A 55,544-nucleotide genomic window follows, 5' to 3' on the forward strand; every position below is an offset into this window, starting at 1 on the left:
GCGGGCCACCGTCCGGCGAAGGCTGTCACGACGACCGTCGTCGCGTCCGCTGCCACCACGGTCGCGGCGACCGCGTTCGCGGGCACGGGCTACGGCTGGATAGGCGCCCTCGACACACCCGTCTCGGCGCACAACTGGGCCCTCACCAGCCTCCTCGGCCGCGCCACCGGCGCCCTGCTGAAACACCTCGGCAGCGATCTCGCGCCCTTCGCCGTCCCGGCCTGGCACGCCCTCGGACTCGCGGTCACCGGCGCGGCCATCCTCGCGATATGGCTGCGCCTGCGGCCCAGCCCGGTCTACGCCCTAGGCCTCAGCCTCGCGGTCGTCGCCGCCTTCGGCCCGGCGATCCGCCCCTGGTACGCCTTGTGGGGCCTGTTCCTCATCGCCGCCGCCGCGCCCAGCACGTCCGTACGGCACCGGGTGGCCGCCGTGACCGGCGTCCTCGCCCTCGCCGTCCTGCCCAGCGGCGGCCCCGCCGACATCGGACAACTCGTGCTGGCCGTCTCCGGCGGTGTCCTCGCGATCGTCGTCCTCTGGCAGGCCCGCCAGGCGGCACAGGCCCCGGCCCTGGGACGTACGGCATGAGAACACCCCACACCGACCGCGGCCGACTCCTCCTGGTACTGGCCCTCGCCGCTGCCGTCGTCGTCTTCACCGCGACCGTCCCGCTGCTGCGCGACTGGTTCGACCTGCGCGTCTACTACGGGACCGTCCACACCTGGCTCCACCACGGCGGCCGCATCTACGACTACCGGGTGCCCGGGACGACGTACGGCTTCACCTACCCGCCGTTCGCCGCCGTCGGCATGGCCCCGATGGCGTACCTCGGCCTCGGCACCGCCATCGTCGCCGCACTCGTCCTCAACCTCGCGGCGCTCGCCGTAGTGCTGCGCATCCTGGCCGGGCCCGGGTGGCGGCGCTACGGCTGGTTCGGGTGGGCGCTGGTGGCGTGTGGGCTGGCGCTGTTCGAGCCGTTGCGGGACACCTTCAGCTTCGGGCAGGTGAACCTCCTGCTGCTGGCCCTCGTCCTCGGCGACGGCTGGCTGCTCTCCACCGGCCGGGGCCGCTGGGCGGGCGCCGGCATCGGCCTCGCGGCGGCGATCAAGCTCACGCCGGCGCTGTTCATTGCCCTGTTGCTGCTGGCCCGACGCTGGAGAGCCGCCGCGGTCGCGACGGCCGTGGCGCTCGCGGCGACCGGGCTCGCGGCCCTGGTGGTCCCGGACGCCTCGAAGTTCTACTGGACCGACGCGTTGTGGGACACGACCCGGGTCGGCCGCCTCGACTACGTCTCCAACCAGTCCCTGCAAGGCGTCCTGGCCCGGCTCGGCGAAACGGGCCGCCCGCTGTGGGCGACGGTTGTTCTGCTCGTGCTGGCCGTGTGGGTGGTTCGGTCGCGCCGTGCGATCGTCGCGGGGGACTGGACGGCGGCGTTCGCCCTGACCGGGCTGACCGCGTGTCTGGTCAGCCCGATCACCTGGGTGCACCATCTCGTGTGGCTGCTGCCGTCGTTCGCCGTGCTGATCCGCGCGGGGCACCCGCGGATCGCGGGCGCCCTCTACGCCGTGATGTGCACGAGTGTCGTGTGGCTGTGGTTCCACGACGCCTCGGGCATCGACGGCTTCCTCGGCAGCAACACGTACACCTGGATCACGCTCGGCCTGCTGCTGTGGCTGCCGACGGGTCAGGCCGGGGGAAGCGGTCGGCCCCTGAACCGCAAGGCCGCCACCACCGCACCCGCGCCCAGCACGGCAGCGGCTACGATCGCCGCCGTCTCGGCCCAGCCCGGACCCTCGTCCGGTACGACCGCCGCGGCCACCGGCGCCGCCGCGGGACCCGGCCTCGGCCTGGCCCGCAACGCGTCCAGCGACCCCACGGGATCGACCCGCCCGGCCGCCGCGAAACCCCAGTCGAGCAGCTCCCGCGCCTCCTCGTACACGGTGAAACCACCGCCCGCCTGAGGGTTCATCACCGTGACGACGAGCGACCGCCCGCCCCGACGCGCCGCCGCGACAAGGGTGTTGCCGGCGTGCGTGGTGTAGCCGTTCTTCACACCGACGATCCCCGGATACCGCTCCACACCGTCGTTGCCGGTCAGCAGCCGGTTGGTGTTCTGGATGCCGTACGACGATCCCCTGCCCGGGAACTCGGCCTCGGCGGTGGAGCAGTACCGAGCGAAGTCCGCGTTGCGAAGTCCGGCCCGGCCGAACACCGCGAGGTCGAAGGCGGAGGACACCTGGCCTTCGGTGTCGTAGCCGTCGGGCGAGATGACATGGGTGTCGAGGGCGCCCAGGGCCCGTGCCTTGGCCTGCATCCGCTCGGCCGTGGTCTGCCAGCCGCCGTTGAGCGAGGCCAGGACGTGCACGGCGTCGTTCCCGGAGTTGAGGAACACCCCGCGCCACAGGTCGGCCACGTGGTACGTGTGGCCCTCCTCGACCCCGACCAGGCTGCTGCCCTCGCCGATGCCGGCCAGGTCCTGCTCGGTGACGCGGTGCCGGGTCCCTCCGGGGAGTACGGGGAGGACGGTCAGGGCGAACAGTGTCTTCAGGGTGCTGGCGGGTGGGAGTCTGCGGTGGGCGTCGTGGGCGGCCAGGACCTCGCCGGTGCGGGTGTCCGCGACGAGCCAGGACAGGGCGGAGATGTCCGGGATGGTGGGGGCGCCAGGGTGTGGTCTGACCTGGGTGTCGGGGCGGTCCAGGAGTGCGGGGGGCGGTGTTGCCGTGCTGGGATCCGACCCGGTGTTGGCTGTCGCCGTGACGGGGGTGAGCGCGAGGACGCCTGTCAGGCAGAGGGCGCAGGTCGACATGGCGATCCGGGGTGAGAATCCGATTGTCATACCGCCAACGTAGGAACGGAGTCGTCGTCGAGGGCGATGGCGGGGCCGGGCGGGGTGAGTGTGCACCCGGATGCGCTAGCGCTCCGCTGGGTTCGTGGTCGTTCGTCTGCGGGTCGGTGGGGGCTGGTCGCGCAGTTCCCCGCGCCCCTTAGGGCGTGGCCGCCCCCGTCAGTTCGACGGCAGTGTGGGCTGGATCTGGCGTAGGAACGTCGCGTTGTCCGGGGTCTCGCGCATCCGCTCCAACAGGGTCTCCAGACTGCCCTGGGCGTCCCTGTTCTGGAGGACGCGGCGCAGGCCGCGTACCGCTGTCAACTCGGCCTGGGTGAGGAGGAGTTCCTCTCGGCGGGTGCCGGACGGGGGGATCTCGATGGCCGGGAAGACCCGGCGGGAGGCCAGTTCGCGACTGAGGCGGAGCTCCATGTTGCCGGTGCTCTTGAGTTCCTCGAAGTAGACGTTGTCGGCGAGGGAGCCGGTCTCCACCAGTGCGGTGGCGAGGATGGTGAGCGAGCCGCCCTCCTCGGCGAGGCGCGCCGCTCCGAAGAACTTCTTCGGGCCGATCAGCGCGGTCGAGTCGACACCGCCGCTGAGGGTACGGCCACCGGACGCGGCCGCGTTGTTGTGCGCCCGGCACAGCCGGGTCAGCGAGTCGAGCAGGATCACTACGTCCTCGCCCGCCTCGACGAGCCGCTTGGCCCGCTCGATCACGAGCTCGGCCAGCGCGATGTGCTGCTTGGGGGCCTTGTCGAAGGTGGAGGCGTACACCTCGCCGCGCACGGAGCGCCGCATGTCGGTGACCTCCTCGGGCCGCTCGTCGAGCAGTACGACCATGAGGCGGGCCTCGGGGTGGTTGCCGGCGACGGCGGCCGCGATCTGCTGGAGCAGTACGGTCTTGCCGGTCTTGGGCGGGGCCACGATCAGGCCGCGCTGGCCCTTGCCGACGGGGGCGATCAGGTCGGTGACGCGTCCGGTCAGGCCGGCCGCCGGGTGTTCGAGGTGCAGCCGCTCACGAGGGTGCAGCGGGGTCAGGTCACGGAAGTGGCGTCGGCCGCGCAGTTCGCCGGGCGTGTGCCCGTTGACGAACGCGACCTCGGTCAGGGCGCGCTGCCCGCCGCGGACGCCTTCCACGAGGTCGCCCTTGCGCAGGCCGTGACGGCGGATCAGCGCGGGGGAGACCTGGAGGTCGGTGGGCGTGGGCTGGCAGTCCAGCGCCCGCAGGTGCCCCTTCCCGTTGCCGTCGATGTCGAGGACACCGGTGGCGGTCTGGGTGCGGGGCTGTTCCTGTACTGGGGGTTCGAGTGTGGTGGTCATGATGGGTGGTCCTTTCAAGGACGGATGCATGTGGTGTGTTCATGCGGAAGGAAGGGGGGAGAAGCCGCGGACGGAGGGCGAACTGGCGCTCCTCGGGGCGGCGGGGAACATCACCCCGGGTACGACGGAAAGTCGCCGGTCACGAAGTGGTGTGAAGAAGCCGGTGTGCCGGTCGGAAATCGACGGGCTCCTCGGCGGAAGAGAAGTGGATCTGGCACCGGCGCCCAGAACGGGGCGTACACAAGTGCTGACCGCACCGTAGCACACCCGGTGCGACTCCGGCAGTGAGCTACGGCTCAGCGGCTCGCCAGCAGGCCGTAGAGGAGGGGGATCCGGGGCTCGGGCAGGCGCCACCAGCCGGTCGGGGTGCGGACCATCTGCGGCCAGCGCGGCCACGGCAGTTCGTCGCTCTCGCGAAGGCGCCGGACGTTCAGTCCCGCTGTCGTCAACGCGTTGATGACTTCGTCTATTCCGTGCATCCACTCGTAGCTGTCGGTCGCGCCCGCCACGGCCGGGCCGTCGGTGTACGTGAACGTCGCGTCCCGGTGCACCGGGCCACCGCCGCCCAGGTAGTCATGGCGGAGGAGCAGTTCGGGTCCGTCGCCCGGAGCCGGCTTCGGGCCGAGTGCGTTGAGCAGGGGGTGGAACTCGACGATGTACAACAGCCCGCCGGGGCGCAGGAGTCGGGCGATCACGTCCGCCCAGCGCGGCAGGTCGGGCAGGTAGCACAGGGCGCCCTTGCCGGTGTACACGACGTCGAACTGCCGTTGCCCCAGGGCCTTCACGGCGTCGTACACGTTCGCCTGTACGTAGTCGACGTCGAGGCCCGCCTTCGCGGCGATGCCGTTCGCGGCCGTCACGGACGCCGCGGAGAAGTCGAGGCCCGTGGCACGCGCCCCGCGGCGTGCGAACGCGAGGGTCTCCGTGCCGAGATGGCACTGGAGATGCAGCACGTCATGGCCGGCCAGGTCGCCGAGGTCGTCCCACTCGAACGCGGCGAACCAGCGGTCCGGGTCCGGGTCGCCGTCGAGGCCGTAGAACCGGCTGGCGAGGTGGACGGGGGTGCGGGCGTCCCAGTTCGCCTGGTTGGCGCGCATCAGCCGGGCCTGGTCGTCGGTGCTCATGGGAACATCCTGCCGTGAACCCGTGAGCGGTTTCCGGGTTCCCGCCTCATACCAGCCATACGAACCCCCGATGGCCCTTCGTCGACCCATTTCTTGTTCTCGTCAATGGCCGTACCTACGCTGCCACCACCGCACCACGGCGGCACGGGACAAGGGACTTGGCAATCATGGGTCGACTGGCCGGGAAAATCGCTTTCATCAGTGGAACGGGGGCTGGAATAGGGCGGGCCGCGGCGCTGGTATTCGCTGCGGAGGGTGCTGAAGTCTTCGGTTGTGACATCGACGCGGACAGCGCGGCCGAGACCGTGGAAATCGTCGAAAAGGCCGGCGGAATCATGCGGTCCCTCGCACCCGTGGATCTGTCCACCGAAGGCGGCGCCCGGGAGTGGATCGAGGCCGGGATCGCGGCCTTCGGCGGGATCGACATCCTCTACAACAACGCCTCCGCGCTGCGGAACGGCCCGTTCGGGACGATGCCCGCCAAGGACTGGTACTTCACCATCAAGAACGAGCTGGACATCCCCTACTTCTGTACCCAGGCCGCCTGGCCGCACCTGATCGCGCGGGGTGGCGGGGCCGTGCTCAACGTGGCGTCCGTGGCCGCCGTACGCGGTGCCCAGTTCATGCCGATGGTGCCCCACGGGGCCGCCAAGGGCGGGGTGTTGGCGATGAGCCTGCACCTGTGCGCGGCCGGCGCCCCGCACCGCATTCGGGTCAACACCATCGCGCCCGGCATGACCCGCACCTCCGCCACCGCACCCTTCCTCGACGATCCGGACGGCCCCAAAGCCCAGTTGGAGGCCCGCATCCCGGTCGGGCGGGTGGGGCAGCCCGAGGACATCGCACGGGCCGCCGCCTTCCTCTGCTCCGACGAGGCGGCCTTCGTCAACGGCGCCAACCTCATGGTCGACGGCGGCGACAGCGCGATGGCGGGCTGAGCCGCCGTGACCACCCGACTCGACCACGTGGGCGTCAACGTACGCGATCTGGCCGCCCAAACCGCTTGGTACCAGGGCGCGTTCGGCCTCAAGACCGTCTTCGAGTTCCACCTCGAAGGGCCCGGTCTGCGAGGTGTCGTCCTGGAGCATCCGCGGGGCTGGCGCATCGAGTTGCTCGCCAGACCCGGCTCCGCCCCCGGCCTTCGCGCGCCGGACCCGCTGACCGCCGCCCTCACCGAGGGATACGGGCACTTCGCGGTCACCACCCCCGAACTCGACCCCGTCCACGGCGCGTTGGTGGCCCATGGCGCGGGCGAGGTCATGGCACCCGGGCCGTCCCCCGAGCCCGGAGTGCGCATGGCCTGGGTCAGTGACCCCGAGGGAAATCTCATCGAACTCATAGAGAAAAACGCAGAGTGAGGGCACGCACGATGACGGATTCGACCTCCTTGAAAAGACTGGACCCCGGAACGCTCATAGCGTGCTGTCTCGCGGTCGCGGCGGCACAGTTGTGCATTACCGTTCCCTCGCCCATCAACGGAGAAATTCAGGCCGCATTCGGTGCGTCGGGTTCCCAGGTCGCCTGGGTCACCTCCGCCTTCATTCTCCCCACCGCGATTCTGGAACTGAATTTCGGTGTGGTGGGCGATCTCTTCGGACGCAAGCGGCTGTTGGTGCTCGGCGGGCTCGTCCTGGCGCTCGGTGAACTCCTCAACTCCACCTCGCAGAACATCACCATGATGTGGACCGGGCAGGCCCTGGCCGGCATCGGTGCCGCCGCGCTCTTCCCCAGCTCCCTCGCGGTCATCGCGGCGGCCACACCCGACGGCAAGGACCGGGCCAAGGCGGTCTCCACCTGGGCGTTGTCGATCTCGCTGGCCTCCGCGCTCGGCCCGCTGTCCTCCGGGATCCTCGCCACGGTGGCCGACTTCCGCTGGGCGTTCGTCCCGCCGGTCGTCCTCGGTCTCGTCGTCGCGGTCACCTCCTGGAAGCTCGTCACCGACTCGAAGGCGCCCGAGGGCCGCGCGCTGGACTGGCCGGGACAGATCACCATCGCCGTCGGCCTCACCGCCCTGCTCTGGGGCATCATCGAGGGCGGTGACCGCGGCTGGGGCAGCGCGGCGATCGTCGGCTCGCTGGCCCTGGCGGCGGTGGCGCTCGTCGGGTTCGTCGTCGCGGAGACCCGTGCGGCCTCGCCGATGTTCAACCTCGACCTGCTGAAGATCCCCTCGTTCGCGGCGGCGGCCGTCGTCGCGCTGGCCGGCATGTTCGGCTTCATCGGCACCGCCTACTGCGTCTCGATCCGCCTCGGCGCGGTGATGCACCTGAGCGCGTTGCGGGCCGGAATGCCGTTCGTGATCCTCCAGTTGATCCCGCTGCTGCTGGCGCCGGTGCTCAGCCGGATGCTCACGAAGATCGACGCCCGCTGGCTGCTGATGGGCGGCCTGCTGCCCATGGCCGCCGGACAGTTCTGGATCGCGGCGCTGCCCATCACCACGACCTCCCTCGCGGCCTTCATCGGCCCGGTGCTGCTGCTCGGCATCGGCTTCATCTGCGTGGTGTCCTCGCTGACCTCCGCCGCCGTGAACGCCGTACCGATCAACATGACCGGCATGGCCAGCGGTGCGACCAGTCTGGTCCGCGAGTTCGGGCAGGGCCTCGGCCCGGCCGTGATCTCCACCATCGCGATGAGCCTCGCGTCGTCCGCCCTCGTCGGCAAGCTCAGCGGGGCCGACGCGGGCATGGAGAAGGCGGCCGGTCCGCTCGCCGTCGTCAACGCGGGCAGCGCCCAGGCCAAGGCCGCCGCGCAGACCGCGCTCGGCCACGGCATGGCCATCGGCGTGGTGATCTGTGGCTGCGCCTCGCTGCTGGGCGCGGTGGTCACCCTGCTGCTGGTCCGCAAGAACACCGAGCGCGCGCCTGTTGGAGCGGGGGAGCCGTCGGTGCAGGCCGCCACCGCGTAACAGGTAGGCGGAGAGGGGGAGGCCGGGGCCGGTGCCCCGGCCTCTCCGTGCTTTTGGGGATCCGTGTTTTTTCTTGGCGGGGTGTCGATCCGGCTCGGTCGCGTTCGTCGGTGGGGTGTAGGAAGCTCATCGAGGACCGGGAGGACCCATGAAATACATGCTGCTCGTGTGTGGCGACGACACCGCAGACGGCTCCGGGATGGCACCCGTAGAACCCTGGGTGGAGGAGCTCGGCGACCGGAACGTACGGCTGCACGGGCACCGGCTCGCGCAGCCCGCCGAGGCCGTCACCGTGCGGATGCGCGGCGGGGAGGTGCTGCGCACCGACGGGCCGTTCGCGGAGACCAAGGAGTACGTCGCCGGATACGACATCCTGGAGTGCGACACCCTGGAGGAGGCCGTCGAGGCCGCCGCCAAGCATCCCGTGGCCACCATCGGCGCCATGGAGGTGCGCCCCTTCTGGCCGATGGACGGCGAGGAGGAGGGCGAGGCGGAGATCCGCGCGCTCGACGCCGAACTGACCGAGGCGGCCCGCGAGCGGGACGTGGACCGCGTCGTCGACTGTTACGCGCCGGACGTGGAGGCCTTCCACTTCACCACCGGCCTGGAAGCGCACGGCATCGACGCCTTCCGCAAGGCCATGGAGGGCGTGTTCGCGAGCGTGACCGGTCCGGTGATCCGCGAGGTCCTGGAGTTCCGCGTCCGCGTCGACGAGAGCATCGCCTTCGGCAACGCCCTCGTCCGGCTGCGCGGCACCCTTGCCGACGGCGAGCCGCTGGACGACGTACTGCGCGTGACCACCGGCTACCGCAACGCCGGCCTGCGCTGGCAGATCGTCCACGAACACGTCTCGGCCGCGGCCGGGAAGTCCGAGGAGCGGTCATGAAGTACGTCCTGCTGATCTGCACGCCCGTCGGCGGCGAGGAACTCGGCCCCGCCGAGATCGCCGACGACCCCCGCTTCACCTCGTACATCGACGAGGTCCGCAGCCGCGATCTCATGCGCGGCGGAGCACGGCTGCGGCCGCCCACGGACGCCACCACCGTGCGCGTCCAGGGTGACGAAGTCCTGCTCAGCGACGGGCCGTTCGTCGAGTCCAAGGAGTATGTCGCCGGTATCGACATCATCGAGGTCGCCGACCTCGACGAGGCGATCTCGCTGGCCTCCCGGCACCCCGCCGCGCTGGCCGGCGGCTCGGTCGAGGTGCGGCCGGTCTGGGAGTGAACGTGCCGGACGTCGAGGAGGCGGTCGCCGCCGCCTTCCGCGAGGAGTGGGGCCAGGTCGTCGCCACCCTGATCCGGGTGACGGGCGACTGGGACCTCGCGGAGGAGTGCGCGCAGGACGCCTTCGCCCAGGCACTCGACCGGTGGCGGCGCGACGGCATCCCGCGCCGCCCCGGCGCCTGGCTGACCACCACCGCCCGCAACCGCGCCCTCGACGTCCTGCGCCGGGAGGCGGCCGGAGCGGCGAAACTGCGGGAGGTCGCGGTGTTGGGGCGGGACGAGGGGCCGTACGACCCGGAGTACGACGGTGACGACAGCGGTGTCGAGGACGACCGGTTGCGGCTGGTCTTCACCTGCTGTCATCCCGCGCTGCCCATCGAGGCCCGGGTCGCGCTGACCCTGCGCACACTCGCCGGGCTGACCACCCCCGAGATCGCGCGCGCCTTCCTCGTCCCCGAGGCGACCATGGCGCAACGGCTCGTGCGCGCCAAGAAGAAGATCCGCAACGCGGGCATCCCCTACCGGGTGCCGCCCGCGCATCTGCTGCCCGAGCGCACGACGGGCGTACTGGGGGTGGTGTACCTGCTGTTCAACGAGGGGTACGCGGCCACGTCCGGCGCCGAGTTGGTCCGGACGGACCTCTGCGCGGAGGCGATCCGCCTGGCCCGCGTGCTGGCCCGTCTGATGCCGGACGAGCCCGAAGTCCTCGGCCTGCTCGCCCTGTTGCTGCTGCACGACGCGCGCCGCCACACGCGCGTGGACGCGGCGGGCGAGCTGGTGACCCTGGAGGACCAGGACCGTACGGCATGGGACCGCGCCGAAGTCGGCGAGGGCGCCGCCCTCTTGGAGACGGCGCTGCGCCGGGGCCGTCCCGGGCCGTACCAGATCCAGGCCGCGATCGCCGCCTGTCACACCACCGCGCCCACGGCCGAGGAGACCGACTGGGCCGATATCGCGGGCCTGTACGGCGAGTTGGAGCGCTTCGTGCCCTCCGCGGTGGTGCGCCTGAACCGGGCGGTCGCCGTGGGCATGGCCCAACACCCGGACGCGGGGCTGGAGTTGGTGGCCGAGTTGGAGAAGTCGGGTGAACTGGCCGACTATCACCTGCTGCCCGCGACCCGTGCCGATCTGCTGCGCCGCAGCGGCCGTACGACGGAGGCGGCTGTCGCGTACGAACGGGCGCTGGAGTTGGTGGAGAACGACGCGGAGAGACGGTTTCTGGAGCGGCGGCTCGCGGAGTGCCGATCCGCGTAGGAGCCGTTCGCCGGTGGGGTGGAAACGGCCCATGACACCGGAGGTTCCGATGACCGTCCTCAGTGGACGTCGAGCAGGCCGGCGAGGAGTTGGAGTCGCTCGGCGTCGGGGCTGCCCTCGGCGGCGGTGCAGACCAGGAGCGCGGGGCCGGGGTTGCCCGGAATCGGATAGGCGTCCCAGTCCAGGGTGAGTTCGCCGACCCGGGGGTGGTCGAGGCGCATCTGGCCGCGGGTCGGTTCCGTCACGTCGTGGAGGGCCCACAGGGCCGCGAACTCGTCGCTGCGGACGGCGAGTTCACCCACCAGTTCGACGGCGCGCGGGTTGCCGGGATCGGCGGCGACCTGGGTACGCAGCATCCCGATCAGCTCGGCGACGGTGGCCGCCCGGTTCGGGCAGGTCCGGTCGGCCTGCGGGTGCAGGAACAGTGCCAGCATGTTCCGCTCCTTCTGGGGCTGCCGGGTGAAGTCGCCCAACAGGGCGCCGCCGAGCGGGTTCCAGGCCAGCACGTCCAGGAAACGGCCCACGACCAGAGCGGGCGCGGTCATGCCGTGCAGCAGCCGTAGCGTGGTGTCCGGTACCTCCTCCGGCTCGTACGAACGCGGCAGGCGGGCCGGGGTGCGTGCGGCGGCGGCGAGGCCGTGCAGGTGGCGGGTCTCCTCGGCCGAGAAGCCGAGGGCGCGGGCCAGGGCGTCGAGGACCTGTTCGGAGGGGCGTACGTCGCGGCCCTGCTCCATGCGCTGGTAGTAGTCCGAACTCACCCCCGCCAGCAGGGCCAGCTCCTCGCGCCGCAGCCCGGCGACGCGCCGCCGCGGGCCGGGTTCCAGACCGACGTCCTCCGGCCGCAGCCGGGTTCGGCGGGTGCGCAGGAAGTCCGCGAGTTCGCGTCGGGGATCGTCGCTCATGGCGTGCGAGGAGTCGGTCACGGCGTAAGTATGCCGTCGGCACGGCCCGCGAGGGTGGGTCTGCCAGACCCAGGAAAAGGAGAACGACCGTGATGTCGCGTGCAGGGTCCAGCATCGGACCAACGACACAGCGGGCCACGGAAGGACAGCGCCATGAAGGCCGTTCAGATCACGAGTTTCGGTACGGCGGACGTACTGCGGGTCAACGAGGTCGACCGTCCCGCTCCCGACGCGGGTGAAGTCCTCGTGTCGGTCGAGGCGTCCAGCGTGAACGGACACGATGTGATCGTCAGGGCAGGGGAGTTGAAGATGGTGTCGGGGCGCCGGTTCCCGATCGGCGTGGGGCTGGACTTCGCCGGCGTCGTCGCCGCGACCGGCGCCGGTGTCGACGGCTACCGGGTCGGGGACCGGGTGTGGGGCATGGTGCATCCCCGGCAGCGGCACTCCGTCGCGGGGGCGGCCGAGTACGTCGTGGTCCCCGCGGGCCGTATCTCGCACGCTCCGGCGGACCTCTCCTCGGTCGAGGCGGCCTCCCTGGTCGTGGCGGGTTCCACCGCGCTGATCGCGCTGCGCGACAGCGTGCGCCTGGTGAGCGGCGAGAAGGTCCTGGTCCGGGGCGCGGCCGGCGGAGTCGGCACGGCCGCCGTGCAGTTGGCGCACGCGATGGGCGGCCACGTCACCGCGCTGGCCCGCGACCGGCACGCCAAGATCCTCACCGACCTCGGCGCCGACGAGGTCCTCGACTACGGCTCCACCACCTCGGACGAGATCGGGCCGTTCGATGTCATCGTCGACACCGTCGGCACGGAACTGCACTGCTACCGCGGCCGGTTGGCCAAGGGCGGCCGGATGGTCACCGTCGGACTGTCCCCGTCCGCCATCGCCGCGATCGCCGCGTCGAGCGTGCACGGTTCCCGCCGCATCCGCACCTTCAGCGCCAACCCCGAAACCCCCGTGCTGCGCGAAGTGGCCGGCCATGTCGCCTCGGGCGCGCTGCGCCCGGTGATCGACAGCGTGTACCCGCTCGCCGACATCGCCGCGGCGCACCGAGCGTTCGAGCGCGGCGGCGTCGTCGGCAAGCACGTGGTGACGGTGCCGCGCGGCACCGTCTGACGGAGTCCGGTCAGCGGGGACCCGTGCGCAGGTCGATGCCGCGGTCCTGGGCGTCGGCGGTCACGATCCGCGTCGCCATCCGCGACAGCCGCTTCCGGTCGGTTCCGGCAAGCGGCTCGACGCACCTCTCGATCCGCTCGGCGAACCGGGCGGCGACCTGCTCCGCGAGCTGTCGGCCGGCGTCGGTGATCGACACCTGGAACGAGCGGCGGTCGACCGTGCTGGGGGTGCGGGTGACCAGACCCCGGCGCTGCGCCCGATCGACCAGTCCCGTGATCGAGGACTTGTCGAGCCCGAGGTGACGGCCGAGCTCGTTCATCGTCGGCTCCCGGTCCCGCAGGATCCCGAGCAGCCGTGTCTGGGTGAGCGACAGGTCGTACTCCCCGGCGATCTCGGCCAGCGTGTTCTGCACGAGGAACGACAACTGGGCGAGGGCGTCGACCAGGCCGAGGTCCTCGGTCGCAGGGGACGGGGTGTCGTGCGGTGAGGTCATGTCCCGGATTCTACTTGCAAAGGTACGTGGCACCTACTAATTTGATTGGTGTCACGTACTAAAACCTTCGTGGCACCGACTAAATCCCTCGCGCCCTGTGCCCCGAATCCGAACCCAGGAGAGCCTCCATGGACATCCGCGCCGCAGTCGTCCAGTCGTTCGGCACCCCGCCCCGCTACGAGCCGTTCGGCCTGCCCGCCCCCGCCGACGAGGACCAGGAACTGGTCGACGTCCTCGCCGTCGGCCTGCACCCCCGCGTGCGCACCGGCGCCGCGGGCAGCCACTACACCAGCACCGGGAAGCTGCCGATGGTCCCCGGAGTCGACGGGGTCGGCCGGCGGGCGGACGGACGCCTGGTGTACTTCGTCGCCGACGACGACCTCGTCGGCCCGATGGCCACCCGCACCGTCATCGACAGCCGCCGCAGCATCCCGCTGCCCGACGGCGCGGACGTCGTGAAGATCGCCGCCGCGATGAACCCCGCCATGTCGTCCTGGGTGGCGCTGCGCCGCCGCGTCCCGATCGAGGCCGGGCAGTCGGTGCTGATCCTCGGCGCCACCGGCAACGCCGGACAGATGGCCGTCCAGGTCGCCAAGCGGCTCGGTGCCGGACGGGTCGTCGGCGCCGGAAGGGACCGGGACCGGCTGGCGGCCCTGCCAGGAATCGGCGCGGACGCGACCGTCGCGCTCACCGACGACGCCGACGCCACCGCCGCCGAGTTGGCGAAGGAGGCCGCCGAAGTCGACCTGGTCGTCGACTACTTGTGGGGCAGGCCCGCCGGCGACGCGATCATGGCCCTGCTGCGGGCCCGCGCCGACCGCAGCCGCGCCCTGAACTGGATCCAGATCGGGTCCATGGCAGGGCCCACCATCGAGCTCCCGTCAGTGGCACTGCGTTCGGCGAACTTCCGGCTCCAGGGCAACGGTCAGGGCGCGGTGTCCACCAGGACGTATCTGGAGGAACTCCCGTCCCTGGTCGAGGAGATCGAGAGCGGCGGCATCGCGGTCACCGCTCGGCCGGTCCCCCTCGCCGAGGTCGAGAGCGCCTGGAACGCGCCCGAGGTCCCGGGTGTCCGCACCGTCCTGGTGCCCTGACCCGGCCGCGGACCGGCAGAACCTCGCCCCTCACCGGCCCGGCGGACGTCACGAGGCGTCGAGCGCGTTCGTGATCGCCTTCACCCCGCCGTGCGACGCGTACCCGCCGTCGACGGTGATCTCCGCGCCGTTGACGTACGACGCCTCGTCGGACAACAGATAGACGACCAGCGGCGCCACCTCGTCGACCGTGCCCGCGCGGCCCTGCGGGGTCAGCGACAGGTGGGCCTGGACGAACACCGGGTTCGCGGAGGCCATCAGCGGGGTCTCGATGTAGCCGGGGTGGATCACGTTCGTACGGATGCCGCGCGGGGCCAGCTCCAGCGCGGCCACCTTCGACAGGCCGCGCAGCGCCCACTTGCTGGCGGTGTACGCGACCGCGTGATGCGCGGTGAGGCCCGCGACCGAGCCGACGTTCACGATGGACGAACCGGCCGGCATCAGCGGGGCGAGCGCCTGGATGCCGAGCAGCGCGCCCGTGGTGTTGACCGCGAACGCCCGGTTCCAGTCGGCGAGTTCGACCGAACCGAGGCGGGCGCGCACGGCGATGCCCGCGTTGTTGACGAGACCGTGCACCTCGGTGAGTGTCGCCGCCAGCCCCGCCCAGTCCTCCGGCGACGACACGTCCAGGTGCTGGTAGCGCACGTCGAGGCCGTCGCCCCGAAGTGACGCGGCGAGCTTCTCGCCCGCCTCGTCCAGGACGTCGGTCGCGATCACCGTCGCCCCCTCCCGGGCCGTGGCCGCCGCCTCGGCGGCTCCCTGGCCCTGCGCGGCCCCTGTGACGACGACGGTACGGCCGGCCAGACGCGTGTGGCTCACGGTTCCTCCAGGGGGTGCGGGCTGTCTCCCGTCCACGCTAGGAAGCCGGGGTCAGCTCCGGAAACGCACGATCGGCATGGGTGGCATCCGCGCCGGCGATCTCGTCGGCGATCTCGCGCACCACCGGGTCGTCCAGCGACGCGCCCACCTTGCGGACCGTCTCCCGCAGCCAGCGGTGCGCCGGGTCCGCGTGCCGGTTGTGGTGCCAGTACATGGCCTCGACCAGCGGTACGTCCGGGAAGGGCGTCGGTACGACGGCACAGCGCGCGAATCCCTCGTAGCGCCGGGCGAGCCGCTCGGGGACCACGGCGACGAGGTCGGTGCCGCCGACCAGGAACGGCAGCACGTTGAAGCCGGGCGTGCTGACCTGCACCCGGGGGGTGATGCCGAGGGTCTCCAACTGGCGGTCGGCGGGGGTGAGTTTGCCGATGACGCAGGCCGCGTGGGGCATCTCCGCGAGGTCGCGCAGCGAGAGCCGCCCGTCCACCAGACGAGGGTTGTCCGGGTCGACGAGACACACGAACCGGTCGTGCATCACCGTCTCGCTGACCCCCGGCAGCTGATAGCCGAGCGGCACGATCATCAGGTCGTGGCAGCGCAGATGGGTCTCCGTCTCCAGCTGCCCGATGACGATCGGGTGGAAGTCGATCCGGATGCCGGGGGCCTCCTGCGCCAGGGCCCGCAGCAGCGGTTCCATGAACACCGTCATGACGTAGTCGGACATCACGACCGAGAACCGCTGCCGGCTGCGCGAGGGATCGAAGTGCCTGGTCAGCGACAGCGCCTCCTCCGCCTTGTGCAGCGAGGACTGGACGACCGGCAGCAGCCGCTCCGCGAGCGGGGTCAGCTCGTACTCGCGGCCCACCCGCACCAGCAGCTCGTCGTTGAAGTGCCGCCGCAGCCGGGCCAGGGAGCCGCTCATCGCGGACTGGCTGGTGGACAGCCGCACCCCCGCGTGGGTGACGTTCTTCTCCTCCAGGAGGGCTTCCAGAGCCACCAGAAGATTCAGGTCGATTGCTCCCAGACCCATGCGTGTGTCCTTCCGGCCGCGTCGTTGAAGCTCGGTGAAACCGGAGCGTAACGACCGGATTCCCGCCGAGGAAGGGGCCGGGGGACAAGTCACAGGGATCCGATAGCTGCCATCGGATCCCTGGATGTGTGCAGGTCGGAAGGGTTCGCAGGGGGGGTCTACGGCCGCGGGGTCCGGCCGCGCTTGCGGGCGCGCGGCAGATATACGTCTCTACGGCCGGGCACGACACGGTTGGAGAGGGTGCCGAGGCGCTCCACCGAGAGTGTCACTTCGTCGCCCGGCTGGAGCGGCGGCGGGGTGCGCTCGCCGACCCGGCCCCAGAACTCCGCCAGCGCGCCCCAGCCGCAGGTGCCCGAGCCGAGGATGTCCCCGGGGCGCACCCAGGTGTCCCGGGAGGCGTAGGCGATCATCTCCTCGAAGGTCCAGGAGACGTTGGCGAGGGTGTCGCGGCCGATCAGCTCGCCGTTGAGGGTGACCGTCATCTCCAGGTCCAGGAAGCCGTCAGGGTCGCGCCGGTCCTCGACCTCGTCGGCGGTGACCAGACAGGGGCCCAGCGTGTTCGCGAAGTCCTTGCCCTTGGAGAAGCCGAGCCCGAGGTTCTTCTCCGGCTTCTGCAGATCACGCGCCGACCAGTCGTTGAAGACCAGGTAACCGACGATGTGCTCGCGCGCCTGCTCGGGCGTGAGGTCACGCCCGGCGCGCCCGACGACCACCCCGACCTCCAACTCGAAGTCGAGCACCGAACAGCCCGCCGGAACCGGCACGTTGTCGTGCGCGCCGTACGCGGCGTGGGGGTTGGTGAAGTAGAAGTTGGGCGCCCGATACCACTCCTCGGGCACGTGCTCCAGCCCGTCCAGGGACTTCGAGACCCCCTCGATGTGCGCCTCGAAACCGACGAAGTCCCGGATGGACGGCGGCTTGAGGGGAGGCAGCAGCCGCACCTGATCCACCGTCAAGTCGCTTGTCTGGCGTAGCGCTTCGGTGCCGGCCGCGTGCAGCACGTCCTGCTCCAGCAGGGTCAGTACGGTGATCCCTTCGGGCAGTGGATGAACGGTCCCGTCGCGCAGGACCCCGGCGCGCTCCACGCCCTCGTGCTCGTATGTCGCGAAACGCATCGCTCACTGCTCCCAGTGGTTGGTGTTGGTGACGGTTCCCGCGCTGAGGTGGCCGGCGAAGAGCCCCTTGGGGTCGTACGCGGCCCGGATCTCCCGCAGCCGCCGCCACTGTTCGTCGCCCATGAACCTCAACTGCCGCACGGTGAAGTCGGAGTCGCCGAGGTACTGGCCCGCGGTCACCGGTTCCATGTCCGCCATCGCCCTGTCCAGCCAGGCGCGCAGCTCCGTGTCCCGTGCCGGGGCGTCGTGGATGACGTACGTGGCGCAGTAGATCTCCGACTGCAACGAGAAGGCCATGTCGGGGAGTTGGCGCAGAGGGGCCATGGAGAACCAGATGGTGAAGGTCTGCCGGGTGGGCTGCTCGGTGAACGCCTTGCGGATCGCCGGGACGACCTCGTCGGCGGGGCCGGTCAGCCAGGCGTTGTCGACCAGGTAGCGGTGGCCCTCGGGGTTGGCGGTGCGCTGACCCGCCAACTGCTCGGCCAGCGTGGTTTGTTGGGCCTCCACGCGGAACAACGCCCGGTCCGCGTACGGGTTGGCGTGCAGCGGCGCCAGTGCCTCGGCGGCCTGCTCGGCGGTGTCGGTCATCGACACGCCCGTGACCAGCAGCACCGGTTCGTCCAGGCCGGGCGGTGTCTGGGTGAGCGCGACGATCTCCACCAGGTCCGAGACCGTGTGGTGCATGCCGTGCAGCCAGGTCATGACCTCGTCGAACAGGTCGAGCGGGTACGCGTGCACGGTGTGGCCGAGGTACGTCGGCAGCGGGCGGGTACGCAGATGGAAGCGGGTGACGATGCCGAAGAAACCCGGGCCCGCGCCGCGCGCCGCCCAGAACAGGTCGCTGTGCCGGGTCTCGTCGGCGCGCACCAACTCGCCCTCGGCGGTGACGACATCGATGGCCACGATGTTCTCCGCCGCCCAGCCCCAGCCACGCGCGTTCCAGCCCTGCCCGCCCTGGAGCAGGAAGCCGCCGATGCCGACGGAGGGGCAGTGTCCGCCGTTGAAGAACCGGCCGAACTCGCCGAGATACGGGTTGAGTTCGTCGCCGCCTTTCACGCTGGGCGTCGCCGTCACGATCCCGGTCCCCGGGTCGTACGCCATCTCGCGGAAGCCGCCGAGGTCGATCAGCAGCGCGTCCTGGCGCACCGACCAGGCGGCCCAACTGTGCCCGCCGGAACGGACGGCGACCTGCCAGCCCCGCTCCAGCGCGAGCCGTACGCCTTCGACTACGTCCTGCTCCGACTCGGCAGTCAGGACGGCGGCCGGTGAACGGTCGGTCGGGCGGCGGGCGTTGAAGACCCGGCCGAAGCACGCGGTCTCGAAGTCCTCGTCGTCGGGGAGGTGGAGGGTGCCGGAGAAGCGGTTCCGGGGTGGGGGCTCGGGGGTCGTCCCCTGATGGAATGCGGTCACGGGCGGGCTCACTTGATCGCGATCGGATTGACGGGGGCACCCACCGCGCCGGTCACCGGCAGCGGCGCGGCGACCAGCAGGAACTCGAAGACACCGTCGGCCGCGCAGTCCTCGGCCAGCGCCTCAAGGTCCCACATCTCGCCCAGCGGGAGACCCATGTTGGGGATCGCTATCTGGTGCAGCGGGGACATCGCGGGCTGCGGGAACTCGTAGGGCCGTACCTCAAGCCCCCACGTGTCGGAGGCGATCGCCGCGATCTCCGTGCGGTGCAGCCAGCCGAGGGTGGTGAAGGAGAGGCCGGGCGCGTCACCGGCGGCGTAACCGCCCCACGCGCCCAGCCGTCGTACACGGCCGAGTTGGCCGGTGCGGATCAGGACGAGGTCTCCGCGCCGTACGGAACTGGTGGCGCCCTGCGCCTCGATCGTGGCCCGCAGATGCTCCTCCAAGATGGGGAATCCGTCCGGGAGTTCACCGTGCTCGTCACCGACCGCGCGACCCACGTCCAGGAGGACCCCACGGCTGGTGAAGGCCTCCTTCATGTGCTCGATGCCGGTGACCGAGTCGCCGTCACCGTTGACGATGGTGCACGGACGGCCGTTCCACGCCTGCTTGTTGTCGTAGATGTGGCCCAGGCCGTCCCACTGCGTGGAGGCCTGCAAGGGCATCACGACGTGGTCGTCGGCGCCGCCGAAGCCGTGCGGGAAACCCTGGGTGCCGGCCGCCGCGTCGGAGCCGGTGTCCTTCATGTAGTGGACCGGGTTGATACGGCCCCGGAAACCGCGCTGCGGGCCCGACTCGTTGAACTCCTGGGCCAGCGAGAAGGATCGCCCGCGCCGCACCAGGCCCACCGCGTGGGCGCGGATCGCGTCGTCGACGAAGTTCAGCGTGCCGAGCACGTCGTCCTCACCCCAGCGGCCCCAATTGCGGTAGGCGGAACGGGCCTTGGCGAGTTCTTCCTCGATCGGACCGAGGGCACCGGCGGTCATCGCGTACGTCCTTTCAGCAGCAGGTCGAGGGCGTTGCCCCCGGCGACGGCGGCCCGGTCGGCCGGGGTCAGCCCGGCCGCGTCCAGACGGGCCACCGGGTCGTCGACGCCCATGTCGAAGGGGTGGTCGGTACCGAGGACGACCCGGTCAGCGCCCACCTCCTCGACGAGGCGACGCAGGGCGCCCGGGGTGTACACCAGCGCGTCGAACCACATGCGCCGCAGATAGGCGCTCGGCGGTTCGGCGCAGCCGCGCGCGTCCTCCCGCACCTGCCAGGCGTGGTCCGAACGGCCGATGTACGTCGGCAGATAGCCGCCGCCGTGCGCCGCCACCAACTTCAGGCGTGGGAAGCGGTCGAGGACACCGGTGAAGATGAGATGCGAGAGCGCGACCGTCGTCTCCACCGGCTGACCGACCGTGTTTCCCAGGTAGTTGGTCGCCAGGCGCTCGCCGAGGGAGCAGCCCCAGGGGTGCACGAAGACGATCGCGCCCAGCTCCTCGGCCCGCTGCCACACCGCGTCGTGCGCGGGGTCGGCCAGTTCGCGGCCGTCGACCGTCGTGGAGACGCTGATGCCGTACAGGCCATGGTCGTTGACCGCCTGATCGAGCAACGCGACCGCGAGGTCCGGGTGTTGGAGCGGGATCGTGCCCAGGCCGTACAGGCGCTCGGGTGCGGTGGCGCAGTGCGCGGCCACGGCCGCGTTGACGGTGCGGGCGAGGTGGATCGCGAGGTCGGGGTCCGCCCAGTAGTGGTGCATCGGCATCGGGCCGACCACCTGGATATCGACGCCCATCGCGCCCAGGTCCGCCAGGCGAGTCGTGACGTCCGTCAACTTGGGCGCCAGGCGCTGGAGTTGGGCACGGTTGGCGGTCAGGGACGCGGGGGAGTGGGCGCGCTGCTCGGCCGCGAGTTCGGCGGCGAGGCCCGGGGTGCCCGCGACCAGGGCGTCGGCGGCGGGGACGGCGAGGTGGCCGTGGAAGTCGACCACGGGCGAGCTGTTCACGCCGCCGCCGTCAGGTGGTCCAGGGTCTCCGACATGATCCGGGCCGGATCGGCGCCGGGCGTGTCCGGGTGGATCTCCCAGTCGGCGAGCTGGAGGGAGTTCTCCAGGACCATCCGCACCCGGGGCAGCCGGCGTGCCATGAAGTGGTCCAGGGCCTTCTCGGCCGGTTCGTCCCCGGTCACCAACTCGGCGAGCAGGACGGCGTCTTCCATGCACATCGCGGCGCCCTGCGCGATCAGCGGCGGACAGGCGTGCGCGGCGTCGCCGATGACCAACGCACGACCGCGATGCCAGGGCTCGTCGACGAGGATCGCCTCGATCCAGCGGTAGTCGACCGCCGTGTCCTCGGGCAGCGAGGCGAGGATCCTGCCCCAGGTCCCGCCGTACCCGGCGCCGCGTTCGCGCAGCAGGCCGAGCGGGGCGCGGGGGCCGATCAGGGTGGTGTCGAGGTTCTCGTCGAGGAGGTAGGCGTAGCACTGGTCGGGGGAGATCGGGCTGTAGCCGGCCTTGAAACGGGGGCCGCCGTAGTACACCTCGGCGCAGTCCATCTCGGCCGGGCGCTCCGCGACGACCCGGAAGATCGACATGCCGACCGGGCGGGGCTTCGCGTCGATGCCGATCAGCGCGCGCATCGCCGAGTTGATGCCGTCGGCGCCCACGACGAGGTCGTAGCGGCCGGTCGAACCGTCCGTGAAGGCCACGTCCACCTGGTCCGGCGACTGGTCGAGCCGGTCCACGCTCAGCCCGAGGCGGACCCGCACCCCGTGCGCGCGCACCGCGTCGCACAGCGCGTCCTGCAGATCCGAGCGCAACGCCCCCGCTGTGGAAGGCAGTTCGGGCCCGCCGGTGTGCGGGGTGTTCAACTCGGTGAGCAGCCCGCCGTCGGCGCGGCGCAGCCGCATGATGTCGAACGGCACCGCCCGGGACAGCACCCGGTCCAGGACACCCACGGAACGCAGCGCCTTGAGCGCGTTGCCCTGAATGGTGATGCCATGGCCCACACCGAACCACTGCGGAGAGATCTCGACGAGCTCCACCTCGGCGCCACGCTGGGCGAGCGCGAGACACAGCACGCTTCCGGTGATGCCGCCGCCTACGACGAGCACCTTCTGTACGGGCATGGGGGTTCCTTGCGAACGTAGACGACGAGTGACGTCAGACCGAGAAGCGGGCGCCGAGTTCGTGGAAGTGCTCGACGGCCGGCGGCTCGGCGAAGAACGGCCCGACCAGGGCCCGCCAGCGGCCGAAGGCCTCGGACTCCCGGAAGCCGACCGTGTGGGCCTCGACCGACTCCCAGCCGACCAGCAGCAGAAAGGTCCGAGGTCGCTCCGCGCCGCGCAGCAGCTCGGCCCAGCGGAACCCGTCGGCCTCGGCCAGCACCTCACGGGCCTTGCCGAACACCTCCGCGAACTCCCGCTCACGACCGGCCTCGACGGTCAGCTCGGCATGCTCGACGACCACTGTGCGCTCCTCGGGTGGTGGGGTGCTCCGAGCCTGCGTGGCGCCCGACGCGGGGGTCAACGGATCGAGGCATCGGCAAGGGGGACGTCATGCATCCCGTACGGCGATGGACCAGCGGTTCAGCCGTCCGGCGGGCCGGTGATGGCAGGCATCGCGGATCGCCATTTCCGCCGCGCCCCGAGGCTGCCTAGCGTCGAGGGCGAGCCCCCACCCGTACGAGGAGAGCGCCGTGCCCGATCAACTGCCCACCCACGCCGGACCGTTCGCGCTCGGCACGTTCGCCGCCGAGGGCGACGGCTTCCCCGGCCTGGTCACCGGGGCGCGTGTGCGCGACCTCTCCGACCTCGTGCCGTCCGTACGCGCGCTCGTCGAGGACTGGGACAGCTGGCTGCCCCGGCTCGGCGACCTCGCGGGGGCGGACGGGGGCACCTGGTACGACCTGGCCGACCTGCGCGTCCTGACCCCGATCGAGCCCGGCCAGATCCTGCAGAGCGGCGCCAACTACCGCAAGCACGTGGTCGATCTGGTCGCCGCCGAGAAGGAGAGCGTGCACGGCGCCACCCCCGAAGAGGCCCGCGCCGACGCCGAGTCGATGATGGACGAACGCGCCCGCAACGGAGTGCCGTACGTCTTCCTCGGCTCACCGCGCGCGATCTCCGGCCCCTTCGACGACATCGTGCTCCCCGCGCTCGGTGAGCAGCACGACTGGGAACTCGAACTCGCCCTCGTCATCGGCAAGTCGGGCAGGGACATCGCGGCCGAGGACGCGATGGAGTACGTCGCCGCGTACACCATCAGCAACGACCTCACGACGCGCGACCGCCTCTACCGGCCCGACCTCAAGGCCATCGGCACCGACTGGTTCACCGCGAAGAACGCCGACACCTTCCTGCCGACCGGGCCCTTCCTGGTGCCGGCGGCCTTCGTCGGAGACCCCGGCGACCTGCGGATCACCCTGCGCCACAACGGAGTCGTCCGCCAGGACGAGTCCACCAAGGACATGATCTTCGACATCCCCCGGCTCATCGCGTACATCTCCACGACCACCACCCTGCGCCCCGGCGACCTGCTGCTCACCGGTTCCCCGGCCGGCAACGGCGCGCACTGGGGCGTCTTCCTGAAGCCCGGCGACGTCGTCGAGTCCGAGATCACCGGCCTGGGCCACCAGCGCAACACCGTCAGGAGCCACGCATGAGCGTCTTCCAGCCCATCACCCATCTGCGCCATGTCGACCTGGCCGTACCGGACTTCGCCCGTCAGCGCGCCTTCTACGGCACGACATGGGGCCTGACCGAGGTCGCCAACGACAGCGGAGTCGCCTTCTTCGCCGCCGAGGGCAGCCCCGAGCAGTACATCGTCCGCATCCGAGAGGACGAGCGGAAGCGGATGGACCTGGTTGCCTTCGGGGCCGCATCGCCGGTGGCGGTGGATGAGCTGCATGGGCGGCTCGGGCGGGCCGGGGTCCAACTCATCGGTGAGCCCGGTGTGTTGGACACTCCGGGCGGGGGCTACGGCTTCCGGTTCTTCGACCCGGATGGGCGGGTCGTCGAGGTCTCGGCGGACGTCGAGACCCGCGCCCACCGCAGGATCGAGGAGCGGGAGGCGATCCCGGTCCGGCTCTCGCACTGCGTGGTCAACTCCCAGGACCCGGAAGGACTGCGGGACTTCTACGTCCGGCACCTCGGGTTCCGGCTCACCGACACCCTGTACTCGACGCACATGGGCGACCTCATGTACTTCCTGCGGTGCAGCCCCCTCCACCACTCGTTCGCGATCGCCCGAGGGCCCCATGTCTCCCTGCACCACGCCTCGTTCGAGATGCGCGGGGTCGAGGAGTACATGCGCGGCACCGGGCGGGCGCTGCGCGCCGGGACCCGGCTCACCTGGGGGCCCGGGCGGCATCTCGCCGGCGACAACACCTTCTCGTACTTCCACGACCCGCACGGCAACACCGTCGAGTACACGACCGAACTCGCCGTCCTCGAAGAGGACTTGTGGCACCCGGGCCGCCATGACGTCGACGACCCGATCACCCAGGACCAGTGGGGCACCGCCGACCCGATGAGCGAGTCGGTCGCCAAGGAGCAGTTCAACGACCCCGACGTGCTGTTCGTGGCGCCTCCCGTCTGACACCTCCGTCCGCCTCCCTCGTCCGGCATCCCCGCTGTCGCGAACCACCCGCAGAAAGGCCGCAGTTGTGGCAACGATCCTGAAGCACGCCGTGCCCAAGTCAGAGGTGACCGCCTCGCTCGACCAGGTACGGGAGACCGTGACCGGCGTCATCGCGGACATCCGTGCGCGCGGCGACGAGGCGGTGCGCGTCTACTCCGAGAAGTTCGACAAGTGGAGCCCCGACTCCTTCCGGCTGACGGACGAGGAGGTCGAGAAGATCATCGCGTCGGTGCCGCAGCAGGTCATCGACGACATCCGTTTCGTCCAGGACCAGGTGCGCACCTTCGCGCGCCACCAGCTCGACTCCTTGCGGGAGTTCGAGGTGGAGACCCTGCCCGGGGTGAAGCTCGGGCAGAAGCACATCCCGGTGCAGGCGGCGGGCGCGTACATCCCCGGTGGCCGCTACCCGCTCACCGCCTCCGCCCACATGACCATCGTCACCGCCAAGGTCGCGGGCGTGCCCCGGGTCGTCGCCTGTACGCCGCCCATCCACGGCGAGATCCCGGCCGCCACCGTCGCCGCCATGCATCTCGCCGGCGCCGACGAGATCTGGCTGCTCGGCGGAGTGCAGGCCGTGGCCGCCATGTCCGTCGGCACCGACACGATGCGGCCCGTGAACCTGATCGCCGGACCCGGCAACGCCTATGTCGCCGAGGCCAAGCGGCAGTTGTTCGGCGAGGTCGGCATCGACCTGTTCGCCGGGCCGACCGAGATCCTCGTCCTCGCCGACGACCAGGCCGACCCGTTCGTGTGCGCCGTCGACCTGCTCTCCCAGGCCGAGCACGGGCCGGACTCCCCGGCCGTCCTCATCACCACCTCCCGCGAGGTCGCCGAGAAGACCATCGCCGAGGTGGAACGCCTCCTGCCCGGCATGCCCACCCGCGACTTCGCCGAGCCGGCCTGGCGCGACCACGGCCAGGTCCACGTCGTCGACACCCTCGACGAGCTGTACGCCCTCGCCGACGACTTCGCCTTCGAGCACGTCGAGGTCCTGACCGCCGAACCGCGCCTCGCCTTGGAGCGGATGACCCAGTACGGCGCCCTGTTCCTGGGCGAGGGGACCTGTGTGTCGTTCGGCGACAAGGTCATCGGCACCAACCATGTGCTGCCCACACGTGGTGCCGCGCGCTATACCGGCGGCCTGTGGGTGGGGAAGTACCTCAAGACGGTCACCTACCAGGAGGTCACCGACACCGACTCCCAGGCGCTCCTCGGCCGACTGTGCGGGCGGGCCGCCCGCGTCGAGTTGTTCGAGGGGCACGCACGCTCCGGTGACGTACGGGCCGCGCGGGCCGCGGGCGACGAGCTGCCCTGGAACACTCCGTGACCCTGGCCGGCCGTACAGCGCTGGTCACCGGTGGCGGCGGACCGCTGGGGCGCGCCTTCGCGCTGGCCCTCGCCGACTCCGGCGCCCGGGTGGTCCTCGTCGGCCGCAACGAGACGGCGCTCGCGGAGGCGGCGGCACAGGTGGAGAAGGACGGCGGACACGCCCGTACGGGAGTGTGCGACGTCTCCGATCCGGCGGCCGTCACCGCGCTCGCCGCCGAACTCGCCGACGAGGACGTGTCGTTGCTCGTCAACAACGCCGGAGTCGCCGGTCCTGTACGGTCGCTGGTCGACATCGAGCCGGACGAGTGGGACGACGTGTTCGCCGCCAACGTCCGGGGCGTGTACCTGATGTGCCGGGCCTTCCTGCCGCCGATGCTCGCGGCCGGGCGCGGTGACGTCGTCAACGTGGCCTCGGTCAGCGGCAAGCGACCGCTGCTCAACCGCACCCCGTACACCGCCTCCAAGATGGCGCTGCTCGGCCTGACCCGGACCCTTGCCGGGGAGGTCGGTCCGCAGGGGATCGCGGTCAACTCCCTTTCCCCGGGCCCGGTTCGAGGCCCGCGCATGGACCACAACTTCCGGCTCACCGCCGAACTGACCGGCTGCACGGTCGCCGAGGCCGAACGCGACTTCGCCTCCCGGGCCGCCCTCGGCCGGCTCGTCGAGGAGCACGAGGTCGCGCGGGCGCTCGTGGCGATGCTCGCGATGCCCGGCCTGTGCGGGGCCGACATCGACCTGTCGGCCGGGATGATCGCCCCGTCGTAGCTGAACGGGGTGCGGTAAACGGCGAGGTGGACGGCTGGCGAGCCGCCCGCCTCGCCGTCGTGTTCAAGCCCGTCCACCCGCTATGACGACTCTGTGTGACCGCCATGAAATGGTCGGCGTGATCCGAGGCATCGGGCTCCCATATGTGTGTGCCGCCCGCCTATTCCCTGGTTCTTGTGGCTGCTTCACTCCCTCGTGCGCACCTTCGGTGCCTCCGCCGGGCCGTCCGCACCCCGCGTTCGACGGCCGGCCGGTCACACTGCGCAACGGCGCATCGATCCCTGGGAAGGCAAGCAATGACGCTGATCACCCGACGCTCGGTCCTGATCGCCGGTACCGCCACGGCCGGAGCCGTACTGGTGCCGGCGGTGTCCGCCACCGCCGCGCCGACGGCCACCAAGGCCACGAAGGCTTCGGGCAAGCGGATCTCGGTCGCATCCGGCGAGACGTACACGGTCTCCGCGACCACCCGCGTGAGCGAGCTGTCCATCGCCGACGGCGGCACGATCACCGCCCCGGACGGCTCCAGCCTCTCCCTGACCGTCGACGGCGTGGAGACCGGCCAACTGCTCACCGCCACCGGCGGAACGGCCACCCTGATCCAGGCCGGCACCTACCGGGGTGACGTCGTCCTGACCGTCGCCGCGGCCAACGAGGTGACGTACGAGACGCTCACCTTCCCGTTCCGGCAGGCGGTGTACGTCGACGGCGACGGTGTGGTCAAGGACAAGTCCGTCCTCGCGGCCGTCCTCGGCGGCAAGCTGACGGACGCCTACGCGAAGAACGTGTCGATCACCTCGACCGGCGAGTGCTTCGACGGCGTGTACGTCCAGGACGCCACCTACACCCTCGACCGGCCCTCCATCTCCCTCACGGGCAACGGCCGTTGCGACTTCGCGGGCTACGGCGCCGCGGTCGTCGGCGACGGTTCCTCGACCACACTCGTCGTGGACGGCGCCCGGATCGACACCAAGGGAGTCGTCCGCACCGCCGTCATCGCCAACGACGGCGCCAACGTCATCGTCAAGGACTCCGTCCTCCGCACCCGCAACGGCGTCCTGCCCGCCGACTACCAAGCCACCGTGGAAACGCCGTACATGGAGTCCGTGCCCTGGATGCTCGGCCTCGACGGCAACGTCCGCGCCACCAATCTCATCGGCGCGAACAGCAAGGCCACCTACCTCAACTCGACCGTGTTCTCCGAGACTTGGGGCGCCCTGTCGGTCGAGGGCGGCAGCGGGCTCAAACTGACCGCGGTCAACAGCCACTTCGGGAACACGGGGGAGTACGGCTACGGCACCTACGCCATCGGTGACGCGACCGTGCGGGTGCTCGGCTCCCGGCTCGACGTCGGCAGCTACGCGACCATCATCGCGGGCCCGGCCGCGGTCGTGCACTACGGCGACAGCACCAGGGCCGCCGTCGCCGCGCTCAACACCGAGCTGGAACTCGGGCTGTCCAAGGCCGAGTTGGCGTCGATCGCGGTGCGCAACACCGTGGTGAACTCCGGGCACTTCGGCTACATGTTCTTCGGCACCGGCCAACTCACCCTCGACGGCGGCACGGTGATCAACTCCGACCGGGCCACCTTCCTCAACAAGGGCCAGCAGACCACGATCAGCGTCGACGGCTCGCGGGGCGCCCGGCTCAACCCGCGCGACGGGATCATCCTCCAGATGATCGAGCTGGACGACCCGGGCCCGGTCCCGGTCAACGGCAAGATGATGAACATCGGCGTCTACACCGAGCCCACCGGCGACCCGGCGAAGGACGCGGCCTTCGACCCGACCGCCGTCCACACCACCGACGGGGCCGCCACCTTCAACTCCATAGCTTTGAAGGGCGACTTCTACAACGGCATGCGCAAGGGCAAGAACATGGTCCTCACCTTCGAGGACGCGAGGGTCGAGGGCGTCATCTCCGCGTCGACCGCCAAGCACCGCGTCTCCAGCATCGACGCGTCGACCTTCTACGAGCTGGGCATCGTCACCAACACCGTGGGAGCCGCCGTCAACAACGGCGCGATCGTGCAGCTCAACAGTGGCTCGACGTGGACGGTCAGCGGCACCTCGTACCTGACCCGGCTCGCCCTCGCCGCCGACGCGACCGTCAAGGCGCCCCGGGGCAAGAAGGTCACGCTGACGGTCGACGGGACGGCCACGGCCATCACGCCGGGCCAGACCTACACGGGCGCCCTCACGCTGACCGTCGCGTGAGCGACGGCGGAGGCGCGCCGCTCAGGGCCCGGGGCTCAGGGCTCAAGGCCTGGGCTTCACGCGAGCCGCGCCTCCGCCTCCTTCGCGATCCGCTCGAACTGCGCACCCATGGCCGCCTGGAGCGCCTGGGCGCCCGACAACGGCCGGACCATGACCGTCAGTTCGTCGATCAGGCCGTTCTCGTCGACGTGGATGAAGTCGCAGCCGGTCAGCTCCCGGTCGCCGATCCGCGCGGCGAACACCAGCGCGTGGTCGGAGCCGTCCGGATCGCCGATCTCCCGGACGTACCGGAAGTCCTCGAAGACCCGCGCCACCCCGTGCAGGATCGCCGCGGTGATCGCCTTCCCGGGGTACGGCTTGAACACGACCGGACTGGTGAAGACCACGTCCTCCGCCAGCAGCGCCTCGACGGCGTCCATGTCCTGCGCCTCGACCGCCTCACGGAACGCACGCATCGGCTCACCTCATAGTCAATTAGTTGAGTAGGTGTGGATGAGACTAATCAACGACTGTTAGCGTGTCCACATGTCCCTCAAGTACGCGGTCCTCGCGGCTCTCCTGGAAGGCGAGGCCTCGGGCTACGAGCTGGCGAAGGTCTTCGACGTGTCGCTGGCCAACTTCTGGCCCGCGACACCGCAACAGCTCTACCGCGAACTGGAGCGCCTCGCGCAGGACGGACTGATCGAGGCACGGGTCGTACAGCAGGAACGCAGGCCCAACAAAAGGATGTTCACGCTCACCGAGGCCGGCCGACGGGACCTCGGCACCTTCGCCGCCGAGCCGCCCCGGCGCCCCACCGCCATCCGCGACGAACTCCTCATCAAGATTCAGGCCATGGACGGCACCGACCCCACCGTGACCCGCGAGCTGATCGAGGAACGCAGGTCGTGGGCGCGCGGCAAGCTCGACCGCTACGAGCGCGTACGGGACCGTCTCCTCGGCGGTCTGACCGAGGAGGAGTACCTGCGTGACGCCGACCGCGTCGGGCCGTATCTCACGCTGATGGCCGGGATCGCCTTCGAGGAGGAGAACCTGCGCTGGTGCGAGCGCGTTCTCGCGATCCTGAAGCAGCGCGTTGCCCTAGGCTGACCCGGATGTTCAGCCCCGAAGGCCCCAGTCTGCGCGAACTCGCCGTCCAGGCCCTGTCGTCCGTCGAGCACGGCTACGACCTCCTCGCGCCCAAGTTCGACCACACCCCCTTCCGGACATCGGCCCCGCTGCTCGACGCGGTCGCCGTGATGCTGGAACGCATCGGCCCCTTCGGCGACGGACTCGACGTGTGCTGCGGTACGGGTGCGGGCGTCGAGGTGCTGACGAGGGTGTGCCAAGAGAGCGTCACCGGCGTCGACTTCAGCTCGGGCATGCTCGACGTGGCACGGGAGCAGGTGAGGAGTGGCGAGCCCCGTGTCTCATGGGTGCGCGGCGACGCCCGGGCCCTGCCCTTCACTTCGGCCTTCGACCTGGTGGTGAGCTTCGGGGCGTTCGGCCACTTCCTTCCCCGTGAACTGCCAGGGCTGTTCGCCCAGGTCCACTCCGTACTGCGCCCCGGCGGCTGCTTCGCCTTCCCCGTCGTCGCACCGCCGCGCCCCGCATCCCCCGCGTACTGGATGCTGTCCGGCTTCGACGCGGTGATGAAGGTGCGCAACGCCGTCTGGCGACCACCGTTCGTCATGTACTACCGGGACTTCCAACTCGGGTATGTACGGCCGGAGTTGGAGCGGGCCGGCTTCGAGGTCGACCTCTACGCGCTGCCCGAGTTCGGGCACCGCGGCGACGGCAGCCCCCGCGTCCGCATGGTCGCGGCGCGACGGCTGCCGTAGCCGCGGCGGGTCTCAACCGGTCGCTGTCGCCGCCGACTTGATGACCTTCGTGACCAGGTCCGGGTGGGAGATCATCACGACGTGAGAGGAGTCCACCACGGTCGTGTGCGAACCGGCGCGCTTGGCCTCGAAGCGTTCCAGGTCGGGCGCGATCGCCCGGTCCTGCGCCGCCACGACCGCCCACGAGGGGATGTCGCGCCAGGCCGCCGCCGTGGCGACGTCCGTGAACGCGGCCGCGCTGATGGGGCGTTGAGAGGCCCCGAGCAGTGCGGACGTGGAGGCCGGGAGGTCGGCGGTGAACACCGCGTGGAACTTCGCCGTCTGGATGGCCAGATCGGTTCCGCCCGAGCCGTCGGGCAGCGGCTGCAACGCGTCGCCCAGCTGCGACCCGGGGAACCGCGCGCCGAGTTCGCCCAGTTGCTCGCCCTTGTCGGGCACGAAGGCCGCGACGTACACGAGCGCCTTCACGCTCGCGTCGCCCGCGGCCGCCTGGGTGATCACCGCGCCGCCGTAGGAGTGCCCTACGACGACCTTCGGGCCGTCGATCGTCTTGAGGAGTGCGGCGAGGTAGGCGGCGTCCGAGGTCAGCCCGCGCAGCGGATTGGCGGGCGCCACGACCGGGTAACCCGCCTTCTGCAGCCGGGAGGCCACCGCCGACCAGCTGGACGCGTCGGCGAACGCCCCGTGCACGAGGACCACGGTGGGCTTCGGCGTGGAGTGCGAACCCCCGGTGGCGGAGGCCGCCGAGGCCGGGAGCGCGGTGGCCGCGAGGGTGCCCGCCGCCACAACTGCCCCCAGGAGTAAGGGTCTACGGGAAATCGTCATCGGTCAGCTCCGGTTGAGGTCGAGGAGATCGGCGTCGTACGCGTGCTCATCGGTGTCCGGTAGGCCGTACGGGAGTTCAGGCATAGCGGCGCACGAACGACAGGGCGGTGTCCGCGACCTCCTGCCAACCGTGGTCGATGGTCAGGGCGTGGCCCCGGTCCTTGATCTCGGTGATCTCGGTGACGCCCTTGTTGTGCTGCTGCTTCTTGTAGGAGGCGTTGGCGATCGACCAGGGCACGGTGTGGTCCTTCTCGCCCGAGATGATCAGGAGCGGGCCGCGCTCGGGATTCTCCGTGTCGACCTTCGCCTCGGTCCACGGGTTGAGGTTCGCCGTGGCCGCCTGGAACAGCGGGGCGCCCGGCGCGGGCACCGCGAACGTCTCGTACAACTCCCGTGCCTCCTCCTCGCCGACGGCGTTGGCGAAGCCGTAGCGGAACTGGTCGTAGGTCAGGGGGACAGCGCGATTGCGGTTGGCGGGGTTGCTGAGGACCGGTGCGGAGGAGCGCAGCGCGGAGATCGGCAGCGGCAGCACGCCCCGGAACGGCGCCGGGTCGATCGCCACGGAGACGGCGGACAGCCCGCGCCCGGCGAGGATCTGCGTGAGCAGTCCACCGAAGGAGTGGCCGATGATCGCCGGCTTGCGGGTCAGTGCCCCGATCAACTGCGTTAGGTGGTCGGCGACTTGGCCGACCGTCTTGCCCGCCATGACCTCCGGGTGCTCGTTGGCCTCCTTGACCGTCTCCGGGTCGTCGGGCCAGGACAGGGAGACCGGCGCGTACCCGGCCTGCTCGAAGTGTGCCGCCCAGCGGTCCCAACTGCTCGGCAACAGCCACAGACCGTGGACAAAGACGACCGGCGTGCGTTCGATGGCGTTCGCCCGCTCGATCTGCTGTACGTCGATGTGGGTCATGTCCCGAAGTATGCGTCCGCGGAGTTCCAGGAGTCCGTCGTATCAGGGCACTTGGCGAAGGATGACGCCATTGTCGTGGCCTGGGTGATCTCCTACGCTGAACGGCGTGGGGGCAAGAGTGCTGTCCGGGAACGGAGTTGTACATGCTCAGCAAGGGTGAAGCCGGCGAAGCGGTCCGCCAGGCCAAGGTGAACACCGGTGTCACATGGGCCCAGTTGGCCGAGGCCGTGGGCCGGCCGCTCGCGTGGACCACGGCGGCCCTGCTGGGCCAGCACCCCATGTCCAAGGACGAGGCGGCGACGGCCGCCGCCCTCCTCGAACTCGGTGAGGATGCCGCCCTGGCCTTCCAACTCCAGCCCACCCGGGGCGCGTTGGACGCGGCCGTACCGGTGGACCCCACGATCTACCGGCTCTACGAGGTCATCCAGGTCTACGGCCCCACCATCAAGGAACTGATCCACGAGCAGTGCGGCGACGGCATCATGAGCGCCATCAACTTCCGCCTCGACGTCAGCCGCGTGCCCGACCCCGCCGGTGACCGGGTCGTCATCACCCTCGACGGCAAGTACCTGCAGTACCAGTGGGAGTGACCGTGCCCCGTCAGCGGCTCCGGACCGCGTTGAGCCGGGCGGCCTGACGGGTCAGGTGGTCGCGCTCGGCGAGGTTGGGCGCCTTGAGCGCCGCCTCCGCGTACAGCCGGGCCGCCGTCTTCAGGTCGCCGTCGCGTTCGTGCAGATAGGCCGCCACCGCGGTGTACCGGGGGAGGGAGTCGTCCAGTGCGGCGAGCGCGGCCAGGCCGGCGCGCGGGCCGTCGGCCTCGCCCACGGCGACCGCGCGGTTGAGGCGGACCACCGGGCTGTCGGTCAGACCGGCGAGCTCGTCGTACCACTCGACGATCTGCACCCAGTCGGTCTCCTCGGCGGTGGGCGCGTCCGCGTGGAGCGCCGCGATCGCGGCCTGTGCCTGGAACTCGCCCAACCGGTCGCGGGCCAGGGCGACTTGGAGGATCGTGACGCCCTCGGCGATCGCCGAGGTGTCCCATCGCGCCCGGTCCTGTTCGGCGAGCGGGACCAGGCTGCCGTCCCGCGCGGTCCGGGCGGCGCGCCGGGCATGGTGCAGCAGCATGAGGGCGAGCAGGCCCGCGACCTCGGGGTGGTCGATCGCGGCGGCGAGCTGCCGGGTGAGCCGGATCGCCTCGGCGGCGAGGTCGACATCGCCGGAGTAGCCCTCATTGAAGACCAGGTAGAGGACGCGCAGCACGGTCGCGACATCGCCGGGCCGGTCGAACCGGACGTCGGAGACGGTGCGTTTGGCCCGGCTGATCCGCTGCGCCATCGTCGCCTCGGGCACGAGATAGGCCTGCGCGATCTGCCGGGTGGTGAGCCCGCCGACGGCGCGCAGGGTGAGCGCGACCGCCGACGACGGCGTCAACTTCGGGTGGGCGCACAGGAAGTAGAGCCGGAGCGTGTCGTCCGCGGCGGGCGCGGGGCCGGGCGCCGGCTCCTCGTCGACCAGATCCTCACGTCTACGGCGGGCGGTGTCCGCCCGCGTCGCGTCGAGGAACCGCCGCCAGGCCACCGTGACCAGCCACCCCTTCGGGTCGCGCGGCGGATCGTCCGGCCAGACCCGGACCGCCTCGACGAGCGCGTCCTGTACGGCGTCCTCGGCCGCCGCGAAGTCCGCTCCGCGGCGGACGAGGATCCCGAGCACACTCGGCGTGAGGCTCCTCAGCAGGACCTCGTTCACTTAAAGGTGCACTCCGTGGTGGTGGAGTGCACGCCCAGGAACGGGCGCAGCTCCAGCCACTCGTGGATCGCCCTGCCACCGGCGCCGGGGGCGGCCGACAGCTCACCGGCCAGCTCCACCGCGCGCTCGTAGGTGTCGACGTCGATCACCATCCAGCCGGCGATGACGTCCTTGGTCTCGGCGAACGGGCCGTCGGTGACCGGCGGGCGCCCCTCTCCGTCGTAGCGGACGAAGGTCCCCTCGGGGGAGAGCGCCTGGCTGTCGACGAACTCCCCGGTCTTCTCCAGCCGGGCCGCGAAGTCGTTCATGTACTGGACGTGGGCGGAGATCTCCTCGGGCGTCCACTGGTCCATGGGGACGTCGTTCACGGCGGCGGGGGCGCCACGGTAGTGCTTCAGGAGCAGGTACTTGGCCATCGTCGTTCTCCTCGGTGCTGGTGCGACCCATTGTGGTCGCGTTCACCTCGGGGACGGAGCCGGGCGCGGGTTCTCGACATCGGCGGGCGGATTTCTCGCCGCGAGTTCGCGGGATCTGCGGGGAAGGGCGGAAAGGGAGGCGTACCCACTCCTCTTCCCTTCTTAACGTATAGCGCACCGGGGGGCTTGCGGCAAGGCCCCCGTCGTGCCGCAGAATGTCCGGCCTAAGGGCATGACCTGCGGAAATGGGAGTCGCGAATGCGTGTGCTGTTGACGACGTGGGGATCGCGCGGGGATGTCGAACCCATCGCGGGACTCGCGGCCCGACTGCTGGAACTCGGCGCGGAGGCGAGCGTCGCCGCGCCGCCGGACGAGGAGTTCGTGGAGCTGCTGGCCCGGGCCGGTGTGCCGCTGGTGCCGCTCGGTCCGTCGGTGCGCTCGGTGGTGACCGGGGCGAGGCCGCCGTCGGCGGCGACCGCGTTCCAGCTCGCACCCGAGCTGGTCGCCGCCCGCTACGAGACGCTGCTGCCGGCGGCCGAGGGGTGCGACGTGCTGCTGGCGAGCGGCCTGATGCCGACCGGCGCCCGCTCGGTGGCCGAGAAACTGGGCATCCGCTACGTGTTCGCCTGCTTCCACACGGCCGGTCTGCCGTCGTCGGAGCACCGGCCGCCGGCCCGGCCCGGCCATCCGTCCTCGCCGGACGAGACGGACATCAAGGTGCTGTGGGACGAGGACGCCCAGCGCGTGAACGCCCTCTACCGCGAGGCGGAGAACCGGCACCGGGCGGCGATCGGCCTGCCGCCGGTGGACAACGTCCGCGACCACGCGTTCACCGAGCGGCCGTGGCTGGCCTCGGACCCGGATCTGTTCCCGTGGCAGGACCAGACGGATCTCGACCTCGCGGTGACCGGATCGTGGATCCTGCCCGACGAGCGCCCGCTCCCCGCGGATCTGGAAGCGTTCCTGAAGGCGGGCGAGCCGCCGGTGTACGTGGGCTTCGGGAGCATGGCACTCCGTACCTCGCCCGACATGGCCCGGGACGCCATCGACGCGGTGCGGGCGCGGGGGCACCGTGTCGTTCTCGGCCGCGGCTGGGCGGAGCTGGCTCCGGTCGACGACCGGGACGACTGCTTCGTCGTGGGCGAGGTCAACCACCAGGCGCTGTTCGGCCGGGTGGCCGCGGTCGTACACCACGGCGGGGCGGGCACCACGACGGCGGCCACGCTGTCCGGCGCGCCCCAGGTGGTCGTACCGCAGATCGTGGACCAGCCATACTGGGCGGCACGGGTGGCCGAGCTGGGCATCGGCGTCGCACACGACGGGCCGACACCGACCTACGACTCCCTGTCGGCCGCTCTCTCCACCGTCCTGGCCCCCGAGACGCGGGCCCGGGCACGGACTGTGGCCGGCAAGCTCCGCACCGACGGGACGACGGTGGCCGCGAAGATGCTCCAGGACATGGTCAGCGGGGAAGGGCGGTCCACGCACGCGTGAACCGGCCGAACCGAGCACACGAGAAACCGCACGCACCGGTCCCCACGCCCAGCAGCACGCCGGGCCGTGAGCGACCTCAGATCGGAATTGATGCCGTGAACCCCCTGACCACCAGCGCCTTCGACCTCCCCGACCGGCTCTCCGCCAAGGCCGACCCGGCGCTGATCGCCGACGACGAGCAGCACTTCGCGGCGATCGCGGAGAGCCTTGAGCAGTCGATCGCGGAACTGACCGAGCAGCTCGACACCGAGCGCAGGGCGCCCGGAGGCATCGGCCGGGCGGCGATGGACCGGGACACGGAGATCCACCGGCTCACCACACGGCTGCGCACCCTACGTCGCTTCGGCCTGGACCTGTGTCTCGGCCACATGGTGGACACCAACACCTCCGAGCCCGTGTACATCGGGCGGCTCGGTCTCACCGACAGCACGGGCCGACGCCTGCTGCTCGACTGGCGCTCGCCCGCGGCGGAGCCGTTCTTCGGCGCGACCCACGCCAACCCGATGGGTCTGGCGAGCCGGCGCAGGTACCGCTGGACGCGCGGTCGGATCAGCGACTACTGGGACGAGGTGTTCACCGCGGACGGCTTCGTCGGGCATGCCGCGCTCGACGACCAGTCCGCGTTCATCGCGAGCCTCGGCGGCAACCGCTCGGGCCGGATGCGCGATGTGCTCGGCACCATCCAGGCCGACCAGGACGCCATCATCCGCGCGGGATCACGCGGCGCGCTCGTCGTCGACGGCGGTCCGGGCACCGGCAAGACCGTCGTCGCCCTGCACCGCTCCGCCTACCTCCTCTACTCCGACCCGCGCCTCGGCCACCGCAGGGGCGGCGTGCTGTTCGTGGGTCCGCACCGGCCCTATCTGGACTACGTCGCGGACGTCCTCCCCAGCCTCGGGGAGGAGGGCGTGCAGACCTGCATCCTGCGGGACCTCGTCGCCGAGGGCGCCGCGGCGGTCGCGGAGGCCGACCCGGAGGTGGCCCGGCTGAAGTCGTCCGTGGAGTTGGTGCGGGCGATCGAGCCGGCCGTCCGGTTCTACGAGGAGCCGCCGACCAAGGGCATGAACGTCACCACGCACTGGTCCGACATCCGGCTGAGCGCCGAGGACTGGGCCGTCGCGTTCGAGGCGGCCGAACCCGGCACCCCGCACAACGAGGGACGCGAGCAGGTCTGGCAGGAGCTGCTCACGATCCTGGTGGACAAGCACGACGACACCGCCTCGCCGCGGGACGGGGAGGACGGGCAGGTCACGCCCGAGCAGCTCCGGCGGTCGCTGCGGCAGAACAGGGAGCTGCTCACCGCCTTCAACCGTGCGTGGCCGCTGCTCGAAGCGGCCGACCTCGTCGGCGACCTGTGGACGGTGCCGGCGTACCTGCGCAAGTGCGCACCCTCGCTGAGCCGTGACGAGGTCCAGCGGTTGCAGCGCGCGGACGCCCAGGCCTGGACGGTGTCCGACCTGCCGCTGCTCGACGCGGCACGGCAACGGCTCGGTGACCCCGAGTCCGCGCGCCGCAAGCGCCGGCAGGAAGCCGCCGTGGCGGCCGAACACGCGCGCAGGACCGACGTCATCGACAGCCTGCTTCAGAACGTCGAGATCGACGAGAGCGAGGGCGCGATGGGCATGCTCCACGGAAAGGACCTACGCGACGCGCTGATCGACGAGGCGGCACAGGTGTCGGCCATCGAACCCGACCTGCTCGCCGGGCCGTTCGCGCACATCGTCGTGGACGAGGCCCAGGAACTCACCGACGCGGAATGGCAGATGCTCCTGCTGCGCTGCCCGTCCCGCAGCTTCACCATCGTCGGCGACCGCGCCCAGGCCCGGCACGGGTTCACCGAGTCGTGGCAGGAACGGCTGAAGCGGATCGGGCTCGACCGGATCAACCTCGCGTCCCTGACCGTCAATTACCGCACCCCGGAAGAGATCATGACGGAGGCCGAGCCGGTCATCCGTGCCGTGCTCCCGGACGCCAACGTGCCGACCTCGATCCGCAGCAGCGGCATCCCCGTCGTCCACGGACCCACCTCCGGCCTGGAGTCGGTCCTCGACACCTGGCTCGCCGAGCACGCGGACGGGATCGGCTGTGTCATCGGGACCGGCGACCTGGACGCGGGCATCTTCCGGGCGAGGCCCCGGGTCAGGGCGCTGACTCCCGAGCTGTCCAAGGGACTTGAGTTCGACCTGGTCGTCCTTCTCGACCCGGAGAAGTTCGGCGAGGGCATCGAAGGAGCCGTCGACCACTATGTGGCGATGACCCGGGCGACCCAACAACTCGTCGTGCTCACGAGCGCCTGAGTCGCGCCGGCGCGCGGCGAGTCGGGACCCGCCGCGCGCCACCGTGCCGAGCTCTCGGGCTCAACCCGCTGCGGCAGGCAGTGTGAACTCGTAGATCAGGGCGTCCTGTTGGGACTCCACCACCAGGTCGGTGATCTCCAGCGGGCGCGCGTACTGGTCGTGCACGCGGCGGGTCACGCGCACCGAGGGCGCGTCGGCGGCCTGGGTGATGGCGTCCCGGTGGTGCAGGGTCAGGCCGGCCCGGCGCATCCAGTCGTAGGCGCGCCGGAGTTGGGCGGCGGCGGAGCCGTCGGCGCGGTCGCGGTAGCGGGCCAGTTCCTCGACCTCGGCCAGCGCCACCGCCGAGAAGGACGTGACCGCCGTACGCAGTCCGCTGCCGTCGGCCGCCGCGGACGCGTAGCGGTGGACGAGGGTCGGCCGGTGCGGGGCGATGCCCAGGGCCTCGGCGTGGTCGGGCGGGGGAGTCTCCCAGGTCACGGTGGCCCGGTCGAAGCCGGTCGGGTCCGTGCTGCGGGCGCCGACCGGGAAGGTGAGGGAGGAAGGGGTCTCGACGGGCTGTCCCGCCAGGGTGGCGTGGCTGCCGCGCCGGTCGGTGGCGACCAGGCCGTCCCTGCGCAGCACCTCCAGCGCCTGTCTTACGGTCTCCCGGCTGACCTGGAAGTGCTCGGCCAACTGCCGTTCGCCGGGCAGGCGTTCGCCGGGCGGGATGGTGCCGCCGTGGAGTTCGCCGAGCAGTTGGGTGGCGACCCTCCCGTAGAGGGGCTGGTCGTCGGCGGTCGGGTGGTCGTGGGGGGTGGTGCGGGCCATGCCGCGCCTCCTGTTGGTGACAAGACTGAGGGCAGAACTGGTGACGAAACGTAGCCGTGCGGGCTCGTTGCGCGACCAGATCTAGCATTGGTCTAAACCACCAGGGAAGAGCGGCAGGCCAGTTAGGCCGAAACCGACCCGCGCCGGTCACCCCTCACAGGGCGTCCTGCACGGCCGCGATCAGGGTCATCTTCCGTGGGTCGTCGGCGATATGAGGCCCCATCCGGTTCATCACGTACCCCATCGACACCCCCGCCTCCGGGTCGGCCAGACCGAAGGAGCCACCGAAGCCGTCGTGTCCGAAAGCCTTCGGGTTACGGCCGTACGATCCGTTCGGGCCGCTGAGCCACAGGCCGAGCCCGACCTCCGTGTCGTGCGCGAAGCCCGCGCCGAGCACCAGGTCGCGGCAGCTGCCCTGCCCCTCGCGCACCCGCTCGGCCGCCTCGGGGGAGAGGACGCGGTGGCCGCCGTAGGTTCCGCGCCCGGCGAAGACGCCGTAGAGCGCCGCCACGGCGCGTGCCGTGCCGTGGCCGTTCGCGGCCGGGATCTCCGCGGCGCGCCACTCGGGGGTGTTGGCCTCGGCCGCGCCCGCGACCGGGTTGGTCAGCGCGGCGATCGCGGCGGGCGCCAACTGGCTGAAGATCGCGGCCTGTTCGCTCGCCGACGCGACGGGCGGATGCACCAGCTCGGCCGCCCGGCCCGCCTCCTTCTCCGGCAGCCCGATGGTGAAGTCGATCCCGAGCGGGCCGGTGACCTCACGCTCCAGGAAGGCGCTCGGGAGCAACCCCGAGACGCGGCGCACCACTTCGCCGACGAGGAAGCCGTAGGTGATCGCGTGGTACCCGGACCGTGTCCCCGGCTCCCACCAGGGCTCCGTGGCCGCGAGGCGTTCGGTCGTCAACTCCCAGTCGTAGAGCTGCGCGAGGGAGTGCGGCTCGCGCAGGCCTGCCAGTCCGGCGCGGTGGGAGAGCAGGTGTCGTACGAGGACGTTCTCCTTGCCCGCGGCGGCGAACTCCGGCCAGTACGTGGCCACCGGGGCGTCGAGGTCGAGCAGACCCCGGTCGGCGAGGATGTGGGCGCACAGGGCCACCGGGCCTTTCGTCGTCGACCACACATTGACCAGCGTGTCCTGCTCCCAGGGGCGCGTCCGTGCCGCGTCGGCCCAGCCGCCCCAGAGGTCGACGACGGTCTCGCCGCCGACCGTGACGGTCAGCGCGGCGCCCAGTTCGTCCCGGTCCCGGAAGTTCTCCTCGAACGCCGTGCGCACCGCCGTGAAGCGGGGGTCGCAGTGGCCGTCGACGGCTGGCTGGTGCTCGGACATGGGGCCTCCGTGGTGTGCCGGACGTCCGGGCCGCGACGCTGCGGACCGGACGTCTTGAACATACCGACTGGTCGGACTGGGCGGAAGGTGTCGTACGTTCAGTTGAGGAACAGCTCGCCGGCCGGTTCCCGGTGGCCGGCCTCCGTGTGCCAGTAGTCGCGGGTCTCCACGGCCAGCCCCTTGCCGTCGAAGCGCACGAAGACACAGCCGGCCAGCGTGGACGGCTCGCCGTCCTCCTCGGCCAGCACCCTGAACTCCGCCACGGCGACACCGTGTTGGCCGACGACCGGCGCCGAGAACCGCACATCGCTCACCTGCTCCGCCGCGAACGACCAGCGCAGATACGCGGCCAACTCGGCCCGCCCCCGGTGCGGTTCGCGGAACGGCATCGAGCGGTGGACGCAGTCCTCGGCGTACAACTCCAGCAGTGCGTCCACGTCGTGCTCGGCCCAGGCCCGCGCCCAGACCCGCACGAACCGTTCGGCGGCCTCACTCGTGGCGCTGTCCATGGGGGCACCTTCCGACGGGGGACTCAGACGTACGACCGCAGCCAGTCCACCTTCACGGCCTCCTGGTAAGGGCCGCCGCCCTCATGGTCGTTGAAGTCGTACACCTCGATCTTCTTGTCCTCGTGCGCCCACGCGTTGAACGCGGCGAACACCGTGGACGGCGGGCAGGTCTGGTCCTCCAGGGCCGTCGAGAAGAGCGCCGGAGCGCGGCCCCGGGAGGCGAAGTGGACGCCGTCGAAGTACGAGAGCGTGCGCAGGACGTCGTCGGTGCGGCCGCGATGGGTCTTGAGGTAGTTGCCGATCTCCCGGTACGGGTCGCGGTCCGTGAGGACGGCGGCGCGCGGGTAGTCGCACAGGAACGGCACGTCCGGCGCGATCCCCGCCAGATCGCCGACCAGCCCGCCGACGGCGAGGGTGATGCCGCCGCCCTGGCTCGCACCGAGGGCCACCGTGCGCGCGGGATCGACCAGGGGGTGCGAACGGGCCGCCTCGACGGCCCGCACGCCGTCCGTGAACACCCGCCGGTAGTAGTAGTTCTCGGGGGCGTCGATGCCCCGGGTCATGAAGCCGGGGTACGCGGGCGCGCCGCCCACCGGGTCCGGGGTGCCACCGCCGCCGCCCCACGCACTGCCCTGCCCGCGCGTGTCCATGATGAAGTGCGCGCGGCCCGTCGACGCCCACAGCAGGTTCTCGTGGGGGAGGCCACGCCCGCCGCCGTAACCCACGAACTCCACGACCAGCGGCAGTGGTTGGGCCGCGTCGGCCGGCAGTCGCAGCCAGCCCTTCACCGGGTGACCGCCGAACCCGGCGAACGTCACGTCGTACACCTGCACCGTGGACAGTCCCGTGTCGACCGGTTCGAAGCGGGCGTCCAGATCGTGCTCGCGGGTCTCCTGGAGGGTCTTGGACCAGAAGGCGTCGAAGTCCTCGGGCTCGGTGGAATCGCTGCGGTACGCGCGGAGTTCGTCGAGCGGAAGGTCGAACAGGGCCATCGATGACCGCCTTTGCGAAGGGTGAGTGCGGATGATCACACCGTACGTGTGACATCGGAGGACTCGCCAGGCTCCTGCGGTGCCCCGCGCCTACCATGTCGGCATGTCGTCTGCCGTGGATCTGCTGGTCAAGGACGCCGAACTGCTCGTCGTGGACGGTGAGCGGGAGATCCCGGGCGGCTGGGTCGCCGTCACGGGTGGTCGGGTCACCGCCGTCGGCCCGCCGGGGGCCGAACCTGACGCCACTACGACCCTCTCGGCGACCGGGCGGCTCGTCACCCCCGGCCTGATCAACACGCACCACCACATCTACCAGAACCTCACCCGCTCCTACGCCCCCGCCGTCAACGGCACCCTCTTCGACTGGCTGACCACGCTCTACCCGCTGTGGGCCGGCCTCGACGAGGAGGCCGCCTACGTGTCCGCGTACGTCGGTATGGCGGAACTCCTCATGGGCGGCTGCACCACATCCTCCGACCACCTCTATGTGCATCCACGCCCCTACCTGGTCGACGCCGAGATCCGCGCCGCCCGTGACATCGGCTTCCGCTTCCACGCGACCCGCGGCTCGATGACCCGGTCCGTCGAGGACGGGGGACTGCCGCCGAGAAGCGTCACGCAGAGCACCGACGAGGTACTCGCCGACAGCGAGCGGCTGATCAAGGCCCACCACGACCCGGAACCGGGCGCGCTGATCCGGGTCGCGCTCGCCCCCTGCTCACCGTTCTCGGTCACCAAGGACGTGATGACGGCGACCGCGGAACTCGCCGAGCGGTACGACGTACGCCTGCACACGCACCTCGCCGAGGACCGCGACGAGGACACCTACTGCCTGGAGACCTACGGCTGCCGGCCCGTCGAGTACTTCGAGGACACCGGGTGGATGAGCGACCGCACCTGGGTCGCGCACTGCATCTACCCCAACGACGACGAACTGCGCCGCCTCGCCGCCGCGGGCGTGGGCGTGGCGCACTGCCCCAGCTCCAACATGCTCATCGGGGGCGGCACGGCGCGGGTGAGGGAGATGCGTGAGCTGGGGCTGCCGGTGGGGATCGGCTGCGACGGCTCGGCGTCCACCGATCACGCCTCGTTGTGGATGGAGACGCGGGGTGCGCTGTTGCTCGGGCGGTATCGGGGCGGACCGGCGGCGATGACCGCGCGGGACGCCCTCGACATCGCTACCCGGGGTTCGGCGCGGTGTCTGGGGCGGGCCGATGAGCTGGGGCATCTGCGGCCGGGGGCGTGTGCCGACCTGGTCGTCTGGGATCTGCACGAGGTCGCGCTGGCGGGGGCTCTGAGTGATCCCGTCGAGGCGTGGCTGCGGTGTGGGCCCGCTCGGGCGTGGACGACCGTCGTGGGCGGACGGGTGCTCGTGGAGCGGGGCGAGCCGGTACTGGCGGCGCTGGGGGATGTGCTTCGGGACCATGGGCGGGTTGCTCGGCGGATGCAGCAGGGGGTGTAGCGGGGAGGGGCAGGAGCTGAGAGTGGGGTGCGGTGGGGGTGGCTCAACTGGCTGGTAGCTGTGGGGTGTTGAGGCGCGGTGGCGGCCGGTTGGTCACGCCCGTCGTCGAGTCCACTGTGGTTCCGTGAGCGCCCAGTCCCGTTCCCATTCGGCCAACCGGTGTCGCAGGGAGACCCGTTGGCTCACTGTCCGCGCGAGGAGGGCCAGGCCGATCACTGCGGCCGCCGACCACATGCCGACGGTCAACGTGTGCTGCCAGACGGCCACTTCACCCGGGGGCGGGGCGACACCGCGGCCCTTGGCGTCGAGCCAGACGTCCACCACGTCACCTCGTCCCGTGTCCGCGGGGACCGCGACCGTGGTCGTACGCGAGCCCTTGCCCGGCTCCGTCCAGCGCACCGCCACCGGGAAGCTGCGCGGGCGGTTCCCCTCGACCGAGGGGAGTTGGGCGGGCGGGTTGCCGATCACCTTCGCATGGACGCGGTGTCGGTCGGCGCGCTGGGTCGCGGCGATGGTCCGGGCCTGGTCGTGGGCCCACAGGCCCGCGGCGGCGCCGGCCAGGGGCGCGCCGACGAACAGCAGGAGGGTGACGGCCAGCGCCGTCCACGCCTCCACGACATCCGACCGGCGCCGCAGCGGATTCTGCCGCCGGCGTCGGCTCCGTACCCGGGTCCGCATGTCGACCTCCTCGCCGTCACCGGAGCCGAGGAACCGGACCCACCCCTGCCGGGGCCGGGCCACCGCTCCCTCGACGCCGTGCACGCATGCGAGCGTCCACACACCTGTGGTACCCCCTACGAGGCACTTCGCTCAACCGGAGCGGAGCGGATCAGAGTCGAATGGATCGGATCGAATCGGATCGGAGTGGATTGGAGCGGAGCGGATGGATGGATCGGTCGGCAAGCCCCGTGTAGCTGGCTGGCTGGCTGTCGCCGGGCGGGGCCGGGCCGGGCCGCGGCGCGCCTCAGCCGAACCGTTCGATGCGGATACGGTCCACCGGCTGGCCCGCGTCGACCAGCAGCCGCGAGGCATGCTCGGCGAAGCCGTTGGAGCCGCACACATAGGCCTCCCACCCACCAGCGGGCTGCTCGGCCAGGAGTGGAGCCACATGTGCGGCGGCCATACGTCCCACCGGCACACCCTCCGGCGCACTGCGCGTGAACACGGCCGTGGTCTCCGCGCCGTACTCCCGCGCGTAGATCAACTCCTCCGGACTGCGCGCCGACACCACCAGCCGCAGCGGCACGGACAGGCCCCGCGCCCGGTGCTGCCGGAGCATCGACATCAGCGGTACGACCCCGGAACCGGCGCCCAGCAGCAGCGCGGGCCGGTCGCCGGGCCAGGCGAAGAAGCCGCTCAGCGGGCCGCGCACCTCGACCTCGTCACCGGGCTCGGCCACCGTGTGGAACCAGCCCGACACCTCGCCGCCCTCGACGTGGTCCAGGGTCAGCTCCACATGGCCGGCGTCGTCCGGGTCCGAGGCGATCGAGTAGTGGCGCTGCGCCACATAGCCGTCCTCGGCGCGCAGCCGCAGCATCAGGTGCTGGCCGGGGAGATGTCCGGCCCAGTCGGGCACCGCGAACCGGAACGTGGCGGCGTGCGGGGTCTCCCGGCGGATCTCGGTGAGTGTGGCGGTCTGCCACACGGCGGCGGCGCGGTTGCTCACGGCGATGCGTCCCGGCACCGCGAACTTGGTGGCGGGCGCGAAGGTGTCAGTCACCGGAGTACCGCTGTTCCTCCCAGGGGTTGCCCCGGGCGTGATAGCCGTTCTGCTCCCAGAAGCCGGGCTCGTCGTGGTCGAGGAGACGCAGGCCCGCGATCCACTTGGCGCTCTTCCAGAAGTACAGGTGCGGCACCAGCAGCCGGGCGGGGCCGCCGTGCTCGGCGGGCAGCGGCTTGCCGTCGTACTCCCAGGCGATCCAGGCGCGACCGCCGGTCACGTCGGAGAGCGGGAGGTTCGTGGTGTATCCGGTGTGCGAGTACGCAACCACATGTGTGGCGGACACATGGGGCCGCACCACATCGAAGAACGCGTCCAGCGAGACGCCCCCGAACCGCACCCCGAACTTCGACCAGCTCGTCACACAGTGGATGTCACCCTCGTAGGCCGACGAAGGCAGTTCGTGGGCCTGCGTCCAGTCCCAGGTGTGCGGCTCCGCCACGAGTCCGTCGACGCGGAACGTCCAGTCGGCCGGTGCCAGGTCGGGTGTGACCTCGGCGGACAGGACGGGCCAGTCGTCGCCGGCGTCGTACTGACCGGGCGGCAGGCCGGCGTCGGGGACACGGGGGCGTCCGGTGAAGCCTCGGGTGACGTGCATACGGGTGGAGCCTCCAGGCCGTTCCGACGCGGGTCCGCCGGGCGAGCGTGATCAGTGGTTTCTCGTTTCAACGGTACGCGTCCACGAGGTATGCCCAGGTCCGAGGGTGACCGCCGATCATTGCGGCCGTATGAACTCTCCCCGCGCGAGGGAATAGCCGTCGGGGGATCGACCTTGGTCTTCAGTGCGGCTCGGGCGGCGGCTTGAGTGCGGACAGCCGGTGGTCGTGCTGGTGTTGTGACCACATGTGGCCCGGTGTGGCGCCATGTGACCACACATGACCACAGGTGGTCCGGTGACTGCGAAGGAGAGTGAGGGAGCAGATGCCGAAGGCGTACGTCTTCACGCGTTATGGGGGACCCGAGACCGAGGCGCTCGTCGAGGTCGAGCAGCCCAGCCCCGGCTCCGGTGAGGTCCTCGTCGCGGTGCGCGCGGCCGGGGTGAACCCCGTGGACTGGAAGCAGCGCACCGGCTACCGCCGACCCGGCGAGACCGGGTCACGCGCGTTCCCCGCGGTCTTCGGTCAGGAGGTCTCCGGGGTGGTGCGGGAGATCGGTGCCGGAGTCGACGGATTCGACGTCGGCGACGAGGTGTTCGGCAGCACGGTGGCCGGCGGATACGCCGAGTACGCCCTGCTGCCCGCCACGGTCACCGCGCACAAGCCCGCCGAGCTGTCCTTCCGCGACGCGGCCACCCTGCCCGTCGCCGCCGCGACCGCGTACGACGGCATCCGCCAGCTCGACCTGCCCGCCGGCGCGACCGTGCTGATCACCGGCGCGGGCGGCGGCGTGGGCTCCGCGGCCCTGCAGATCGCCCGCGCGCTCGGGCTGCGCGCCGTGGGCGTGGCGAGCGGGGGCAAGAAGGACTTCGTCGAGTCGCTTGGCGCGGTCCACGTCCCGTCCGGCCCTGAACTGGCCGCGCGGGTACGGGCCGTGGCGCCGGACGGCATCGACGGCGCGTACGACCTCGTCGGCGGCGAGGTGCTGGAGGAGGCCGCCGCCCTCCTCTCCGACCCCACGAAACTCATCACCGCCGGCGCCCCCGCCCCCGAGGTCGAGAAGCTCGGCGGCGCCCGGGTCGAACGCGCCCGCAACTCCGCCGTGCTCGACGCGCTCGCGGAGCTCGTGGTCGCGGGCAAGCTGGACCCGCACGTGACGCGGACCTTCCCGCTCGACCAGGCCGGCGAGGCCCTGCGCACCGTAGAGGACGGCCACGCCCGCGGCAAGATCGTGATCGAGGTCGCCGCATGAGCACGTCCGACGAACGTGTCCTCGACAACCCCGCCCGCGCCGCCCTCACCGGCCCGCACGCCCACTTCGCCGAGCGACGCGGCCGGATCCTGCGCTACCCGGTCGACGTGACCCCGTGGCTGGCCCTGCCCGACGAACCCGACGCCGACGACTGGGCGGACGTCGCCGCGCTCTCCGGCCCCGGCACCGAGATCCCGCTCCTCGGCTTCAGAGGCCGGGTTCCGGACGGCTGGGAGGTCACCTTCGACATCGACGGCGTACAGATGGTGGACGACGGGCTGGCCGCCGCGCCAGACCCGGAGGCGATCGTCCTCGGCCCGGCCGACGTCCCCGAGATGCTCGACCTGGTGGAACGGACCAAGCCGGGCCCCTTCCTGCCCCGCACCGTCGAACTCGGCACCTACCTGGGCATCCGCCGCGACGGCGCGCTCGTCGCCATGGCCGGTGAGCGCCTGCACCCGCCCGGCTGGACCGAGATCAGCGCGGTCTGCACCGATCCCGTCGCCCGCGGTGAGGGCCTCGCGAGCCGCCTCATCCTGGCCGTCGCGCACGGCATCCGCGGACGCGGCGAGACCCCGTTCCTGCACACCGGCGCGGGCAACACCACCGCCATACGGCTGTACGAGTCCCTGGGCTTCCGCCTGCGCCGGACCACCGCATTCCTCGCGGCACGGGCGCCGGAGCACCTCACGCAGGCGCGGTCCGTAGGGGTGTCGTAGAACCGATGTCGTAGTGCTGATGTCGTAGTGCTGACGTCGTAGAACCGAAAGGCTGGTGGCCCCTCAGTCGTCGTCCGACGCGTCGCCCGGCCACGCGTTGTAGCGCTCCAGATAGCCGGCGAACCGGGTCAGGTCCTCCTCCGGCCAGCCCGCGAGCCGCTCCCGGAAGGCGGCCTGGCGGTTCTCGGTGACCTGCGCGAGGATCCGGCGGCCGGCGGCGGTGAGGTGCAGGACCTGGACGCGGTGGTCCTCGGGGTCGAGGCGGCGCTCGATGAGGTCGGCGCGTTCCAGGGCGGCGACCTGGCGGCTGACCGTGGACTTGTCGAGGGCGTAGTGCGCGGCCAGGTCGGTGGCACGGCAGCCGTCGCGCTCCTCCAGGTGGCTGAGCAGGGTGTACGACACCAGCGACAGCTCGGGGTGGAGGCGGCCGGCCGAGGCGCGGGCGCGCCGGGCGAAGATCGTCATCTCGCGCTGGATGGTCTCCACGGCCTGGTCCGCTCGCACTGGAATCTCCCTCGATCACCTGGTTGTTGCAGAGTACAACTCAGGGAGGGAGTCGGCCCCTCGCGGGCCTGGTGGTTCGGGTACTGTTGCTCACCGGTCGCGGACATTCCCGACCCTGAACTCCCGGGAGGTGAGACCCATTACCGCTGTGTCAGGCCGGGTGCTCTCACCTCAGGACAGCTCGGATCACCGGTAGTAGGTGACCGCGAGAGCGCCCTTCGGCTACCTCCCGAAAGGCTCTCGGCTCTCATGCCTCCTTTTTCCCCGCTTTCCCCCGCCTCCGTCGTCAGCGCGCTCCGCGCCGCGGGCTGTGTCTTCGCCGAGGACGAGGCGCGACTGATCCTCTCCGCCGCGCGCACCCCCGACGAACTCGCCGCCATGGTGGACCGTCGGGTCGCGGGCCTGCCCCTCGAACACGTCGTCGGCTGGGCCGAGTTCGGAGGTCTGCGCATCACCGTGGAACCCGGCGTCTTCGTGCCCCGCCGCCGTACCGAGTTCCTCGTCGAACAGGCCCTCGCGCACGCCCCGGACGCGTCCGTCGTCGTGGACCTGTGCTGCGGTACCGGTGCGGTCGGCGCCGCGCTGGCCGCCGCCCTCGGCCGGGTCGAACTGCACGCCGCCGACATCGACCCCGCCGCCACGCGCTGCGCCGGCGGCAATGTCGCCGCCTACGGCGGACACGTCCACACCGGCGACCTGTACGCGGCGCTGCCCGACGCGTTGCGCGGCCGCGTCGACATCCTCGCGGCCAATGTGCCGTACGTCCCCACCGACGAGGTCGGTCTGCTCCCCGCCGAGGCCCGCGAGCACGAACCCCTGGTCGCCCTCGACGGCGGCACCGACGGCCTCGACATACTCCGCGAGGTCGCCACCGGCGCACCCGACTGGCTCGCCCCCGACGGCTGCCTCCTCGTCGAGGCGAGTGAGCGTCAACTCCCGTCAGCGATCGAGGCGTTCACGCGCGCTGGACTGGAGACGCGGTCGGCCTACTCCGAGGAGTTGTACGCGAATGTTGTGATCGGGGTGAGGGGGGCGGGGGCGGTCAGGTCGTAGGGCCCCTGCCGGGCGGGGTGGGGGCGGGGCTCGGGCTGTGGTTGCCGATTCCTTAGGGTCTGGGGCCACGTCTGCTCGGCCCGTCACGTCCGGCGCGCGCGTCGTTGTGGTCGAAGGTGCCGGTGTCGGTCAGGTCGTAGCGTCGCTGCCGGACGGACTCGGGACGGCGCTCGGGCCGCCGTTGCCGCGTCCCCAGGGGCCGGGGCCTCGGTCGCCTGGTCCGCCTCGTCCGTCGCTTGGGCCCTTGTGGTCGAAGGTGCCGGTGAAGGCTCGGTCGGCGGTGCGGGTGTCGGTGTCGGAGCGGGTGCCGGTCAGGGAGGCTGTGTCGCCCTTCTTGAGGGCGGCGCCCTTGGCCGTGGCGTCGGAGCCTACGGTCCAGGTCCATGAGGTGCCGTCGTCGCTCTTGACGGTGACCTGGTCGCCGTCGACCTTCGTGACCGTTCCGCGCTGCCAGATCCGTACGACCCACTTGCCCGTGGCGTTGTCCTTGACCGTCGCCTCGCCGTGCACGGCCGCGCCGCCGAGCCCGAAGCCCCCACCGCCCCCGTGCCGGAAGCCGGGTCCACCGGGCGACGGTGTTCCCGACGGGGACCCGGCGGCGGCCGGTACGGCGTCGCTGCCCGAACTCCCCGAGGTCGCCGCGTAGGCGACGGTCCCGCCGAGTGCCAGCACAGCCACGGTGGCCACGGCGATCACCGCCCGGGACCGCCTCGACCGCTGCCGCCACAACCGGTCGATACCCCGGTCGCGCTCCGCGCCGCCGGGTCCCGTGAGCACCTCCCACTCGGGCGCGTGGTCGGGCATCGGAGGTGTCGCCGCGTTGTCGCCGGCGTCGTGCTCAGGATCGTGCGTCACGGCTCGCTCCCTAGGCCACGCGCGCGGCATCCCACCGGCACGCCTGTCTGTGATTCTCCGGGGCGGGCGATAAAGAAGCAGTAATAAGTCCCTGTGAATCGGGGGGAGGGGGAAGGCCGTTGGCCCCGAGGCAGGTCGCGTGCGGCGAGCGAAGTCACGTCCCTCGGCACCGGGGGCGGTCACGTGCGGCGACCGCGCCGCTCCGCCCTCTCCCGCCCTCGATTGTGCAACTAGTTGCATAAAGGCCTCCCCGTCCTCTACAAAAGAGGCACGACACCGCGCACGGAGGCCCCGATGAGCCGTTACCCGCACCTGCTGAACCCGCTCGACCTGGGCTTCACCACGCTGCCCAACCGCGTCCTCATGGGCTCCATGCACATAGGCCTGGAGGAAGCCGAGCGCGGTTTCGAGCGCATGGCGGAGTTCTACGCGGCACGCGCGCGTGGCGGAGTCGGCCTGATCGTCACCGGCGGCATCGCGCCCAACGAGGCCGGCCGGCCCTACGAGGGCGGCGCCAAACTGACCACCGACGCCGAGGCCGAACAGCACGCCGAGATCACCGCCGCCGTGCACCGCGAAGGCGGGCGGATCGCGATGCAGATCCTGCACTTCGGGCGGTACGCCTACCACCAGGACCTCGTCGCGCCGAGCGCCGTGCAGGCGCCGATCAGCCCCTTCCCGCCCCGCGCGCTCACCGACGACGAGGTCGAGCAGACCGTCGAGGACTACGCCCGCGCGGCCCGCCTCGCCCGCCAGGCCGGGTACGACGGCGTCGAGATCATGGGCTCCGAGGGCTACCTCATCAACGAGTTCATCGCCGCGCAGACCAACCACCGCGACGACCGCTGGGGCGGCTCGTACGAGAACCGGACGCGCTTCCCGGTCGAGATCGTGCGCCGGGTGCGCGAGGCGGTCGGCGAGGACTTCATCATCGTCTACCGGCTGTCGATGCTGGACCTCGTGCCGGGCGGCTCCACGCTCGACGAAGTCATCAGTCTCGCCAAGGCGGTTGAGGCAGCCGGGGCGACCATCATCAACACCGGCATCGGCTGGCACGAGGCCCGCATCCCGACCATCGCGACCTCGGTGCCGCGCGGGGCGTACACCTGGGTGACCAGGAAACTGATGGGCGCGGTCTCCATCCCGCTCGTCACCACCAACCGCATCAACACCCCTGAGCTGGCAGAGCAGTTGCTCGCCGACGGATACGCCGACATGGTGTCGATGGCCCGCCCGATGCTCGCCGACCCGGACTTCGTGGCCAAGGCCGCGGCCGACCGTTCCGACGCCATCAACACCTGCATCGGCTGCAACCAGGCCTGCCTCGACCACACCTTCAGCGGCAAGATCACCTCCTGCCTGGTCAACCCGCGCGCCTGCCACGAGACCGAACTCGTCCTCGCCCCAACCCGGTTGCGCAAACGCGTCGCGGTGGTGGGCGCGGGTCCGGCAGGTCTGGCGTGCGCGGTCTCGGCCGCCGAACGCGGTCACGAGGTGACGTTGTACGACGCCGCGAGCGAGATCGGCGGACAGCTCAATGTCGCCCGACAGATCCCCGGCAAGCAGGAGTTCGACGAGACGCTGCGCTACTTCCGCACGCAGCTCGACGAGCACGCAGTGGCCGTACGCCTCAACACCCCTGTGACCTCTGGTGACTTGGCGGAGTACGACGAGGTCGTCGTCGCCACCGGCGTCACCCCGCGCACCCCCGACATCCCCGGCGTCGACCACCCCAGCGTCGTCGGTTACCTCGACGTCCTGCGCGACCGCGTCCCCGTCGGCGACCGCGTCGCGATCCTCGGCGCGGGCGGCATCGGCTTCGACGTCGCCGAGTTCCTCACGGACGGCGGCGACAAGGCGAGCGAGGACCCGGCGACGTACTTCCGCGCCTGGGGCGTCGACATGGACTACGCGGCCCCCGGCGGCCTCACCGCACCCGAGCGGCCCGCCCCGCCGCGCAGCGTCCACCTCCTCCAGCGCAAGGCGACCAAGGTCGGCGCCGGACTCGGCAAGACCACCGGCTGGATCCACCGCACCGAACTCAAGCACCGGGGCGTCACCATGGTCCCGGGCGTCCAGTACGACTTGATCGACGACGCCGGACTCCACGTCACCGTCGACGGCCGCAGCACCGTCCTGGAAGTCGACACGGTCGTCCTGTGCACCGGCCAGGACCCGCGCCGCGGCCTCTACGACGAGTTGACCGCCGCCGGCCGCAGCGTGCACCTCATCGGCGGTGCCGACGTGGCCGCCGAACTGGACGCCAAGCGCGCCATCAAGCAGGGCACCGAGGTCGCGGCCGCCCTCTGAACCCCGGGGCCCGTCCCTAGGATGACCTCCATGTCACTCCCGCACGCGATCCTCACCGCCCTTCTGGAGAAGCCGTCCTCGGGTCTCGAACTGACCCGGCGCTTCGACCGGTCGATCGGTTACTTCTGGTCGGCGACGCACCAGCAGATCTATCGCGAGCTGGGAAAACTGGAGGCCGAGGGCCAGATCAGGGCGCTCGCGTCCGAGCAGCCGGCCCGCGGCCAGAAGAAGCGCTACGAGGTCCTGCCCGCGGGCCGTGCCGAACTGGCCCGCTGGACCGCGTCCTCCCAGGACCCCAAGCCGCTGCGCGACACGATGCTGCTGCGCCTGCGCGCGGCGGCGGTCGTGGGCACGGACGGCATCGAGGCCGACCTGCGCCGCCATCTCACCCTGCACCAGCGGCAGCTGGCGGAGTACGAGGAGATCGAGAAGCGCGACTTCCCGCCCGGCCGGGACAGCCCCCAGGACCGGCTCCAGCACCTCGTGCTGCGCGCCGGCATCGACCTGGAGACCTTCTGGACGCAGTGGCTCACGCACGCGATCGAGGAGTTCGCCGAGCTGCCGTAGAGGGTGGGGGGCGAGTCGCCGTAGGACATGGGGGAGGGGCCGCCGGTGGGGCGGCCCCTCCTGAGTACGGACGGACGGTCGGAGATGGACGGACGGTCGGTCAGAGGCGGTACGGCTTCGCGCGCCTGCGGAGGAACCAGGCCGTCGCGATGACGCCGACCCCCACCAGGCCGCCGCCCGCCGCCAGGGTGAGCGGGCCGTAGTCCTTGGTCGCCCCGCCGAGGCCGCCCATGACGCCGCGTGTGGGCGAGGCCGTGGCCGTGGGGGTCGTGGACCGGGACACGATCACGGACTGGGTGCCCGCGGGCGTGCTGGCGTTCTGGCACATGACGATGATGGTGTAGGTGCCCGGGGTGACGTTGGTCCAGGCGGTGGACTGGCTGACGGTCGTCCCCGCCAGGGTCGCCTTGCGGCCCTCGGCGAAGCTCCCCTGACTGCTGGTGATGAGCGAGCCGGTGCCCCAGACGCCGGTGGTGCGGTTCTGGGAGCACGCGCTGGTCGTGACCGAGACCGTGGTCCCGGTCGTGCTCACGGAGATCCCCGACGCCGCGCCGGCGGTTCCGGCGGTCAGGGCGAGGGGAAGAGTGGCGGCGGCTGTCACGGTCAGGCCGGAGCGGAGTAGTAGCTGAAAAGTGCGCATGGGACTGCCCTCCGGCGGCACGGTTGGCGGAACATCCCTTGCGCCGCCGGGATCGGGAAACGGCCGTGCTGCCTCCAAGGAAGCCAACGCGTACCCGGCCCGTCCCGCATGCGGACGGGGACCGGGCAGGTGACGGATTCCTTCGTCCGGCTCAGGGGTGATGCGCGGTCAGGGGCGGGGGTGAGGGGTGAGGGGTGAAGAAGGCTGAGGGGTGAGGGCAGGGTCCTGGGTCGGACCGCGTGCGGGTTCACCAGGTGGGTGACGCGCGGAGCCGTCGCTTCCCTACGGGCGTGATGTGCGGGTTGCCCGGCGGGCCTGGGCACCGGGGGGGGCAGGGTGCCGGGTGAGATGCGAGGTGTTGATCGGCGGCTCCTCGGGCGCCAGGAGCGGGACCAGCGCGCCGGACGCCAGCCAGTGCAGGCACGGACAGGGGGAGCACGGTGATCGCGGCCTGCCCGCCGAGCCCCTCGGCCGCGACCCGCCCGGGCCCGACGCGCTCCGCCCACGCGGGCGAGGCGACGACCCCCAACTGTGCTTACAGCGACCGGATTTGGGTGGTCGCCGTCGACTGTGACAGCCCGAGCGCCAGCCCCGCCGCCATGAGCTGAGTCCTACGGTTCTCTATGGGTCCCTAAGGATCTTTATGGCCCGGCATCGCCCGTCGTCACCGTCCGCTCCGCCGAGAACCCACCCCACGTACCGTCCGGCAACCGCGCCCTGAGCCGCACCCGATGGCTGACCCCGGCATCCCCGCCGGCGTAGAAGCTGTACTTCGCGTGGTCGCGTGGTGCGGTCCCGCCCCAGACCAGTGAGGTGGCCGGTTTCCCGTCGAGGTGGATCTGGTACTCCGTGACGACCCCGTCCGTGCGCGGCGGTACCCAGGACAGGTCGATGTAGTACGCCCCGTCGTCGCCCCGGTGCGTGGTCGCGCGGAAGTCGGTGGGGGCGGTGCCGCTCCCGTCGTCGCTGCCGGGCGCGGTGGTGAGCGGGACGGCCGTGCTCGCGGGCGAGAGGTTGTCGGCGGCGTCGCGGGCTCGCACGGTGAAGGAGTAGCGCGTGCTCGGCCGTAGCCCCGTGACCACGGTCGCGGTCTGGGCTCCGCCCACACTGTGGATCTTCGCCCCGCCCTGATAGATGTCGTACGACACCACACCCCGGTTGTCCGTCGAGCCGCCCCAGGACAGTTGGACGGCTCGGCTGCCGATGACGCGGCCCTGCGGGGTGCGTGGACGGGTGGGCGCCGAGCGGTCGTCCGCGACGGCGACCGGTGTCCGCGCCCGGACCGTCCGGCTGCGCGGACCCAGGCGGCCGTCGGTGTCCCGGGCCCGCACGGTGAACGAGTACAGGGTGGCGGGTCGGAGCCTGGTGACATCCACCATGTGCTCGGAGCCTGCTACTTCCTTCACCTTTGTGGTGCCCCGATATATCTCGTAGGTGTGGACGCCCGGGTTCGCCGTCACCGCGTCCCACATGACGTGCACGCTGGTCGCGCTCCCCGCCGCGGCCGTGACGCCGGCCGGGGCGCCGGGGGCGTGGCCGTCCCCTTCCTCGCTCATGCCGCAGGACGCGAGCAACAGGAACGCGACGCACACCAGTGCCGTACGGGGGAGAGCGAGGGCGGCACGGGAGAGAGCGGAGGTGGCACGGACGCGTCGCACGATTCTGCCTCCCCGGCATCACGCGGGCACCACACGATGGAAAAGGTCCGGACCAATATGACCCGGGTGGGGCGACCGCATCAAGAGGGGCGCCGTTGCCGACCGGTCACGAGGGTTACGTATGCTGAAGTCCTCACGGCTGAACTCGCCCCTGCGAGAGGGCAGTTCATGCCGGTGGCGCGGACCGCTGTCGTCGCTGATCCCGCGCCGGCGCGGGCGGCCGGGTGGCCGGAGCCGACACGGGCTCGGGTCCCCGGCCCCCGTCGGGAGTGACCTGGGCTCAGGGCCGCCCCGGCCTCCTTCAGGAGTGACACGGACTCAGGGCTTCTGCCTCCTTCAGGAGTGGTACGGACTCGGACTCGGAGCCCTCTGCTCCCTTCGGGAGTTCGCGGCGTGCACCGTCCGGCCCCCTACCGGTGGCCGCCTGATCGGACCGGTACCAGGGTGGGCTGGGTGTCCGTCAGATCCCCCAGGAGAGGGCCCTCTATCGTGCGTGTCCAGACGCTGACGCTGGCCGC

At 71.2% G+C, this 55,544-nt stretch carries 55 protein-coding genes and 1 pseudogene (2 of these 56 cut by a window edge); 27 read left to right on the forward strand and 29 right to left on the reverse strand.

Annotation, left to right across the window (positions count from 1 at the left end; genetic code table 11):
• Together mptB and OG714_RS46810 are read left to right on the forward strand one after the other, a co-directional pair.
• Window positions 1-585: the final stretch of a polyprenol phosphomannose-dependent alpha 1,6 mannosyltransferase MptB gene (mptB, locus tag OG714_RS46805; RefSeq protein ID WP_406130425.1), read on the forward strand. The gene continues 810 nt to the left of window position 1, outside the view; 585 of the gene's 1,395 nt are visible here — the last part of the coding sequence; its start codon lies beyond the left edge, outside the window; it ends in the stop codon at window positions 583-585.
• The gene (locus OG714_RS46810; protein WP_406130427.1) at window positions 582-1,958 is read left to right on the forward strand and encodes a glycosyltransferase 87 family protein; all 1,377 of its coding nucleotides are present in this window, start codon (window positions 582-584) and stop codon (window positions 1,956-1,958) included. The genes mptB and OG714_RS46810 overlap by 4 nt, the downstream gene beginning before the upstream one ends.
• Before the next feature lie 59 nt (window positions 1,959-2,017).
• Here the strand turns inward: OG714_RS46810 and OG714_RS46815 are convergent.
• The 3 genes and pseudogenes from OG714_RS46815 to OG714_RS46825 form a co-directional block, all read right to left on the reverse strand.
• Window positions 2,018-2,833, reverse strand: a pseudogene (locus OG714_RS46815) (D-alanyl-D-alanine carboxypeptidase family protein); the annotation flags it as partial.
• 168 nt (window positions 2,834-3,001) lie between these two features.
• On the reverse strand, window positions 3,002-4,141 hold the full coding sequence (gene rho, locus OG714_RS46820) for a transcription termination factor Rho (RefSeq protein ID WP_406130429.1): 1,140 nt from the start codon (window positions 4,139-4,141) through the stop codon (window positions 3,002-3,004).
• A 296-nt stretch (window positions 4,142-4,437) separates the two neighbouring features.
• Window positions 4,438-5,265 carry a class I SAM-dependent methyltransferase gene (locus OG714_RS46825; RefSeq protein WP_406130430.1) on the reverse strand — a complete coding sequence of 276 codons (828 nt, stop codon included), beginning with the start codon at window positions 5,263-5,265 and terminating at the stop codon, window positions 4,438-4,440.
• A gap of 167 nt (window positions 5,266-5,432) precedes the next feature.
• On the opposite strand from OG714_RS46825, the gene OG714_RS46830 reads away from it, so the two are divergent.
• The 6 genes from OG714_RS46830 (at window position 5,433) to OG714_RS46855 (ending at window position 10,644) form a co-directional block, all read left to right on the forward strand.
• Window positions 5,433-6,203: an SDR family NAD(P)-dependent oxidoreductase gene (locus tag OG714_RS46830; protein WP_406130432.1), complete on the forward strand. Its 771-nt coding sequence runs from the start codon at window positions 5,433-5,435 to the stop codon at window positions 6,201-6,203.
• Window positions 6,204-6,209: 6 nt separating this feature from the next.
• Window positions 6,210-6,623, forward strand: a complete 414-nt coding sequence (locus OG714_RS46835) for a VOC family protein (protein ID WP_406130434.1) — start codon at window positions 6,210-6,212, stop codon at window positions 6,621-6,623.
• An 11-nt stretch (window positions 6,624-6,634) separates the two neighbouring features.
• A complete protein-coding gene (locus OG714_RS46840) occupies window positions 6,635-8,167 on the forward strand; it encodes an MFS transporter (RefSeq protein ID WP_406130436.1) in 1,533 nt (510 codons plus the stop codon).
• A 148-nt stretch (window positions 8,168-8,315) separates the two neighbouring features.
• Window positions 8,316-9,053 carry a nuclear transport factor 2 family protein gene (locus OG714_RS46845; protein WP_406130438.1) on the forward strand — a complete coding sequence of 246 codons (738 nt, stop codon included), beginning with the start codon at window positions 8,316-8,318 and terminating at the stop codon, window positions 9,051-9,053.
• On the forward strand, window positions 9,050-9,391 hold the full coding sequence (locus OG714_RS46850; protein WP_406130439.1) for a YciI family protein: 342 nt from the start codon (window positions 9,050-9,052) through the stop codon (window positions 9,389-9,391). Before OG714_RS46845 ends, OG714_RS46850 begins: the two co-directional genes overlap by 4 nt.
• The gene (locus OG714_RS46855; protein WP_406130440.1) at window positions 9,388-10,644 is read left to right on the forward strand and encodes an RNA polymerase sigma factor; all 1,257 of its coding nucleotides are present in this window, start codon (window positions 9,388-9,390) and stop codon (window positions 10,642-10,644) included. The genes OG714_RS46850 and OG714_RS46855 overlap by 4 nt, the downstream gene beginning before the upstream one ends.
• Window positions 10,645-10,703: 59 nt before the next feature.
• Here OG714_RS46855 and OG714_RS46860 read toward each other — a convergent pair whose 3' ends face one another.
• A complete protein-coding gene (locus OG714_RS46860; protein ID WP_406132178.1) occupies window positions 10,704-11,546 on the reverse strand; it encodes a helix-turn-helix transcriptional regulator in 843 nt (280 codons plus the stop codon).
• Window positions 11,547-11,699: 153 nt separating this feature from the next.
• Here OG714_RS46860 and OG714_RS46865 point away from each other — a divergent pair, with 153 nt between their 5' ends.
• The gene (locus OG714_RS46865) at window positions 11,700-12,659 is read left to right on the forward strand and encodes an NADP-dependent oxidoreductase (protein WP_406130442.1); all 960 of its coding nucleotides are present in this window, start codon (window positions 11,700-11,702) and stop codon (window positions 12,657-12,659) included.
• 10 nt (window positions 12,660-12,669) lie between these two features.
• Here the strand turns inward: OG714_RS46865 and OG714_RS46870 are convergent, their stop codons facing one another.
• A complete protein-coding gene (locus OG714_RS46870) occupies window positions 12,670-13,152 on the reverse strand; it encodes a MarR family winged helix-turn-helix transcriptional regulator (RefSeq protein ID WP_406130443.1) in 483 nt (160 codons plus the stop codon).
• 128 nt (window positions 13,153-13,280) lie between these two features.
• Between OG714_RS46870 and OG714_RS46875 the strand changes: the two genes are divergently transcribed.
• Window positions 13,281-14,246: a zinc-binding dehydrogenase gene (locus OG714_RS46875; RefSeq protein WP_406130445.1), complete on the forward strand. Its 966-nt coding sequence runs from the start codon at window positions 13,281-13,283 to the stop codon at window positions 14,244-14,246.
• A gap of 48 nt (window positions 14,247-14,294) precedes the next feature.
• Here the strand turns inward: OG714_RS46875 and OG714_RS46880 are convergent, their stop codons facing one another.
• The 8 genes from OG714_RS46880 to OG714_RS46915 form a co-directional block, all read right to left on the reverse strand.
• On the reverse strand, window positions 14,295-15,065 hold the full coding sequence (locus OG714_RS46880; RefSeq protein ID WP_406130447.1) for an SDR family oxidoreductase: 771 nt from the start codon (window positions 15,063-15,065) through the stop codon (window positions 14,295-14,297).
• Between the two features lie 37 nt (window positions 15,066-15,102).
• Window positions 15,103-16,095 carry a LysR family transcriptional regulator gene (locus OG714_RS46885; RefSeq protein ID WP_406130448.1) on the reverse strand — a complete coding sequence of 331 codons (993 nt, stop codon included), beginning with the start codon at window positions 16,093-16,095 and terminating at the stop codon, window positions 15,103-15,105.
• 158 nt (window positions 16,096-16,253) lie between these two features.
• Window positions 16,254-17,210, reverse strand: a complete 957-nt coding sequence (locus OG714_RS46890; RefSeq protein ID WP_406130450.1) for a fumarylacetoacetate hydrolase family protein — start codon at window positions 17,208-17,210, stop codon at window positions 16,254-16,256.
• A 3-nt stretch (window positions 17,211-17,213) separates the two neighbouring features.
• Complete coding sequence (locus OG714_RS46895) at window positions 17,214-18,620, reverse strand: FAD-binding oxidoreductase (RefSeq protein ID WP_406130452.1); 1,407 nt, start codon at window positions 18,618-18,620, stop codon at window positions 17,214-17,216.
• Between the two features lie 8 nt (window positions 18,621-18,628).
• A complete protein-coding gene (locus OG714_RS46900) occupies window positions 18,629-19,606 on the reverse strand; it encodes a cyclase family protein (RefSeq protein ID WP_406130453.1) in 978 nt (325 codons plus the stop codon).
• Window positions 19,603-20,610, reverse strand: coding sequence for an amidohydrolase family protein (locus OG714_RS46905; protein WP_406130455.1), 1,008 nt, complete (start codon window positions 20,608-20,610; stop codon window positions 19,603-19,605). The genes OG714_RS46900 and OG714_RS46905 overlap by 4 nt, the downstream gene beginning before the upstream one ends.
• The gene (locus tag OG714_RS46910; protein WP_406130457.1) at window positions 20,607-21,731 is read right to left on the reverse strand and encodes an FAD-dependent monooxygenase; all 1,125 of its coding nucleotides are present in this window, start codon (window positions 21,729-21,731) and stop codon (window positions 20,607-20,609) included. The genes OG714_RS46905 and OG714_RS46910 overlap by 4 nt, the downstream gene beginning before the upstream one ends.
• A gap of 34 nt (window positions 21,732-21,765) precedes the next feature.
• Window positions 21,766-22,071, reverse strand: a complete 306-nt coding sequence (locus OG714_RS46915) for an antibiotic biosynthesis monooxygenase family protein (RefSeq protein WP_406130459.1) — start codon at window positions 22,069-22,071, stop codon at window positions 21,766-21,768.
• Window positions 22,072-22,300: 229 nt separating this feature from the next.
• On the opposite strand from OG714_RS46915, the gene OG714_RS46920 reads away from it, so the two are divergent.
• From OG714_RS46920 to OG714_RS46940, 5 genes are all read left to right on the forward strand, one after another.
• Complete coding sequence (locus OG714_RS46920; RefSeq protein ID WP_406130461.1) at window positions 22,301-23,266, forward strand: fumarylacetoacetate hydrolase family protein; 966 nt, start codon at window positions 22,301-22,303, stop codon at window positions 23,264-23,266.
• Window positions 23,263-24,201 carry a VOC family protein gene (locus OG714_RS46925; RefSeq protein ID WP_406130463.1) on the forward strand — a complete coding sequence of 313 codons (939 nt, stop codon included), beginning with the start codon at window positions 23,263-23,265 and terminating at the stop codon, window positions 24,199-24,201. The genes OG714_RS46920 and OG714_RS46925 overlap by 4 nt, the downstream gene beginning before the upstream one ends.
• 67 nt (window positions 24,202-24,268) lie before the next feature.
• The gene (gene hisD / locus OG714_RS46930; RefSeq protein ID WP_406130465.1) at window positions 24,269-25,570 is read left to right on the forward strand and encodes a histidinol dehydrogenase; all 1,302 of its coding nucleotides are present in this window, start codon (window positions 24,269-24,271) and stop codon (window positions 25,568-25,570) included.
• Complete coding sequence (locus tag OG714_RS46935) at window positions 25,567-26,337, forward strand: SDR family NAD(P)-dependent oxidoreductase (RefSeq protein ID WP_406130466.1); 771 nt, start codon at window positions 25,567-25,569, stop codon at window positions 26,335-26,337. The genes hisD and OG714_RS46935 overlap by 4 nt, the downstream gene beginning before the upstream one ends.
• 296 nt (window positions 26,338-26,633) lie before the next feature.
• Complete coding sequence (locus OG714_RS46940) at window positions 26,634-28,553, forward strand: hypothetical protein (protein ID WP_406130468.1); 1,920 nt, start codon at window positions 26,634-26,636, stop codon at window positions 28,551-28,553.
• Between the two features lie 56 nt (window positions 28,554-28,609).
• Here OG714_RS46940 and OG714_RS46945 read toward each other — a convergent pair whose 3' ends face one another.
• Entirely contained in the window at window positions 28,610-29,008 is a 399-nt protein-coding gene (locus OG714_RS46945) for a nuclear transport factor 2 family protein (RefSeq protein WP_406130470.1), read from the reverse strand.
• 70 nt (window positions 29,009-29,078) lie between these two features.
• Here OG714_RS46945 and OG714_RS46950 point away from each other — a divergent pair, with 70 nt between their 5' ends.
• On the forward strand, window positions 29,079-29,642 hold the full coding sequence (locus tag OG714_RS46950; RefSeq protein WP_406130471.1) for a PadR family transcriptional regulator: 564 nt from the start codon (window positions 29,079-29,081) through the stop codon (window positions 29,640-29,642).
• A 5-nt stretch (window positions 29,643-29,647) separates the two neighbouring features.
• The gene (locus tag OG714_RS46955; RefSeq protein WP_406130472.1) at window positions 29,648-30,373 is read left to right on the forward strand and encodes a methyltransferase domain-containing protein; all 726 of its coding nucleotides are present in this window, start codon (window positions 29,648-29,650) and stop codon (window positions 30,371-30,373) included.
• Window positions 30,374-30,385: 12 nt separating this feature from the next.
• On the opposite strand, the gene OG714_RS46960 is transcribed toward OG714_RS46955, so the two are convergent.
• Both OG714_RS46960 and OG714_RS46965 read right to left on the reverse strand, forming a co-directional pair.
• On the reverse strand, window positions 30,386-31,198 hold the full coding sequence (locus OG714_RS46960; RefSeq protein WP_406130473.1) for an alpha/beta fold hydrolase: 813 nt from the start codon (window positions 31,196-31,198) through the stop codon (window positions 30,386-30,388).
• Between the two features lie 76 nt (window positions 31,199-31,274).
• On the reverse strand, window positions 31,275-32,108 hold the full coding sequence (locus tag OG714_RS46965) for an alpha/beta hydrolase (protein ID WP_406130475.1): 834 nt from the start codon (window positions 32,106-32,108) through the stop codon (window positions 31,275-31,277).
• Between the two features lie 143 nt (window positions 32,109-32,251).
• On the opposite strand from OG714_RS46965, the gene cynS reads away from it, so the two are divergent.
• A complete protein-coding gene (gene cynS / locus OG714_RS46970; RefSeq protein ID WP_406130477.1) occupies window positions 32,252-32,698 on the forward strand; it encodes a cyanase in 447 nt (148 codons plus the stop codon).
• A 10-nt stretch (window positions 32,699-32,708) separates the two neighbouring features.
• On the opposite strand, the gene OG714_RS46975 is transcribed toward cynS, so the two are convergent.
• Together OG714_RS46975 and OG714_RS46980 are read right to left on the reverse strand one after the other, a co-directional pair.
• Complete coding sequence (locus tag OG714_RS46975) at window positions 32,709-33,854, reverse strand: RNA polymerase sigma factor (protein WP_406130479.1); 1,146 nt, start codon at window positions 33,852-33,854, stop codon at window positions 32,709-32,711.
• Window positions 33,851-34,270: a YciI family protein gene (locus OG714_RS46980; RefSeq protein WP_406130480.1), complete on the reverse strand. Its 420-nt coding sequence runs from the start codon at window positions 34,268-34,270 to the stop codon at window positions 33,851-33,853. The genes OG714_RS46975 and OG714_RS46980 overlap by 4 nt, the downstream gene beginning before the upstream one ends.
• A 258-nt stretch (window positions 34,271-34,528) precedes the next feature.
• Here OG714_RS46980 and OG714_RS46985 point away from each other — a divergent pair, with 258 nt between their 5' ends.
• Entirely contained in the window at window positions 34,529-35,764 is a 1,236-nt protein-coding gene (locus OG714_RS46985; RefSeq protein ID WP_406130481.1) for a glycosyltransferase, read from the forward strand.
• A gap of 95 nt (window positions 35,765-35,859) precedes the next feature.
• Window positions 35,860-38,061 (forward strand): RNA polymerase recycling motor ATPase HelR, encoded by a 2,202-nt coding sequence (gene helR / locus OG714_RS46990; protein WP_406130483.1) that lies wholly within the window; start codon window positions 35,860-35,862, stop codon window positions 38,059-38,061.
• Window positions 38,062-38,121: 60 nt separating this feature from the next.
• Here helR and OG714_RS46995 read toward each other — a convergent pair whose 3' ends face one another.
• The 4 genes from OG714_RS46995 to OG714_RS47010 all read right to left on the reverse strand — a co-directional run bounded on the left by OG714_RS46995 (window position 38,122) and on the right by OG714_RS47010 (window position 41,690).
• Entirely contained in the window at window positions 38,122-38,868 is a 747-nt protein-coding gene (locus OG714_RS46995; RefSeq protein ID WP_406130485.1) for a GntR family transcriptional regulator, read from the reverse strand.
• Window positions 38,869-39,022: 154 nt separating this feature from the next.
• The gene (locus OG714_RS47000) at window positions 39,023-40,189 is read right to left on the reverse strand and encodes a serine hydrolase domain-containing protein (RefSeq protein WP_406130487.1); all 1,167 of its coding nucleotides are present in this window, start codon (window positions 40,187-40,189) and stop codon (window positions 39,023-39,025) included.
• 98 nt (window positions 40,190-40,287) lie between these two features.
• Complete coding sequence (locus OG714_RS47005) at window positions 40,288-40,698, reverse strand: nuclear transport factor 2 family protein (RefSeq protein ID WP_406130488.1); 411 nt, start codon at window positions 40,696-40,698, stop codon at window positions 40,288-40,290.
• A 23-nt stretch (window positions 40,699-40,721) separates the two neighbouring features.
• Window positions 40,722-41,690, reverse strand: coding sequence for an acetylxylan esterase (locus OG714_RS47010; protein ID WP_406130490.1), 969 nt, complete (start codon window positions 41,688-41,690; stop codon window positions 40,722-40,724).
• Window positions 41,691-41,793: 103 nt separating this feature from the next.
• Between OG714_RS47010 and OG714_RS47015 the strand changes: the two genes are divergently transcribed.
• Complete coding sequence (locus tag OG714_RS47015; RefSeq protein ID WP_406130492.1) at window positions 41,794-43,152, forward strand: 8-oxoguanine deaminase; 1,359 nt, start codon at window positions 41,794-41,796, stop codon at window positions 43,150-43,152.
• Window positions 43,153-43,245: 93 nt separating this feature from the next.
• Here the strand turns inward: OG714_RS47015 and OG714_RS47020 are convergent, their stop codons facing one another.
• The 3 genes from OG714_RS47020 to OG714_RS47030 form a co-directional block, all read right to left on the reverse strand.
• Window positions 43,246-43,914: a hypothetical protein gene (locus OG714_RS47020; RefSeq protein ID WP_406130494.1), complete on the reverse strand. Its 669-nt coding sequence runs from the start codon at window positions 43,912-43,914 to the stop codon at window positions 43,246-43,248.
• Between the two features lie 202 nt (window positions 43,915-44,116).
• A complete protein-coding gene (locus OG714_RS47025; RefSeq protein ID WP_406130495.1) occupies window positions 44,117-44,872 on the reverse strand; it encodes a ferredoxin reductase in 756 nt (251 codons plus the stop codon).
• The gene (locus OG714_RS47030; protein WP_406130497.1) at window positions 44,865-45,470 is read right to left on the reverse strand and encodes a sulfite oxidase-like oxidoreductase; all 606 of its coding nucleotides are present in this window, start codon (window positions 45,468-45,470) and stop codon (window positions 44,865-44,867) included. Before OG714_RS47030 ends, OG714_RS47025 begins: the two co-directional genes overlap by 8 nt.
• A gap of 323 nt (window positions 45,471-45,793) precedes the next feature.
• On the opposite strand from OG714_RS47030, the gene OG714_RS47035 reads away from it, so the two are divergent.
• The gene (locus OG714_RS47035) at window positions 45,794-46,720 is read left to right on the forward strand and encodes an NADP-dependent oxidoreductase (protein WP_406132180.1); all 927 of its coding nucleotides are present in this window, start codon (window positions 45,794-45,796) and stop codon (window positions 46,718-46,720) included.
• A complete protein-coding gene (locus OG714_RS47040; protein WP_406130499.1) occupies window positions 46,717-47,439 on the forward strand; it encodes a GNAT family N-acetyltransferase in 723 nt (240 codons plus the stop codon). Before OG714_RS47035 ends, OG714_RS47040 begins: the two co-directional genes overlap by 4 nt.
• 63 nt (window positions 47,440-47,502) lie before the next feature.
• Here OG714_RS47040 and OG714_RS47045 read toward each other — a convergent pair whose 3' ends face one another.
• Window positions 47,503-47,904 carry a MarR family winged helix-turn-helix transcriptional regulator gene (locus tag OG714_RS47045; protein ID WP_406132182.1) on the reverse strand — a complete coding sequence of 134 codons (402 nt, stop codon included), beginning with the start codon at window positions 47,902-47,904 and terminating at the stop codon, window positions 47,503-47,505.
• A gap of 288 nt (window positions 47,905-48,192) precedes the next feature.
• On the opposite strand from OG714_RS47045, the gene OG714_RS47050 reads away from it, so the two are divergent.
• Window positions 48,193-48,996: a putative protein N(5)-glutamine methyltransferase gene (locus tag OG714_RS47050; RefSeq protein WP_406130501.1), complete on the forward strand. Its 804-nt coding sequence runs from the start codon at window positions 48,193-48,195 to the stop codon at window positions 48,994-48,996.
• Window positions 48,997-49,125: 129 nt separating this feature from the next.
• Here OG714_RS47050 and OG714_RS47055 read toward each other — a convergent pair whose 3' ends face one another.
• The gene (locus OG714_RS47055; RefSeq protein WP_406130503.1) at window positions 49,126-49,851 is read right to left on the reverse strand and encodes a hypothetical protein; all 726 of its coding nucleotides are present in this window, start codon (window positions 49,849-49,851) and stop codon (window positions 49,126-49,128) included.
• Window positions 49,852-50,145: 294 nt separating this feature from the next.
• Here OG714_RS47055 and OG714_RS47060 point away from each other — a divergent pair, with 294 nt between their 5' ends.
• Entirely contained in the window at window positions 50,146-52,161 is a 2,016-nt protein-coding gene (locus OG714_RS47060) for an FAD-dependent oxidoreductase (protein ID WP_406130505.1), read from the forward strand.
• A 30-nt stretch (window positions 52,162-52,191) separates the two neighbouring features.
• Complete coding sequence (locus OG714_RS47065) at window positions 52,192-52,728, forward strand: PadR family transcriptional regulator (RefSeq protein ID WP_406130507.1); 537 nt, start codon at window positions 52,192-52,194, stop codon at window positions 52,726-52,728.
• 100 nt (window positions 52,729-52,828) lie between these two features.
• On the opposite strand, the gene OG714_RS47070 is transcribed toward OG714_RS47065, so the two are convergent.
• Together OG714_RS47070 and OG714_RS47075 are read right to left on the reverse strand one after the other, a co-directional pair.
• Window positions 52,829-53,368 (reverse strand): hypothetical protein, encoded by a 540-nt coding sequence (locus OG714_RS47070; RefSeq protein WP_406130509.1) that lies wholly within the window; start codon window positions 53,366-53,368, stop codon window positions 52,829-52,831.
• Window positions 53,369-54,009: 641 nt separating this feature from the next.
• Window positions 54,010-55,026 carry a fibronectin type III domain-containing protein gene (locus tag OG714_RS47075; RefSeq protein WP_406130511.1) on the reverse strand — a complete coding sequence of 339 codons (1,017 nt, stop codon included), beginning with the start codon at window positions 55,024-55,026 and terminating at the stop codon, window positions 54,010-54,012.
• 489 nt (window positions 55,027-55,515) lie between these two features.
• Between OG714_RS47075 and OG714_RS47080 the strand changes: the two genes are divergently transcribed.
• On the forward strand, window positions 55,516-55,544 hold the beginning of the coding sequence (locus tag OG714_RS47080; protein ID WP_406130513.1) for a glycoside hydrolase family 75 protein. It continues 694 nt past the right edge of the window; 29 of the gene's 723 nt are visible here — the first part of the coding sequence; it begins with the start codon at window positions 55,516-55,518; its stop codon lies beyond the right edge, outside the window.

Origin of the sequence: Streptomyces sp. NBC_00989, from assembly GCF_045162655.1 — a bacterium.
In the GTDB taxonomy this organism is placed as follows: Bacteria; Actinomycetota; Actinomycetes; order Streptomycetales; family Streptomycetaceae; genus Streptomyces.

Coding starts and splice junctions, on each gene's coding strand:
- OG714_RS46965 (WP_406130475.1), bottom strand. CDS start 32,108: ATGACCCACATCGACGTACAGCAGATCGAGCGGGCGAACGCCATCGAA.
- OG714_RS46860 (WP_406132178.1), bottom strand. CDS start 11,546: ATGAGCGACGATCCCCGACGCGAACTCGCGGACTTCCTGCGCACCCGC.
- OG714_RS47060 (WP_406130505.1), top strand. CDS start 50,146: ATGAGCCGTTACCCGCACCTGCTGAACCCGCTCGACCTGGGCTTCACC.
- rho (WP_406130429.1), bottom strand. CDS start 4,141: ATGACCACCACACTCGAACCCCCAGTACAGGAACAGCCCCGCACCCAG.
- OG714_RS47035 (WP_406132180.1), top strand. CDS start 45,794: ATGCCGAAGGCGTACGTCTTCACGCGTTATGGGGGACCCGAGACCGAG.
- OG714_RS46955 (WP_406130472.1), top strand. CDS start 29,648: ATGTTCAGCCCCGAAGGCCCCAGTCTGCGCGAACTCGCCGTCCAGGCC.
- OG714_RS46985 (WP_406130481.1), top strand. CDS start 34,529: ATGCGTGTGCTGTTGACGACGTGGGGATCGCGCGGGGATGTCGAACCC.
- OG714_RS46845 (WP_406130438.1), top strand. CDS start 8,316: ATGAAATACATGCTGCTCGTGTGTGGCGACGACACCGCAGACGGCTCC.
- OG714_RS47040 (WP_406130499.1), top strand. CDS start 46,717: ATGAGCACGTCCGACGAACGTGTCCTCGACAACCCCGCCCGCGCCGCC.
- OG714_RS46950 (WP_406130471.1), top strand. CDS start 29,079: ATGTCCCTCAAGTACGCGGTCCTCGCGGCTCTCCTGGAAGGCGAGGCC.
- OG714_RS46940 (WP_406130468.1), top strand. CDS start 26,634: ATGACGCTGATCACCCGACGCTCGGTCCTGATCGCCGGTACCGCCACG.
- OG714_RS47010 (WP_406130490.1), bottom strand. CDS start 41,690: ATGGCCCTGTTCGACCTTCCGCTCGACGAACTCCGCGCGTACCGCAGC.
- OG714_RS46980 (WP_406130480.1), bottom strand. CDS start 34,270: ATGGCCAAGTACCTGCTCCTGAAGCACTACCGTGGCGCCCCCGCCGCC.
- OG714_RS47005 (WP_406130488.1), bottom strand. CDS start 40,698: ATGGACAGCGCCACGAGTGAGGCCGCCGAACGGTTCGTGCGGGTCTGG.
- OG714_RS46925 (WP_406130463.1), top strand. CDS start 23,263: ATGAGCGTCTTCCAGCCCATCACCCATCTGCGCCATGTCGACCTGGCC.
- OG714_RS47030 (WP_406130497.1), bottom strand. CDS start 45,470: ATGCACGTCACCCGAGGCTTCACCGGACGCCCCCGTGTCCCCGACGCC.
- OG714_RS46810 (WP_406130427.1), top strand. CDS start 582: ATGAGAACACCCCACACCGACCGCGGCCGACTCCTCCTGGTACTGGCC.
- cynS (WP_406130477.1), top strand. CDS start 32,252: ATGCTCAGCAAGGGTGAAGCCGGCGAAGCGGTCCGCCAGGCCAAGGTG.
- OG714_RS46830 (WP_406130432.1), top strand. CDS start 5,433: ATGGGTCGACTGGCCGGGAAAATCGCTTTCATCAGTGGAACGGGGGCT.
- OG714_RS47000 (WP_406130487.1), bottom strand. CDS start 40,189: ATGTCCGAGCACCAGCCAGCCGTCGACGGCCACTGCGACCCCCGCTTC.
- OG714_RS46870 (WP_406130443.1), bottom strand. CDS start 13,152: ATGACCTCACCGCACGACACCCCGTCCCCTGCGACCGAGGACCTCGGC.
- OG714_RS46885 (WP_406130448.1), bottom strand. CDS start 16,095: ATGGGTCTGGGAGCAATCGACCTGAATCTTCTGGTGGCTCTGGAAGCC.
- OG714_RS47045 (WP_406132182.1), bottom strand. CDS start 47,904: ATGACGATCTTCGCCCGGCGCGCCCGCGCCTCGGCCGGCCGCCTCCAC.
- OG714_RS46910 (WP_406130457.1), bottom strand. CDS start 21,731: ATGCCCGTACAGAAGGTGCTCGTCGTAGGCGGCGGCATCACCGGAAGC.
- OG714_RS46850 (WP_406130439.1), top strand. CDS start 9,050: ATGAAGTACGTCCTGCTGATCTGCACGCCCGTCGGCGGCGAGGAACTC.
- OG714_RS47015 (WP_406130492.1), top strand. CDS start 41,794: ATGTCGTCTGCCGTGGATCTGCTGGTCAAGGACGCCGAACTGCTCGTC.
- OG714_RS47050 (WP_406130501.1), top strand. CDS start 48,193: ATGCCTCCTTTTTCCCCGCTTTCCCCCGCCTCCGTCGTCAGCGCGCTC.
- OG714_RS46945 (WP_406130470.1), bottom strand. CDS start 29,008: ATGCGTGCGTTCCGTGAGGCGGTCGAGGCGCAGGACATGGACGCCGTC.
- OG714_RS46900 (WP_406130453.1), bottom strand. CDS start 19,606: ATGACCGCCGGTGCCCTCGGTCCGATCGAGGAAGAACTCGCCAAGGCC.
- OG714_RS46890 (WP_406130450.1), bottom strand. CDS start 17,210: ATGCGTTTCGCGACATACGAGCACGAGGGCGTGGAGCGCGCCGGGGTC.
- OG714_RS47065 (WP_406130507.1), top strand. CDS start 52,192: ATGTCACTCCCGCACGCGATCCTCACCGCCCTTCTGGAGAAGCCGTCC.
- OG714_RS46960 (WP_406130473.1), bottom strand. CDS start 31,198: ATGACGATTTCCCGTAGACCCTTACTCCTGGGGGCAGTTGTGGCGGCG.
- OG714_RS47070 (WP_406130509.1), bottom strand. CDS start 53,368: ATGCGCACTTTTCAGCTACTACTCCGCTCCGGCCTGACCGTGACAGCC.
- OG714_RS46840 (WP_406130436.1), top strand. CDS start 6,635: ATGACGGATTCGACCTCCTTGAAAAGACTGGACCCCGGAACGCTCATA.
- OG714_RS46875 (WP_406130445.1), top strand. CDS start 13,281: ATGGACATCCGCGCCGCAGTCGTCCAGTCGTTCGGCACCCCGCCCCGC.
- OG714_RS46825 (WP_406130430.1), bottom strand. CDS start 5,265: ATGAGCACCGACGACCAGGCCCGGCTGATGCGCGCCAACCAGGCGAAC.
- OG714_RS46995 (WP_406130485.1), bottom strand. CDS start 38,868: ATGGCCCGCACCACCCCCCACGACCACCCGACCGCCGACGACCAGCCC.
- OG714_RS46865 (WP_406130442.1), top strand. CDS start 11,700: ATGAAGGCCGTTCAGATCACGAGTTTCGGTACGGCGGACGTACTGCGG.